This is a genomic window from Bradyrhizobium guangzhouense (assembly GCF_004114955.1).
GTDB lineage: Bacteria > Pseudomonadota > Alphaproteobacteria > Rhizobiales > Xanthobacteraceae > Bradyrhizobium > Bradyrhizobium guangzhouense.
Map to the genome: position 1 here is coordinate 6,465,369 of NZ_CP030053.1, position 56,679 is coordinate 6,522,047.

At 64.6% G+C, this 56,679-nt stretch carries 51 protein-coding genes (2 of these 51 running past the window's edge); 19 read left to right on the forward strand and 32 right to left on the reverse strand.

Going from position 1 to position 56,679, the window contains the following annotated elements:
* Positions 1-1,678 carry the 3' portion of a di-heme-cytochrome C peroxidase gene (locus XH91_RS30830; RefSeq protein WP_128954089.1) on the forward strand. Its footprint begins 1,127 nt before the window's first position, so 1,678 of the gene's 2,805 nt are visible here — the last part of the coding sequence; its start codon lies beyond the left edge, outside the window; it ends in the stop codon at positions 1,676-1,678.
* A gap of 170 nt (positions 1,679-1,848) precedes the next feature.
* On the opposite strand, the gene XH91_RS30835 is transcribed toward XH91_RS30830, so the two are convergent.
* Positions 1,849-2,796, reverse strand: coding sequence for an alpha/beta fold hydrolase (locus XH91_RS30835; protein ID WP_128954090.1), 948 nt, complete (start codon positions 2,794-2,796; stop codon positions 1,849-1,851).
* Positions 2,797-3,010: 214 nt separating this feature from the next.
* On the opposite strand from XH91_RS30835, the gene XH91_RS30840 reads away from it, so the two are divergent.
* Both XH91_RS30840 and XH91_RS30845 read left to right on the forward strand, forming a co-directional pair.
* Positions 3,011-3,472, forward strand: coding sequence for an Hsp20 family protein (locus XH91_RS30840; RefSeq protein WP_128954091.1), 462 nt, complete (start codon positions 3,011-3,013; stop codon positions 3,470-3,472).
* Between the two features lie 226 nt (positions 3,473-3,698).
* A complete protein-coding gene (locus XH91_RS30845; RefSeq protein ID WP_128954092.1) occupies positions 3,699-4,469 on the forward strand; it encodes an alpha/beta fold hydrolase in 771 nt (256 codons plus the stop codon).
* A 130-nt stretch (positions 4,470-4,599) separates the two neighbouring features.
* On the opposite strand, the gene XH91_RS30850 is transcribed toward XH91_RS30845, so the two are convergent.
* Positions 4,600-5,316: a hypothetical protein gene (locus XH91_RS30850; RefSeq protein ID WP_128954093.1), complete on the reverse strand. Its 717-nt coding sequence runs from the start codon at positions 5,314-5,316 to the stop codon at positions 4,600-4,602.
* Positions 5,317-5,808: 492 nt separating this feature from the next.
* On the opposite strand from XH91_RS30850, the gene gltB reads away from it, so the two are divergent.
* Together gltB and XH91_RS30860 are read left to right on the forward strand one after the other, a co-directional pair.
* Positions 5,809-10,542, forward strand: coding sequence for a glutamate synthase large subunit (gene gltB / locus XH91_RS30855; RefSeq protein WP_128954094.1), 4,734 nt, complete (start codon positions 5,809-5,811; stop codon positions 10,540-10,542).
* Positions 10,543-10,686: 144 nt separating this feature from the next.
* Positions 10,687-12,138, forward strand: coding sequence for a glutamate synthase subunit beta (locus XH91_RS30860; protein WP_128954095.1), 1,452 nt, complete (start codon positions 10,687-10,689; stop codon positions 12,136-12,138).
* 196 nt (positions 12,139-12,334) lie between these two features.
* On the opposite strand, the gene XH91_RS30865 is transcribed toward XH91_RS30860, so the two are convergent.
* Positions 12,335-14,089, reverse strand: coding sequence for an outer membrane beta-barrel protein (locus XH91_RS30865; protein ID WP_128954096.1), 1,755 nt, complete (start codon positions 14,087-14,089; stop codon positions 12,335-12,337).
* Between the two features lie 195 nt (positions 14,090-14,284).
* Here XH91_RS30865 and XH91_RS30870 point away from each other — a divergent pair, with 195 nt between their 5' ends.
* Entirely contained in the window at positions 14,285-15,292 is a 1,008-nt protein-coding gene (locus XH91_RS30870; RefSeq protein WP_164933677.1) for a KpsF/GutQ family sugar-phosphate isomerase, read from the forward strand.
* Positions 15,293-15,437: 145 nt separating this feature from the next.
* Here XH91_RS30870 and XH91_RS30875 read toward each other — a convergent pair whose 3' ends face one another.
* On the reverse strand, positions 15,438-15,989 hold the full coding sequence (locus XH91_RS30875; RefSeq protein ID WP_128954098.1) for a carboxymuconolactone decarboxylase family protein: 552 nt from the start codon (positions 15,987-15,989) through the stop codon (positions 15,438-15,440).
* A gap of 70 nt (positions 15,990-16,059) precedes the next feature.
* Here XH91_RS30875 and XH91_RS30880 point away from each other — a divergent pair, with 70 nt between their 5' ends.
* Positions 16,060-16,392: a winged helix-turn-helix transcriptional regulator gene (locus tag XH91_RS30880; protein WP_128954099.1), complete on the forward strand. Its 333-nt coding sequence runs from the start codon at positions 16,060-16,062 to the stop codon at positions 16,390-16,392.
* Between the two features lie 117 nt (positions 16,393-16,509).
* Here XH91_RS30880 and XH91_RS30885 read toward each other — a convergent pair whose 3' ends face one another.
* The 4 genes from XH91_RS30885 to hemH form a co-directional block, all read right to left on the reverse strand.
* The gene (locus XH91_RS30885; protein ID WP_128954100.1) at positions 16,510-16,953 is read right to left on the reverse strand and encodes an NfeD family protein; all 444 of its coding nucleotides are present in this window, start codon (positions 16,951-16,953) and stop codon (positions 16,510-16,512) included.
* A gap of 53 nt (positions 16,954-17,006) precedes the next feature.
* Entirely contained in the window at positions 17,007-18,011 is a 1,005-nt protein-coding gene (locus XH91_RS30890) for an SPFH domain-containing protein (RefSeq protein WP_128954101.1), read from the reverse strand.
* Positions 18,012-18,232: 221 nt separating this feature from the next.
* On the reverse strand, positions 18,233-19,198 hold the full coding sequence (locus tag XH91_RS30895) for an ABC transporter substrate-binding protein (RefSeq protein WP_128954102.1): 966 nt from the start codon (positions 19,196-19,198) through the stop codon (positions 18,233-18,235).
* 10 nt (positions 19,199-19,208) lie between these two features.
* Complete coding sequence (gene hemH, locus XH91_RS30900) at positions 19,209-20,246, reverse strand: ferrochelatase (protein WP_128954103.1); 1,038 nt, start codon at positions 20,244-20,246, stop codon at positions 19,209-19,211.
* 81 nt (positions 20,247-20,327) lie between these two features.
* Here hemH and XH91_RS30905 point away from each other — a divergent pair, with 81 nt between their 5' ends.
* Positions 20,328-20,726, forward strand: a complete 399-nt coding sequence (locus XH91_RS30905; protein WP_128954104.1) for an MAPEG family protein — start codon at positions 20,328-20,330, stop codon at positions 20,724-20,726.
* A gap of 153 nt (positions 20,727-20,879) precedes the next feature.
* Here XH91_RS30905 and XH91_RS30915 read toward each other — a convergent pair whose 3' ends face one another.
* Genes XH91_RS30915 through XH91_RS30925 form a run of 3 tightly spaced genes read right to left on the reverse strand, consistent with a single transcriptional unit; the run spans position 20,880 to position 24,678 of the window.
* Positions 20,880-21,968, reverse strand: coding sequence for a nickel/cobalt transporter (locus XH91_RS30915; RefSeq protein WP_206733486.1), 1,089 nt, complete (start codon positions 21,966-21,968; stop codon positions 20,880-20,882).
* Positions 21,965-22,600 (reverse strand): DUF1007 family protein, encoded by a 636-nt coding sequence (locus XH91_RS30920; RefSeq protein WP_128954106.1) that lies wholly within the window; start codon positions 22,598-22,600, stop codon positions 21,965-21,967. The genes XH91_RS30915 and XH91_RS30920 overlap by 4 nt, the downstream gene beginning before the upstream one ends.
* Positions 22,600-24,678 carry a M3 family metallopeptidase gene (locus XH91_RS30925; RefSeq protein WP_128954107.1) on the reverse strand — a complete coding sequence of 693 codons (2,079 nt, stop codon included), beginning with the start codon at positions 24,676-24,678 and terminating at the stop codon, positions 22,600-22,602. Before XH91_RS30925 ends, XH91_RS30920 begins: the two co-directional genes overlap by 1 nt.
* A 137-nt stretch (positions 24,679-24,815) precedes the next feature.
* Between XH91_RS30925 and XH91_RS30930 the strand changes: the two genes are divergently transcribed.
* Complete coding sequence (locus XH91_RS30930) at positions 24,816-25,070, forward strand: hypothetical protein (protein ID WP_128954108.1); 255 nt, start codon at positions 24,816-24,818, stop codon at positions 25,068-25,070.
* 487 nt (positions 25,071-25,557) lie between these two features.
* On the opposite strand, the gene XH91_RS30935 is transcribed toward XH91_RS30930, so the two are convergent.
* The gene (locus XH91_RS30935) at positions 25,558-25,746 is read right to left on the reverse strand and encodes a hypothetical protein (protein ID WP_164935684.1); all 189 of its coding nucleotides are present in this window, start codon (positions 25,744-25,746) and stop codon (positions 25,558-25,560) included.
* Here XH91_RS30935 and XH91_RS30940 point away from each other — a divergent pair.
* From XH91_RS30940 to XH91_RS30960, 5 genes are all read left to right on the forward strand, one after another.
* Positions 25,745-26,887 carry a type III PLP-dependent enzyme gene (locus XH91_RS30940; protein WP_128954109.1) on the forward strand — a complete coding sequence of 381 codons (1,143 nt, stop codon included), beginning with the start codon at positions 25,745-25,747 and terminating at the stop codon, positions 26,885-26,887. The two genes, XH91_RS30935 and XH91_RS30940, sit on opposite strands and share 2 nt — an antisense overlap.
* Before the next feature lie 128 nt (positions 26,888-27,015).
* Positions 27,016-27,603, forward strand: coding sequence for a GNAT family N-acetyltransferase (locus XH91_RS30945; protein WP_128954110.1), 588 nt, complete (start codon positions 27,016-27,018; stop codon positions 27,601-27,603).
* A gap of 147 nt (positions 27,604-27,750) precedes the next feature.
* A complete protein-coding gene (locus XH91_RS30950) occupies positions 27,751-28,140 on the forward strand; it encodes a RidA family protein (protein WP_128954111.1) in 390 nt (129 codons plus the stop codon).
* A 59-nt stretch (positions 28,141-28,199) separates the two neighbouring features.
* Positions 28,200-29,642 (forward strand): homospermidine synthase, encoded by a 1,443-nt coding sequence (locus XH91_RS30955; RefSeq protein WP_128954112.1) that lies wholly within the window; start codon positions 28,200-28,202, stop codon positions 29,640-29,642.
* A gap of 287 nt (positions 29,643-29,929) precedes the next feature.
* Positions 29,930-31,537, forward strand: coding sequence for a lyase family protein (locus tag XH91_RS30960; protein ID WP_128954113.1), 1,608 nt, complete (start codon positions 29,930-29,932; stop codon positions 31,535-31,537).
* A gap of 57 nt (positions 31,538-31,594) precedes the next feature.
* Here the strand turns inward: XH91_RS30960 and XH91_RS30965 are convergent, their stop codons facing one another.
* From XH91_RS30965 to XH91_RS31010, 9 genes are all read right to left on the reverse strand, one after another.
* Complete coding sequence (locus XH91_RS30965) at positions 31,595-32,335, reverse strand: acetoacetate decarboxylase (protein ID WP_128954114.1); 741 nt, start codon at positions 32,333-32,335, stop codon at positions 31,595-31,597.
* 316 nt (positions 32,336-32,651) lie between these two features.
* A complete protein-coding gene (locus tag XH91_RS39110; RefSeq protein ID WP_164933688.1) occupies positions 32,652-32,990 on the reverse strand; it encodes a hypothetical protein in 339 nt (112 codons plus the stop codon).
* Between the two features lie 100 nt (positions 32,991-33,090).
* On the reverse strand, positions 33,091-33,810 hold the full coding sequence (locus XH91_RS30975; protein ID WP_128954116.1) for an MgtC/SapB family protein: 720 nt from the start codon (positions 33,808-33,810) through the stop codon (positions 33,091-33,093).
* Between the two features lie 30 nt (positions 33,811-33,840).
* Positions 33,841-34,860, reverse strand: a complete 1,020-nt coding sequence (locus XH91_RS30980; RefSeq protein WP_164933679.1) for a WD40 repeat domain-containing protein — start codon at positions 34,858-34,860, stop codon at positions 33,841-33,843.
* On the reverse strand, positions 34,860-35,912 hold the full coding sequence (locus XH91_RS30985; protein WP_128954118.1) for a CobW family GTP-binding protein: 1,053 nt from the start codon (positions 35,910-35,912) through the stop codon (positions 34,860-34,862). The genes XH91_RS30980 and XH91_RS30985 overlap by 1 nt, the downstream gene beginning before the upstream one ends.
* Before the next feature lie 68 nt (positions 35,913-35,980).
* Complete coding sequence (locus XH91_RS30990) at positions 35,981-36,844, reverse strand: metal ABC transporter substrate-binding protein (RefSeq protein ID WP_128954119.1); 864 nt, start codon at positions 36,842-36,844, stop codon at positions 35,981-35,983.
* A 2-nt stretch (positions 36,845-36,846) separates the two neighbouring features.
* Positions 36,847-37,716 carry a metal ABC transporter permease gene (locus XH91_RS30995; protein ID WP_128954120.1) on the reverse strand — a complete coding sequence of 290 codons (870 nt, stop codon included), beginning with the start codon at positions 37,714-37,716 and terminating at the stop codon, positions 36,847-36,849.
* 6 nt (positions 37,717-37,722) lie between these two features.
* Positions 37,723-38,478 (reverse strand): metal ABC transporter ATP-binding protein, encoded by a 756-nt coding sequence (locus XH91_RS31000; RefSeq protein WP_164933680.1) that lies wholly within the window; start codon positions 38,476-38,478, stop codon positions 37,723-37,725.
* Between the two features lie 511 nt (positions 38,479-38,989).
* Complete coding sequence (locus XH91_RS31010) at positions 38,990-39,586, reverse strand: superoxide dismutase (protein ID WP_128954123.1); 597 nt, start codon at positions 39,584-39,586, stop codon at positions 38,990-38,992.
* A gap of 236 nt (positions 39,587-39,822) precedes the next feature.
* Between XH91_RS31010 and XH91_RS31015 the strand changes: the two genes are divergently transcribed.
* Both XH91_RS31015 and XH91_RS31020 read left to right on the forward strand, forming a co-directional pair.
* Positions 39,823-40,350 (forward strand): GNAT family N-acetyltransferase, encoded by a 528-nt coding sequence (locus tag XH91_RS31015; RefSeq protein WP_128954124.1) that lies wholly within the window; start codon positions 39,823-39,825, stop codon positions 40,348-40,350.
* Between the two features lie 103 nt (positions 40,351-40,453).
* Positions 40,454-40,894, forward strand: coding sequence for a DUF2147 domain-containing protein (locus tag XH91_RS31020; protein ID WP_128954125.1), 441 nt, complete (start codon positions 40,454-40,456; stop codon positions 40,892-40,894).
* On the opposite strand, the gene XH91_RS31025 is transcribed toward XH91_RS31020, so the two are convergent.
* Positions 40,891-42,042 carry a DUF3095 domain-containing protein gene (locus tag XH91_RS31025; RefSeq protein WP_128954126.1) on the reverse strand — a complete coding sequence of 384 codons (1,152 nt, stop codon included), beginning with the start codon at positions 42,040-42,042 and terminating at the stop codon, positions 40,891-40,893. The two genes, XH91_RS31020 and XH91_RS31025, sit on opposite strands and share 4 nt — an antisense overlap.
* 191 nt (positions 42,043-42,233) lie before the next feature.
* Here XH91_RS31025 and XH91_RS31035 point away from each other — a divergent pair, with 191 nt between their 5' ends.
* The gene (locus XH91_RS31035; RefSeq protein ID WP_245477251.1) at positions 42,234-42,653 is read left to right on the forward strand and encodes a hypothetical protein; all 420 of its coding nucleotides are present in this window, start codon (positions 42,234-42,236) and stop codon (positions 42,651-42,653) included.
* A gap of 110 nt (positions 42,654-42,763) precedes the next feature.
* On the opposite strand, the gene XH91_RS31040 is transcribed toward XH91_RS31035, so the two are convergent.
* The 5 genes from XH91_RS31040 to XH91_RS31060 form a co-directional block, all read right to left on the reverse strand.
* Positions 42,764-42,979: a hypothetical protein gene (locus XH91_RS31040; RefSeq protein ID WP_128954127.1), complete on the reverse strand. Its 216-nt coding sequence runs from the start codon at positions 42,977-42,979 to the stop codon at positions 42,764-42,766.
* A gap of 125 nt (positions 42,980-43,104) precedes the next feature.
* Complete coding sequence (locus XH91_RS31045; protein ID WP_128954128.1) at positions 43,105-43,827, reverse strand: SDR family NAD(P)-dependent oxidoreductase; 723 nt, start codon at positions 43,825-43,827, stop codon at positions 43,105-43,107.
* The gene (locus XH91_RS31050; protein WP_164933681.1) at positions 43,820-45,202 is read right to left on the reverse strand and encodes a class I adenylate-forming enzyme family protein; all 1,383 of its coding nucleotides are present in this window, start codon (positions 45,200-45,202) and stop codon (positions 43,820-43,822) included. Before XH91_RS31050 ends, XH91_RS31045 begins: the two co-directional genes overlap by 8 nt.
* Complete coding sequence (locus XH91_RS31055; RefSeq protein ID WP_128954130.1) at positions 45,189-45,434, reverse strand: acyl carrier protein; 246 nt, start codon at positions 45,432-45,434, stop codon at positions 45,189-45,191. Before XH91_RS31055 ends, XH91_RS31050 begins: the two co-directional genes overlap by 14 nt.
* A 151-nt stretch (positions 45,435-45,585) precedes the next feature.
* Positions 45,586-47,400, reverse strand: coding sequence for a long-chain-acyl-CoA synthetase (locus XH91_RS31060; RefSeq protein WP_128954131.1), 1,815 nt, complete (start codon positions 47,398-47,400; stop codon positions 45,586-45,588).
* Between the two features lie 343 nt (positions 47,401-47,743).
* On the opposite strand from XH91_RS31060, the gene XH91_RS31065 reads away from it, so the two are divergent.
* Positions 47,744-48,724 (forward strand): Bug family tripartite tricarboxylate transporter substrate binding protein, encoded by a 981-nt coding sequence (locus tag XH91_RS31065; protein WP_128955052.1) that lies wholly within the window; start codon positions 47,744-47,746, stop codon positions 48,722-48,724.
* Positions 48,725-48,773: 49 nt separating this feature from the next.
* Here XH91_RS31065 and XH91_RS31070 read toward each other — a convergent pair whose 3' ends face one another.
* A complete protein-coding gene (locus tag XH91_RS31070; RefSeq protein WP_128954132.1) occupies positions 48,774-49,055 on the reverse strand; it encodes a DUF3551 domain-containing protein in 282 nt (93 codons plus the stop codon).
* A gap of 427 nt (positions 49,056-49,482) precedes the next feature.
* Here XH91_RS31070 and XH91_RS31075 point away from each other — a divergent pair, with 427 nt between their 5' ends.
* Positions 49,483-52,617 (forward strand): multidrug efflux RND transporter permease subunit, encoded by a 3,135-nt coding sequence (locus tag XH91_RS31075; RefSeq protein ID WP_128954133.1) that lies wholly within the window; start codon positions 49,483-49,485, stop codon positions 52,615-52,617.
* 12 nt (positions 52,618-52,629) lie between these two features.
* On the opposite strand, the gene htpG is transcribed toward XH91_RS31075, so the two are convergent.
* From htpG to XH91_RS31095, 4 genes are all read right to left on the reverse strand, one after another.
* Positions 52,630-54,504 (reverse strand): molecular chaperone HtpG, encoded by a 1,875-nt coding sequence (gene htpG / locus XH91_RS31080; RefSeq protein WP_128954134.1) that lies wholly within the window; start codon positions 54,502-54,504, stop codon positions 52,630-52,632.
* A 123-nt stretch (positions 54,505-54,627) separates the two neighbouring features.
* Positions 54,628-55,059, reverse strand: coding sequence for a hypothetical protein (locus tag XH91_RS31085; protein WP_128954135.1), 432 nt, complete (start codon positions 55,057-55,059; stop codon positions 54,628-54,630).
* Between the two features lie 279 nt (positions 55,060-55,338).
* A complete protein-coding gene (locus XH91_RS31090; RefSeq protein ID WP_128954136.1) occupies positions 55,339-55,938 on the reverse strand; it encodes a nuclear transport factor 2 family protein in 600 nt (199 codons plus the stop codon).
* A gap of 150 nt (positions 55,939-56,088) precedes the next feature.
* Positions 56,089-56,679, reverse strand: partial view of a response regulator gene (locus XH91_RS31095; protein ID WP_164933682.1) — the 3' portion only. 216 nt of this gene lie beyond the right edge of the window; only the last 591 of its 807 coding nucleotides appear in the window; the start codon falls outside the window, past its right edge — the gene reads right to left on this strand; the stop codon is at positions 56,089-56,091.

A 56,679-nucleotide genomic window follows, 5' to 3' on the forward strand; every position in this document is an offset into this window, starting at 1 on the left:
CGTCGATGGCCTGCCCGTCGGCTTTGCGCGCATGACCGGCGTGCCCGATCCCGCGACCGGCAAGATCGGCGAGGACCGCATTGGCCTGACCTGCGCCGCCTGCCACACCGGCCAGATCCACTACAAGGGCATCGACATCAGGTTCGACGGCGGCCCGGCGATGACCGACCTCAGAAAGCTCGAGGTCACGACCGGTCTGTCGATCGCCTACACGCTCTATGTGCCGGGTCGCTTCAAGCGCTTTGCCGACCGTGTGCTCGGCCCCTCCGCCGGCGATGCGGACCGCGATGCACTGAAGCAGAAACTGAGCGCGATCGGCACTTTCCTTGTCGACTGGGAGAAGACCTACGCGAAAACCATCGAAGGCAAGACACGGTTCAACGAGAAGACCAAGCGGGAAGAACCGCAACAGGACACCGAGGAAGGCTACGGCCGCCTCGATGCACTCAATCGCATCGGCAATCAGGTCTTCTCCCAGGACATGACGCTCAGCGGCCTCAGCGGCTTCGAGAAGAATCTGCATGCCAAGGATGCGCCGGTCAGCTTCCCGCCGATCTGGACCGTGCCTTGGCTCAAATATGCGCAGTATGACGCCTCAATCGAGCAGCCGCTGATCCGCAACGCCGGCGAAGCGCTGGGTGTGACCGCGCTGCTGAATCTTTCCGACACCACGCCCAAGGACGCGCTGTTCCGCTCGTCGATGGACATCAAGAATCTGAACTGGATCGAGGATCTTCTGAAAGGGTCGGCGCCCTATCCGAAGAAGCAACTCTCCGGATTGACGTCGCCGAAATGGCCCGCGGACATCTTCGGCGACGATGCCTGGAAGATCGATGGCGAGCGTGTCAAACGCGGCCGCAAGCTCTATGCGGACATTTGCGTCGAATGCCATCTCGGTCCGGTCAACGATCCCGTGTTCGACACCGAATTTCCGCAACAGAGCATCTGGTCCTCGGACCGCTGGCAGACCATCGGCGACGACAAATTCCTGAACGAGGTGCAGAAGAGCGCCCGGGGCATGGGGACCGACCCCTCCCAGGCCAGCGTGCTGGCGACGCGCAAGGTGCAGGTGCCTGGCTTTCTCAAGCTCGATCCCACGCGGAATCTCAATGCCTGGTGGAATTGCAATCTGCCTGAGGTGTCGTCGACCGACATGCCGTACGCGCTTGGCCTGATGGTGCTCGTCGACATCGTCAGTCGCAAGGCAATGGACGACGCCAAGATCGACCCGAAAATTCAGGATATCTGGTGGGGCAAGCGCAAGAACTGCCCCAATTCTGGTCCGCAGCCGCCCGAGGAGAATGAGCCAGGGCCTTGGTATCGCGCGCGCCCGCTCAACGGCGTCTGGGCCACCGCGCCATACCTGCACAACGGATCGGTACCCTCGCTCTACTGGATGCTGAGCCCTGCGACCGAGCGCCCCAAATCGTTCTGCATGGGCGGTGGCCGCGACTACGATCCGAAGCAGGTCGGCTTTGCGGTCACCGACGGCGAGAGCTGCAAGACCGGGCAGTCACGCTTCTCGACGCGAGCCGCTGACGGCACCGAGCTGTTCGGCAACAGCAATGCCGGCCACTCGTTTGATGGCACGCCGGGACCCGGCAAGGACGGCACCATCGGCCGCGTGCTGAAGGAGCAAGAGCGCTACGATCTGATCGAGTATCTGAAGACGTTGTAAAGGGGGCGTGGTCGGACTGCCTCTACACCGTCATTGCAAGGAGCTCTTGCGACGAAGCAATCCAGACTGACTCCGCCGAGACAGTCTGGATTGCTTCGCTGCGCTCGCAATGACGGTGAATGAGGACACTCCGCGAGTCCAACGCACACCGCCCTCGCGGACTCGCCTTTTCACTTGAACAGCGGCGTGCCCGGCACGAACGCATCGAACGCCGCCCAGAACTGGGAGCGGTAGCGGTCCTGCTCCTGGAGGATCTCGTGCTTGGAGCCGGCGATCACCAGATGCGAGCCTGCGCGCAAATGGTAGGCGAACTCCTCGATCGCGGCAGTCGAGACCACGACGTCGTTGGAGGCCGCCAGCATCAGGATCGGCTGGCGGATCTCGGAGGGGTAGTTGATGCCCTTGAAGGTGCGCATGGCGCGGAAGGCGGTATCGGCCCAGGCGACCGTCGGTGACGCCAGGCCAAGTGTCGGGTCCTCCTCCAGGATCGCGACATTGCGCGCATAGCGCACGGGATCGCTGGTCAGCGGATTGTTGATGAACGGCGACAGTCCGGTGAGCTGGTCGCTGCCACCGGGAACATAAGCGCCGCCCCGCCCCAGCAGACGCATCGTCTTCAACAGCGCGCGCACCGGAAACGAGGTGGAGCGACCAGGCAGGTCGATCATCGGCGCCGACAGCACCATGCGGTCGAACCAGCGCTTGCCCGCATGCGCGAGCCGCAACAGCACCGCGCCGCCCATTGAATGGGCCAGCGCGAAGAACGGCGGGGGGCAATCCGGCAGCACCACCTGCTGCACGAAAGCTTCGACGTCGATCTCGTAATCGGAGAAGTTGCGCACATAGCCCTTGCGCGGATCGCGCAGGCGCCGCGCGGAATGACCCTGCCCGCGCCAATCGACCATTGCCACCGCAAAGCCGCGGTCGCGCAAATCGCGCACGGTCTCGAAATATTTCTCGATCTGCTCGCTGCGGCCGGTGAAGACGCAGACCGTGCCCTTGCGGTTCGCCGGCGGCGCCCAGCGCGCAAAGCGCAGCTCGACGCCATCAGGCGTCTTGATGGTGCCGCTGACGACGTTTTCGGGAACGGGGTTGGACGGAATCGAGACCAGCGTCATGAGCGTGCGTAGGCGCCAAGTGCTTGAGATCAAGGGGCGGGAGCGCCGAAAAGGCGCTGATTCCGCCCTCTTGAACGCCGTTTGGACCCACCCATATCATTTCAGTGCAGGCCGCTACCAGTGTTTCGGAACCGGAACATCAGGCTGCACACAGACTAAGCCCGGCCCGATTGGCGGGCGGGTTACCAACAGTCGCTCAACGGAGGACTTGACCATGCGTACCTACGATCTCACCCCTTTCTATCGTTCCACCGTCGGCTTCGACCGCCTCTTCAACCTGCTCGACCAGGCAGGCACGGACGGCAGCCCCGGTTATCCCCCCTACAACATCGAGCGCACCGGCGAGAACGCCTACCGCATCACCGTTGCGGTCTCCGGCTTTGCCAAGGATGAGCTCTCCATCGTCGCGAAGGAAAACACGCTGACGATCAAGGGCGAGAAAGTCGCCAATGAGAACGGCAAATCCGAAGTGCTCTATCGCGGCATCGCCGCCCGCGCCTTCGAGCGCGCGTTCCAGCTCGCCGACTTCGTGCAGGTGAAGGACGCCTCGCTCGAGAACGGCCTGCTTCATGTCGACCTCGTGCGCGAGATTCCCGAAGCCAAGAAGCCGCGCCAGATCGCGATCAACTCCGGCGCTGCGAAGGCGCAGGTGATCGAGAGCTCGGTCGCCGCGTAAAGCCCGATCACAGCCGTCAAGTTGCGAAAACGCCCCGGTGCCCCCGGGGCGTTTTTTTGTTTGCACCGTTATTCGCCCAGTCGCCGCTTCGGCTTTCCCAGAGCATTTTGCTCAATCGCCCGATTGAACTGATGCGCCGCATCACGGCCCGGTGAGCCGACGTAACGCTGCCGTCCGACACGCCGTATTTCGTGTACCGAGCCCAAAAACAAGACGGAGAACGATCGTGACTTTATGGCGCAGCCTTTTCGTCGCCGCGAGCCTGCTGGCCGCTCCCATCAGCCTTGCCCACGCGCAGACCCCGACCACGGTGAGGGCCAAGAACGTCGTGCTGGTGCATGGCGCCTGGGCCGATGGTTCGAGCTGGTCTGAGGTGATCCCGATCCTCCAGGCCGCCGGCCTCAATGTCACCGCCGTGCAGAATCCGCTGGGCTCGCTCGCCGAGTCGGTCGAGGCGACCAGGCGCGTGCTGGCCGAGCAGGACGGACCGACCGTGCTTGTGGCGCATTCCTGGGGCGGCACCGTGATCAGCCAGGTTGGCACCGATCCGAAGGTCACCAGCCTGGTCTACATCGCCGCGCGCGCCCCCGATGCCAATGAGGATTTCATCGCGCTGTCGAAGCAGTTTCCGACGGGACCGGCGCGTGCCGGCATCGTCGAGCGCGACGGCTACACCAAGCTGTCGGAAGACGCCTTCCTAAAATACTTCGCCAACGGCGTGAAGCCGGAGCAGGCCAAGGAGCTCTACGCCGTGCAATGGCCGACGGCCGCCTCGATCTTCGCCGGTCGCACCACGGAAGCTGCCTGGCACACGAAGCCGAGCTGGTACGCAGTGTCGAAGAATGACGGCACCATCAATCCCGATTTCGAGCGCTTCCTCGCCAAGCGCATGAACGCGACCACGATCGAGCTCGACGCCGGCCACCTCTCGCTGGTGTCGCACCCGAAGGAGGTTGCGAATTTGATCCTCGAGGCGGCGGGGTATCCGCGAAGCTGAGCGGCGGATCGCCGAGATGCAAAGGCGCCTGGGGATCTCAGGCGCCTTTTGTTTTGCTCCGTTGTCTTCCCGGCGAAGGCCGGGACGACAATGATGGTTTGGCTGGTGCCTTCGCCTCCAACTCCCAGCGCTACTCCAGTCCCTGCGCTGCCGGCATCTCCTGCGTCGGCAGGATTGTGACGGCCGGCTTGGCCTGACCGACGGTCGGCGCAGTCTCGGCAGGCTTGACCTGCACGGCCGCCGTGTGCTGCGCGGGTTGAGCCTGCGTTGCCTGCTCGGCGGGCTTGGCGGCCGCAACCGGCGTCTCGCCGCGCTGCGGAGCCGACTTGGGCAGCGGCACGGTGCGGCTGGCGACATGCGGGATCGGCGCTGGCGGGCGCGGCGGGCCGCCGCGGACCATGGTCGGCGGCGGCAGCGCGCTTTGCGGCCGGTAAGGAGCAACCGTCGGCTCCTCATAGGCGGGCGCCATGCCATAGGCGTCGGCGGCCGGCATGAAGCGCAAGATTCTTCCGTCGCGGGCGTCGATCACGAGCCGGCCGTCGTCGCCGCGGCGGTCGATCACCGCGATGGTGTAGACCGCGCCGTGCAGGCGTGGGATGCCGAGCGGCGAGAAGCCGTTGTCGCGCAGCACGGCATAGACCTCGGTGGCGGGCAGCAGCACCGGCCCCTCGCCGCGTTCCTCATAGCCGTAGCCGTAACGTTGCGGCGGCGGCGCGTAGGGGCCGTCGAAATCGGAGACCGCGATGTAGGCCCCCCGCTCGGTTCCATTTGCGAGAACCTGGGCCTCCGCGGCATTTGCCACCAGCGCCAGCGCGGCGGCGGCCACACATCCTGTGAAAAACTTCATGGTCGACACGCTCCTGTCAGGCCCCCGAATGATCCGCGCTCTTTCGCTTCTTGCGGCGTGGCGCGCCTTTCGAAGGGCTGAGGCGAAGCTTCATCCGGGATTTCGGCGCCGGCTGGGCCGGATCGGGGCGCGTTTGCTTCAAAACCGGGGCCGCGCAACTTTTGGAAAGCGATCGATTGACTTATGAGGAATCGGGACTTCCGCGCGCTTGTGTGCTAGACAAAAATTTGGCAAGGTGGCGGTTAGGACAGGAAGACTGTCTCAATTTTGCTTGCGGTTCCGGCATAGGGATTGCAACGAAAGTTGGTGCTTTCGAGCACCATAAGGCAAGCAGGAAAAGCCGTTCTCGGGGACGAAGAGCGCCTTGGCCTGAATTTAAGAAAATGCGGCTCGCAGCGGACGAGCGGTGACCCAGAGGCGGGTGCCGCGGAACGCCCAAGGTGCGCCGAAGATGGCGGTGAGGCAGCTTGCCGCACGGAGAGGATTGGAACAATGAACGGGTCGCAATTCGAGCGCGGAAACATCGTGGCAGAAGAGCTGTCGGCGACGGTCGCCTCGAAAACGACCGATCCAATTCAGGAACACAATTCACGGCCCAAAGCCGAAGGCCTGTACGATCCGAGCCTGGAGAAGGATTCCTGCGGCGTCGGCTTCATTGCCAATATCAGGGGCAAGAAGTCGCATGAGATCGTCTCGGACGCGCTGAGCATCCTCTGCAACCTCGAGCATCGCGGCGCCGTCGGTGCCGACCCGCGCGCCGGTGACGGCGCCGGCATCCTGGTGCAGATCCCGCACGCCTTCTTCAGCCGCAAGGCCAAGGAGAACAAGTTCGAGCTGCCGGCGCCGGGCGAATACGCCATCGGCGCATTGTTCATGCCGCGCGACACCGCCTGGCGCAACGTCATCAAGAGCATCATCGCCGACCAGATCAAGGCGGAAGGCCTGACCCTGCTCGGCTGGCGCGACGTGCCGACCGACAATTCCTCGCTCGGCGTCACCGTGAAGCCGACCGAGCCGGCCTGCATGCAGGTGTTCATCGGCCGCAACGGCACCGCCAAGACCGAGGACGAGTTCGAGCGCCGGCTCTACATCCTGCGCAAGTCGATCTCGCAGGCGATCTACCAGCGCCGCGACCGCGGGCTTGCGGGCTATTACCCCTGCTCGATGTCCTGCCGCACCGTGATCTACAAGGGCATGTTCCTCGCCGACCAGCTCGGCAAGTACTATCCCGATTTGCACGAGAAGGATTTCGAGAGCGCGCTCGCGCTGGTGCACCAGCGCTTCTCGACCAACACCTTCCCGGCCTGGTCGCTGGCGCATCCCTATCGCATGATCGCGCATAACGGCGAGATCAACACGCTGCGCGGCAACACCAACTGGATGGCGGCGCGTCAGGCTTCGGTCAGCTCCGATCTGTACGGCAAGGACATCAACCGGCTCTGGCCGATCTCCTACGAAGGCCAGTCGGACACCGCCTGCTTCGACAACGCGCTCGAATTCCTGGTGCAGGGCGGTTACTCGCTGCCGCACGCCGTCATGATGATGATCCCGGAGGCGTGGGCCGGCAATCCGCTGATGGATGAGAAGCGCCGCGCCTTCTACGAATATCATGCCGCGCTGATGGAGCCGTGGGACGGCCCTGCCGCGATCGCCTTCACCGACGGCCGCCAGATCGGCGCCACGCTCGACCGCAACGGTTTGCGGCCGGCGCGCTATCTCGTGACCAAGGACGACCGCATCGTGATGGCGTCCGAAATGGGCGTGCTGACGATCCCCGAGGACCAGATCATCACCAAGTGGCGCTTGCAGCCCGGCAAGATGCTGCTGGTCGACCTCGAGCAGGGCCGCCTGATCCCCGACGACGAGATCAAGGCCGAGCTCGCCAGGAGCCATCCCTACAAGGAGTGGCTGGAGCGGACCCAGATCGTGCTGGAAGATCTGCCGAAGGTGCCGACCACGGGCGTGCGCTCGAACCTGTCGCTTTTGGATCGCCAGCAGGCGTTCGGCTACAGCCAGGAAGACATCACCATCCTGATGACGCCGATGGCGGCGACGGGTGAAGAAGCCGCGGGCTCGATGGGCAACGACACGCCGATCTCGGCGCTGTCGGACAAGGCCAAGCCGCTGTTCACCTATTTCAAGCAGAACTTCGCGCAGGTCACCAACCCGCCGATCGATCCGATCCGCGAGGAGCTGGTGATGAGCCTCGTCTCCATCATCGGACCGCGGCCGAACCTGTTCGATCTTCAGGGCCTTGCCACCACCAAGCGCCTGGAAGCGCGCCAGCCGATCCTGACCGACGCGGATCTGGAAAAGATCCGTTCGATCTCCGAGGTCGCCGAGTCGCACTTCAAGTCGCGCACGCTGGACACCACCTTCCACGCCGGTCTCGGCGCGGCGGGCATGGACCAGGTGCTCGACGAGCTCTGCGCGCGCGCGGAAGCCGCGGTGCGCGAAGGCGTCAACATCATCATCCTGTCCGACCGCATGGTCGGCACCGACCGGGTTCCGATCCCGTCGCTGCTGGCCTGCGCCTCGGTGCATCATCATTTGATCCGCACCGGCCTGCGCACCTCGGTCGGCCTCGTCGTCGAATCCGGCGAGCCGCGCGAAGTGCACCACTTCGCCTGTCTGGCCGGCTACGGCGCCGAAGCGATCAACCCGTACCTGGCGTTCGAAACCATCATCGCGATGAAGGACCGCCTGCCCGGCTCGCTCGACGACTACGAGATCGTCAAGCGCTACATCAAGTCGATCGGCAAGGGCCTGCTCAAGGTGATGTCCAAGATGGGCATCTCGACCTACCAGTCCTATTGCGGCGCGCAGATTTTCGACGCGGTCGGCCTCAGGGCTGACTTCGTCGCAAAATTCTTCGCCGGCACGCATACCCGCGTCGAGGGCGTCGGTCTCGCCGAGATCGCCGAAGAGGCCGTGCGCCGTCATGCCGATGCGTTCGGCGAGGCGCTGGTCTACAAGACTTCGCTCGACGTCGGCGGCGAGTATGCCTATCGCAGCCGCGGCGAGGACCACGCCTGGACCGCGGAATCGGTTGGCCTTCTGCAGCACGCCGCCCGCGGCAATTCGCTGGAGCGCTACCGCGCCTTCGCCAAGATCCTCAACGAGCAGTCGGAGCGCCTGCTGACGCTGCGCGGGCTGTTCCGGATCAAGAACGCGGAGGAAGAGAAGCGCAAGCCGATCCCGCTCGAGCAGGTCGAGCCGGCCAAGGACATCGTCAGGCGTTTCGCCACCGGCGCGATGAGCTTCGGCTCGATCTCGCGCGAGGCGCACACGACATTGGCGATCGCCATGAACCGGATCGGCGGCAAGTCGAACACCGGTGAAGGCGGCGAGGAAGCCGACCGCTTCAAGCCGATGCCGAACGGCGATTCCATGCGCTCGGCGATCAAGCAGGTCGCCTCGGGCCGCTTCGGCGTCACCACCGAGTATCTCGTCAACTCCGACATGATGCAGATCAAGATGGCGCAGGGCGCCAAGCCCGGCGAAGGCGGCCAGTTGCCCGGCCACAAGGTCGACGCGACCATCGCCAAGGTGCGTCACTCGACCCCGGGCGTCGGCCTGATCTCGCCGCCGCCGCACCACGACATCTATTCGATCGAGGATCTGGCGCAGCTGATCTACGACCTCAAGAACGTCAACCCGACGGGCGACGTTTCGGTCAAGCTCGTCTCCGAGATCGGCGTCGGCACGGTGGCCGCGGGCGTCGCCAAGGCGCGCGCCGATCATGTCACCATCGCGGGCTTCGAGGGCGGCACCGGCGCTTCGCCGCTGACCTCGATCAAGCATGCAGGCAGCCCGTGGGAGATCGGCCTTGCCGAAACCCACCAGACGCTGGTGCGCGAGCGGCTGCGCAGCCGCATCGTGGTCCAGGTCGACGGTGGCTTCCGCACCGGGCGTGACGTCGTGATCGGCGCACTCTTGGGCGCCGACGAGTTCGGCTTCGCCACCGCGCCCTTGATCGCAGCCGGCTGCATCATGATGCGCAAGTGCCATCTCAACACCTGCCCGGTCGGCGTCGCGACGCAGGACCCCGTCCTGCGCAAGCGCTTCACCGGCCAGCCGGAGCACGTCATCAACTACTTCTTCTTCGTCGCGGAGGAAGTCCGCGAGATCATGGCCTCGCTCGGCTTCCGCACCTTCAACGAGATGGTCGGCCAGGTTCAGCTGCTCGACCAGACCAAGCTGGTGGCGCACTGGAAGGCCAAGGGCCTCGACTTCTCGAAGCTGTTCGTCAAGCAGAAGGAAGAGAAGGGCCAGAAGATCTATCACTCCGAGCGCCAGAACCATCATCTGGAGGCGGTGCTCGACCGCTCGCTGATCGAGAAGGCCAAGCCCTCGCTCGACCGCGGCGCGCCAGTGAAGATCGAGGCTGCGATCAACAGCACCAACCGCTCCGCGGGCGCGATGCTGTCGGGCGCGGTCGCCAAGATCTACGGCCATGCGGGACTTCCGCATGACACCATCCATGTCGGCCTCAAGGGCACCGCCGGCCAGGCCTTCGGCGCGTGGCTTGCCCATGGCGTCACCTTCGAGCTCGAAGGCGAAGCCAACGACTATGTCGGCAAGGGCCTGTCGGGCGGCAAGATCATCGTCAAGCCGCCGAAGAATTCGGCCATCGTGCCGGAAGAGAGCATCATCGTCGGCAACACCGTGATGTACGGCGCGATCGAGGGCGAGTGCTACTTCCGCGGCGTCGCCGGCGAACGCTTTGCCGTGCGCAACTCGGGCGCGGTCGCCGTGGTCGAAGGCGCGGGCGATCATTGCTGCGAATACATGACCGGCGGCATCGTGGTCGTGCTCGGCAAGACCGGGCGCAACTTCGCGGCCGGCATGTCAGGCGGCATCGCCTATGTGCTCGACGAAACCGGCGACTTTGGCAAGCTGTGCAATCTCAGCATGGTCGAGCTCGAGCCGGTCTTGTCGGAAGAGCTGATCAACGCCGGCACCTATCACCACTCCGGTGACCTCGAGGCGCATGGCCGGGTCGACGTGTTCCAGAACCTGCTCGACTCCGACGTCGAGCGTCTGCACGTCCTGATCACGCGCCATGCGAAAGCGACCGGCTCCAAGCGCGCCGCCGACATCCTTGCCAATTGGAAGGAATGGCTGCCCAAATTCCGCAAGGTGATGCCGGTCGAGTACCGGCGCGCGCTGCGCGAAATGGCCGCCAACGCGGACGCCGAGCCGAAAATCGCGATCGGGGCGTAAGGCATCACACCCCGTCATTGCGAGCGAAGCGAAGCAATCCAGACTTTCTCCCGAGCAACAGACTGGATTGCTTCGTCGCTTCGCCCCTCGCAAAAACGGTTGAAGAAGCAACAAACGATTTAAGCGGCAGGGACTTCGGGTTTAATGGGCAAGATCACGGGTTTTCTCGAAATCGAACGGCACGATCGCAAGTACACCCCGGTCGCCGAACGCGTGAAGCATTACAAAGAGTTCGTCGTTCCCTTGACCGAGAAGGAAACGCGCGACCAGGCTGCGCGCTGCATGAATTGCGGCATTCCCTATTGCCACGGCACCGGCTCGGTGGCGCCCGGCACGCCCGGCTGCCCGGTCAACAACCAGATCCCTGACTTCAACGACCTCGTCTATCAGGGCAATTGGGAAGAGGCCTCGCGCAATCTGCACTCGACAAACAATTTCCCCGAATTCACCGGCCGCATCTGCCCGGCGCCGTGCGAGGCGTCCTGCACGCTCAACATCGACGACAACCCCGTCACCATCAAGACCATCGAATGCGCCATCGTCGACCGCGCCTGGGACAATGGCTGGCTGAAGCCGGAAGTGGCTGCTGTGAAGACCGGCAAGAAGGTCGCCGTGATCGGCTCGGGTCCCGCCGGCATGGCCTGCGCCCAGCAGCTCGCGCGCGCCGGTCACGACGTGCATCTGTTCGAGAAGTACGCCAAGGCCGGCGGCCTGCTGCGCTACGGCATCCCCGACTTCAAGATGGAGAAGGGCGTCATCGACCGCCGCGTCAAGCAGATGGAAGGCGAAGGCGTCACCTTCCACTACAACAGCCATGTCGGCGCCAGCGGCAATGTCGATCCGCGCGAGATGCTCAACCAGTATGACGCGATCGCGCTGACCGGCGGCGCCGAAGCCCCGCGCGACCTGCCGATCCCCGGCCGCGAGTTCGACGGCATCCACTATGCGATGGACTTCCTGCCGCAGCAGAACCGCCGCGTCTCGAGCGAGCCGCTGAGCGGCGTCAAGGAGATCCTCGCCGGCGGCAAGCATGTCGTCGTCATCGGCGGCGGCGATACCGGTTCCGACTGCATCGGCACCTCGCTGCGCCAAGGCGCGCTCAGCGTGACCCAGCTCGAGATCATGCCCGCCCCGCCCGAGCACGAGAACAAGGGCCTCACCTGGCCGAACTGGCCGCTGAAGATGCGCACGTCCTCCAGCCAGGCCGAAGGCGCGATCCGCGAATTCGCGGTGCTGACGCAGAAGTTCGCCGGCGAGAACGGCAAGGTCAAGAAGCTGCACTGCGTGCGCGTCGACGACAAGTTCAAGCCGATCGCAGGCACCGAGTTCGAGCTCGATGCCGAGCTGGTTCTGCTCGCGATGGGCTTCGTTCATCCCGTGCACGAGGGCCTGCTCAAGCTGCTCTCGGTCGAGCTCGACCCGCGCGGCAACGTCAAGGCCAACACGCTGGATTACCAGACCTCGCGCCCGAACGTGTTCTCCGCCGGCGACATGCGCCGCGGCCAGTCGCTGGTGGTGTGGGCCATCCGCGAGGGCCGGCTGTGCGCACGGTCGATCGATACGTTCCTGATGGGGAAGACGGATCTGCCGCGGTAGTTCGGTCGCGCTGCCGCCAGCTCAACCAATGGTGTCATCGCCCGGCTTGACCGGGCGATCCAGTACTCCGAGACGGCGCGGCTAGAATCGAGAAGCCGCGGCGTACTGGATGCCCCGCCTTCGCGGGGCATGACAGCGGGGTGAGTGGCGAGAGTGCCGCTTACCAATACGCATCAGTTCAAATGCGTACACGTCGCTAATTCTGCAGCCTCACCCCCAGCATCACCACCGTCCCTTGCGAGCTCGAGCCGGGCTGGTTCGAATCCAGGATGTCGTGGCGCAGTGTGCCCTTGATCCAGATGTTGCGGTTGAGCTTGTAGATCAAATTGCCTTCGAGCGAGTAGGTCTTGTCGTTGCGATTCTGGCCCTGGTAATCGTAGGTGCCGTAGGTGAACTTGCCGATCGCCGTCAGCCAGCGGCGGAAGTCGTGGTCGACTTCGGCGGCATAGGTATGCACCAGCACGCCGGAGGAGCCGGGGATGGTGGTCTCCGCGATCTGCGTGTCGGTGTTGAATTTCACCGTGGTCAGCCCGCTGGCGTTCCAGATCAGCGAGCCCGAGGTGAGGAAGCCCGAGAGCTGGCTCAGGCGCGGGTCGACATAGTTGCGCGCGGAATAACCGACCGAGACTTCGCCGGTGAGGATTCGCGAGAACTCGAAGGAGGAGCCGACCTTGGCGTAGCCGCCGTTTGAATCGCGCAAATAGCCGTTGCGATCCGCGGCCTGGTCGTGGACGCGGTTGTCGCCTTCGATCTCGACGAACGGCTTTAAGCCCGGCTTCAGCTCATAGGAGAACCGCCCGACGCCGCCATACTGGTTGAAGTCGCGATCGTCGTTGCTGAAGGTCGATCCGTCGGTGAGCTTTGAATCCGTGTAGGCGGTGCGATCGATCGTGGCGCCGGCGGCGACCTGGAAGCGATTGAAGGTCTGGTCGAAGCCGAAGGTGCCGCCATAGGTGGCATAGACGGGATATTTTTGCAGGCCGGCCTGCACGTTCGGGCTGCCGGGATTGTCGGTGGCGAGCCGCAGGCGGAGCTGCGAGGTCAGCTTGAGGTCGCGATCGACGTCGTAACGGCCGTCGACATGGCCGGTGAAGTCGGGGCGATTGATCTCGACCGGCGATGGCGAAGGAAGCCCGTCGATCGTCGCCGGCATGTTGTTGGTGTAGCCGGAGAACGAGCCGCGCAGGTCTGCGACCAGCGCGTGGCGCTCCCAGTCGGACGTCACGAGAAGATCGGGCGCGACGACGAAGACCGGCGATCCGACCGGCTTGCTGAGGCGTGCGGGATTGGTGTCGTAGCCGGTGGAGAGCTCGAGCCCGCCCTTGATCAGGAAACTGCCGGCGTAGTCGCCGACCGCGCCGAACGCATCGTCGTCGACCTTGAGACGACGCCGCAGCGGCTGGCCAGGCACGGTGCCGGCCATCGCCGGCGGCAGTGGCGTCTTGTTCGCGGTCTCCGACGGCGGCGGCGCGATGCGCGGCGGACCGAGCGTGGAGACCGGCGGCGTTGCGGGCGGCACCGGCGAGCCCGGACCAGCTGGCTTCTTCGGCTTCGGCTGGCCCGGATAGAGCTTTGGTTGCTGGCGCTTGCGATTGAGCGAGTCGTAGCCGGAGCCGCTCGCGCCGTTCGCCGCGGGCAGGCCATAGGTCGGCACCTGACCGACGCGCGTCGTCGCGGGCGCATCGGTCTTCTTGCGCGGATCGTCGTTGGGGTCCGGGGGCTGCGGCGGCTGCGGGATCGCGTCCGACGGCGCCTGCAGCACGGCGGCGGTGCGGCGCATCGGCAGCGCGTCGGGCGAGACGAAGCCGCCGCGGCTGGGATTAAACAGGTCGGGCGTGAGGCTCTGGGCGGCCGCGGGCGCGCTTTCCAGCGCTGATAGCAGCAGGCATGGCAAAGCGGCGCGGAAAGCTAACGCGCTGCGGCTCCGGCCCCTGCCTGGAGGCGACCACACGATGGAATAACTCCAACGAAATCAAATACTTCACAGATGGCTTTCCGCAGACTCGCGGGAACCATCGTTAATGGAGTTAAAACAATTATGGTTAATGACCCGTTGAGGGATTTACCGCTCGCGTCGCCTCGTCGGCCGGGGCGTGCTAAGGAGGCTGCCAACGGGCCGACGCCCCTCCTCCCCTGGACCTTGTCTATGCCGAGTTCGAAACCGCTGATGACCTCCTCATCCGGCCTCACCCCTACGTCAGTCGAATCCGCACTCCGCACGCTGGAGACGGAGAGCGGCGGCATCAACGCGCTCGCCGCCGCCCTGCGCGGCCCGCTGGGCGAGGCGTTTGCCAGAGCGGTCGACCTGATCCGTCAGGCAAAGGGCCGCGTCATCGTCACCGGCCTCGGCAAATCAGGCCACATGGCGCGCAAGATCGCGGCGACCCTCGCCTCGACAGGCACGCCGGCCTTCTTCGTCCACACCGCTGAAGCTGCCCATGGCGATCTCGGCATGATCACCACTGATGACGTCATCATGGCGCTGTCCTGGTCCGGTGAGCAGCCGGAGATGAAGACGCTGGTGAACTATTCGGCGCGCTTTGCGATCCCGATGATCGCGGTGACGTCGAACGCGGCCTCCTCGCTCGCCCAGGCCGCCGACATCGTGATCGAGCTGCCGAAGGCACGCGAGGCCTGCCCGCACAATCTGGCGCCGACCACCTCGACCATGATGCAGGTCGCGATCGGCGATGCCATCGCGATCGCGCTGCTCGAAGGCCGCGGCTTCACCGCGCTGGAATTCGCCCATTTCCATCCCGGCGGCAAGCTGGGCGCGATGCTGAAATTCGTTCGCGATTACATGCGCACCGGCGCGGAGATTCCGGTGAAACCCGAAGGCACCAAGATGTCGGACGCCGTCGTCGAGATGTCGGCCAAGGGTTTGGGCTGCGTCTGCATCGTCAACGAGGCGAACGAGGCTATCGGCATCATCACCGACGGCGATCTGCGCCGCCACATGCGGCCCGACCTGCTGACTGTGACGGTCGATGAGATCATGACCCGGCAGCCGAAGACGGTGCCGCCCTCGATGCTGGCGACCGAGATGATCGAGGTGTTGAACACCCGCAAGATCACGACGCTGGTCGTGACCGAGGCGGACAAGGTGGTCGGCATCGTGCATCTGCACGATCTGCTGCGCGCGGGCGTGGCGTAGACCACCACTCTCCCCACTCGTCATTCCGGGGCGCGCCGCTTGGCGCGAGCAATGGTGCGCAGTTGCGCACCTGAGAATCCATTGATCTCTGAGGTTGCGGCCCGATGGATTCCGGGTTCACGCTGCGCGCGCCCCGGAATGACAACTACCGCGGAAACCGCGCCGCTTTCTCCTCCAGCGGCAGCTTCAGCCCGTTCGCCAGATACGACACCGTGCGATAGAAGCCGCACAGCAGCATGATTTCCAAAATCTGCGCCTCGTCATAATGCGCGGACAGCGCGGCGAACTCGGCATCCGTGAATGTCGCGTGGATGTGTAGCGCATCCACCGCGGCGACCAGAGCCTGTTCGGCCGGCGACCAGCAGGCCGAATTCGCATCGCCCGCGACAGTCGCACGAATTTCATCCTCGCCAAGCTTCGCCGCGCCGGCGAAGACCGCGACATGGACGCCCCATTCATATTCGCATCTGTTCAGCGCGCAGGTACGGTCGATGACGATCTCGCGCTGGCGCAGGGAGAGTGGACCCGGATCAAGAAGTCCGCCGGCGCGAAACTTGTCCCAGGCCCGGCGATGGCCCGCCATCACCCGGAACAGCATGAGCGGCGGCGCGCCGCGCATGATGCGGTCGAACTGCGCCTGGACCTCCGGGGGATAAGGCTGATCGAGCGGGGCGATCCGCGGCATCGGGGATGACATGGGCGTTCGTGTTGCTACAATTAACGTAGCAATACGCTACATTATTTGTAGCAAGACGCAAGGGGGTGCGATGGCGAAACAGGTAAGCTCAGGGAAAGTCCGCGGCTCACGCACCGGGCGGCCGATCATGGCGTTGCTCGACATTCTCGGCCGGCGCTGGAGCCTGCGGATTCTGTGGGAGCTGCGCAACGAGCCCCTCACCTCGCGCGCGCTGCGCACCGCCTGCGACGAGGCTTCGCCGACGGTGCTGCAGGCGCGGCTGACGGAGCTGCGTGTGGCGGGGTTTGTGGACCTGGGCGACGGCGGCGGTTATGGGCTGACGCCGCTCGGGCGAGAGCTGTGCGAGATGGTCATGCCGCTGCACCGGTTTGCGGAGAGGTGGCACAGCAAGAGCGGTGCCTGAGTCTGACGGCGCTCCATCCGCAAGCTCGCCATTGCGAGCGCAGCGAAGCAATCCCGAATGCCTCCGCGAAACAGCCTGGATTGCTTCGTCGCAAGAGCTCCTCGCAATGACGGCAATTCACGCCGCCGCCACCGTCAGATTGGCACCATCCACCTGTACCACCTTCACCCGCGTTCCCGCCGGCGTGTCCGGGCCTGCGACGCGCCACACCGTGTCGCCGATGCGCACGGTACCGTTGCCGTCGATGATCGGCTTCTCCAGCGTGAACTCGCGCCCCAACAGCGCCTCGGTGCGCCTGTTGAGGAAGGGGCTCGCGCTTTCATCAGCCTTCGGCCGGGCGAGCCGGCGCCACACCGGCACGGCGGCGGCTGCGAACACCGCGAACATCACGAGCTGGATCTGCCAGGAGATGACTGTAACGAACGAGATCAGGCCGACCAGCAGCGCGGCAAGCCCGAGCCAGAACAGGAACACGCCCGGCGCAACCACCTCCAGCGCCATCAGGACAAAGCCGAAGATCAGCCAGTTCCAGGTGCCGAGCGATACGAACATGTCGGTCATGACACGGCCTCTTTGTATGGGCGCACGAATTCAGCAAACTCATGCGCTGTTCCTCATCCCTGCCGCGGCGGGACCACCGGCGGCGTCCCACCGGCCGGCGGCACCGAGCCGGTGCGCCGCGCGGCGGCGGACGCCGATGCCGCGCTTTCGCCGAACGTCGCCTTCGCGATCTCGCCGATGCCGGCGAGCGAGCCGAGCATGCTGGTCGCCTCCATCGGCAGCATGATGATCTTCTGGTTCGGCGCATCCGCGAACTGGCCGAACGCCTTGATGTATTTATCGGCGATAAAATAGTTCAACGCCGCGACGTCACCCTTGGCGATGGCCTCACTGACCATTTGCGTCGCCTTGGCCTCGGCCTCCGCGGACCGCTCACGCGCCTCGGCATCGCGGAACGCCGCTTCCTTGCGGCCTTCGGCCTGGAGGATCTGGCCCTGCTTGGCGCCCTCGGCGCGCAGGATCTCGGACTGGCGCTGGCCCTCCGCGGCCAAAATGTCGGCGCGCTTGACGCGCTCGGCCTTCATCTGCCGGCCCATGGCCTCGACGAGATCGGCCGGCGGCACGATGTCCTTGATCTCGATGCGGTTGACCTTGACGCCCCAGGGCGACACCGCAGCATCGACGACGCGCAACAGGCGCTCGTTGATCTCGTCGCGGTGCGAGAGCACCTGGTCGAGATCCATCGAACCCATCACCGAGCGGATGTTGGTCATGGTCAGCACGGTGATGGCCTGGTTGAGGTTGGCGACCTCGTAGCTGGCCTTCGCGGCATCGAACACCTGATAGAAGGCGACGCCGTCCACCGTCACGGTGGCGTTGTCCTTGGTGATCACCTCCTGCTCGGGGATGTCGATCACCTGCTCCATCATGTTGATCTTGCGCCCAATGCGATCGAAATAGGGCACGATCAGGTTGAGCCCGGGGTTCAGCGTCTGGGTGTATTTGCCGAACCGCTCGATGGTCCAGTCATAACCTTGCGGCACCGTCTTTACGCCGGCAATCAGCGTGATGATGACGAGCAACACCAGAACAATCGCGAAAATATCGAAACCGCTCATATCTCCTCCAAGGCGGGAAAGAAGCCGGGAAACAGGCCTTTCCCGCGCTGTCATTGGTCGGGATCGGCACCCTACCGGTTCAGCGGTCGCTTTTCACGTCGGCATCCGCGTCTTTCTGCACAAGACGCTGGAAGCGGGAGCGGACACGATTATGTATTTGCGAAGGGCCCTTGAAAGCACGACGGCGCAGACCTAGCGGCAAAAGTTAACAAACTGCGACGTCATTCGATGACCTCGTTCGCGATTGCGAGCAGGCCGGGGGGAAGCGTAACGCCGATCGCCGTGGCCGTCTTCACATTGATCGCGAGCTCGAGCTTGATTGGATTCTGGACCGGGAGGTCCGCTGGCAGCGCGTCCTTCAGAATGCGGTCGATATAGCCCGCGGCACGTCGCAGCTGCTCGGCACTGTCGGTACTGTAGGACATCAGCCCGCCTTCGTCGACGAAGGCGCGGCTCCAGAACACCGACGGCAGGCGCGATTGCGCGATGGCCGCCAGCAGAGGCGCGCGATTGGCCATGGTGAAAAAGTCGGGCAGCACCAGGAAGCCCCCGTCCCTGCGCGCGGCCAGCGCGGCGATCGAGGCTGCATCATGCGTCGGCGCAGGCTCGATCACGACATGCAACGTCCGACCGGCATCCTCGAGCGTGCGCAGCATCAGCGGTGCGAACGGCGCAGTGGCGGGATTGTAGACGACGAAGGCGCGAGAGACCTTTGGCGTGACCTGTGTCAGCATCTCCAGCCATTTGCCGGCAAGCGGGCCGTCATAATCGGTGAAGCCGGTGATGTTGCCGCCGGGATGGGCAAGGTTTTGGACAAAACCCTGGCTGACGGGATCGGTGACCACCGCGAACACGATCGGGATCGTCGTGGTGCGCCGGCGCAGCTCCTCCACCGAGGGGGTGCCGATCGCGAGCAGAACATCCGGCTTGAGCGCGATCAGCTCGTCCGCGAGCCGGGCGATCGGAGCGCGATCACCCCCGCCATTGCGCCAATCGACCCTGAGATTGTCTTGCTCCTTCCAGCCATGGGTGGCCAGCGCCTCGACCAAGCGGGACTCTCCGATCACGTCATCGGCCGTAACCGAAAGCACGCCCAGCCGGCGCGGCTCGCCGGCCTGCTGCGCCAGGGCCGCGAGCGGCAGCACCGTGACCGTCCCCAGAAGCGCCAGGCAGTCGCGGCGGTTCATGGAACGCTCCCTAGATCCAACCCTGGAGCTCGCGCAGCACCAGCGTACGGATCACGTCCATGCCGGGATCGCTGTCGTTCAGGCACGGGATCGCGGAAAACTGCTCGCCGCCATTGTGCTTGAAAATCTCGGCATTCTCCTGCGCGATCTCCTCCAGCGTCTCCAGGCAGTCGGCGGAAAAGCCCGGCGTCACCACCGCGATCCTGCGAACGCCTTCTTTGGCGAGGCGCTCCATGGTCTTGTCGGTGTAGGGCTGCAGCCACTCGTCATTGCCGAAGCGCGACTGGAAGGTCAGCAGCAGCTTTGTCTCGTCCATGCCGAGCCGGCGCCGCAGCGCCTGCGTCGTTGCGATGCAGTGGCCCTGGTACGGATCGCCCTTGTCGACATAGGACTTGGGCATGCCGTGAAAGGACGCGACGATCAGCTCGGGCTCGAAGGACAAATTCGAAAGATGCGTCTCGATCGAGATCGCGAGCGCCCCGATATAGGCCTCGTCCTCGTAGTAAGGCGGCGTCACACGCAGCGTCGGCTGATTGCGCAACCGGGCGAGCACGCGGAACACCTCGTCGCAAACGGTCGCCGAGGTCGAAGCGGAATATTGCGGATAGAGCGGCACGGCCAGGATGCGCTCACACCCCTTCGCGATCAGCGCATCGATCCCAGCCTTGATCGAGGGATTGCCGTAGCGCATGGCCCAATCCACCACGACATGCGCACGGTCCGACAGCGCCGCGGCGAGCTTGTCGGCCTGCGAGCGCGTGATGGTTTTCAGCGGCGACTCGTTTCTCTCGACGTTCCAGATCTTCTGGTAGTCGAGCGCCTTGGTACGCGGGCGGCTGCGCAGGATGATGCCGTTCAGCACCAGTTGCCAGATCAGGCCCTGATCCTCGATGACGCGGGCGTCCGACAGAAACTCCTTCAGATAGACCCTGACGCCGGCCGCATCGGCCGTATCGGGCGTACCGAGATTGACCAGCAGCACGCCGACGCGCGGCTGGCTGGGCTGACCGGTCGGCTGCGCTGAAACGATGGGGGCCAGGGTCTCCATGGCCAGTTGCGTCGCGCGTTGCTCCGAACTTGTCAAGATGATGCCGGTTTCGCTAGGGTCGCCCCAAGCGGGGGAGGGAAGATGACACTCGCGGAATGGTGCGTTCTCGGAGCGCTGCTGCTCTATCTCGTAACGATCGCCTCAATCAAATGGATCAGGTTTCGCGGCTTCGACAATTCCCGGCCGCGCGATCCCGCCTTTTACGAAGACGCCATCTCGCAGCGCGCGCTCGGCGCCCACCAGAACGGGATCGAGACCTTCCCGTTCTTCGCCTTCGCCGTTCTGCTCGCCGAATTCCGGGATTCACCGCAGCGCCTGATCGACGAGCTCGCGGTGCTGTTTTTGATCGTGCGGGTGGCCTATGTATTGACCTATCTCGGCAATCGCCCGACGCTGCGTTCCATCCTCTGGAGCATCGGGTTTGCGATCAATCTGACGATTTTCTTCATGCCGATGTTGAAGAGGTTCTTGCCGGTGTGAGCTTTCGTGTCCCGGACGCGGCGCAGCGCGATTGCGCTGCTCCGCAGAGCCGGGACCCAGAAAGCCGAGCCCCACCGCGGGGAGAGATGGGCCCCGGCTCTGCAGCGCATCGTCGAAGGGACGCTGCGCTGCGTCCGGGGCACGGGGCCCGCCTCAAAAACACGTCGTCCGTTCGGCCGCGATGTAGCCGAACAGCAGCCCCGCCCCGAACAGCAGCACGAGGGCGGCGGCGCCAAACTCGATGCCGCGCATGAACAGCGCACCGCCGCCGTCGCGGCCCGCGCTCAGGCGGCCGGCGATGTCCTTGGCCGAGACGGCGACCAATGCGATGGCAGCGACCGTGATCGCGGTGCCCAGCCCCATCAGGAAGGTCGCGGCAATGCCGGCCCAGAACAGGCCCTGGGCGAGCGCGAACACCAGCACAAGGATCGCGCCCGAGCAGGGACGGATGCCGACGGTCAGGATCGCGGCGAACCCGCGCCGCCAGCCACCGGGACCAGCCAGCTCGCTCGGGGTGGGCCCATGGGAATGGCCGCAATGCTCGTCATGGACGTGGTCTTGCGCGTGCTGGTCATGGTGGGCGTGGTCATGATGATGCGCATCATGATGGTGATGACCGTGATCATGATGGTCATGCGGCACGCCGGCCATCGCCGGCACCGGCTGCGTCGCCTGGAGTGCGCGGAGGAACGTGCGACCCTTGGTCCAGGTCAGGCGCAGGCCGAACAGCGCGATCAGGGCATAGCTCGCGATTTCGATGGCCCCTTCCGCCTTGCACATGGTCCTGGCGGTCGCATTCAGGATCCAGGCCGAGATGCCGACGATCAGGATCGCCACCAGCGACTGCATCAGCGCCGAGGCGAACGACAGTGCGATGCCGCGCCGTGCGGTCTCGCGGTTGGCAACGAGATAGGAGGCGATCACCGCCTTGCCGTGGCCGGGACCGGCGGCATGGAAGATCCCGTAGGCAAAGGAGATGAAGAGCAGCGTCCACACCGCCGAGCCGTCGGATTTGGCGGCGCGAATGGTCGACGACATCTGGCGATAGAATTCCGACTGCTTTGCCAACAGCCAGCCGATCAGGCCGCTGGCCTCGGGCTCGGCCACTGGTGCCTGCTTCGGCGCGCCGAACGGATTTTGCGCGAAGACATCGTGGAGCGCGGCGTCGGCCAGGCCGACGATGAGGAGAACCGCGCCGCAGACGATGAGCCCGCGCCCAAGCGGCGAGAGATGCGGCTTCAAGGGCAATCCACCGTGATCTTGTTGGCGAACATCATGCCGAAATTGGCATTGGGGCCGTCCATGAAGGTCTGCTCGTTGAGCTTCTGCGCGGTCGCGCTGCCGTCGCTGGGACGATCGAGCTTCATCTGGCAGCCTGATGGCGCGCCGACCAGCTTGACCGGATTGTCCTTGGCCATCTGGAAATCGATGAAGAAGGAACGGTCGAAGACTTCGAGCATCAATTGCTTCGGCTTGAGCGGGGTCTTCAGCGGCAGGGTGAAGTGCAGGGTCAGCACTGAATCCTTGTAGTCGAGGAAGTAGTCGACCGGCTCGCCAAAGCGCTCCTTCTTGCCGTCGGCTTTCGCGAAGGTGAAGTAGGCGTACTCCTTCAGCGATTCGACATTGGTCTGCGCCAGCGGCCCAAGCTCCTCGCGCGTATAGGCACCCTTCTTCTTGGCCTCGAGCCCCTGCACCGCATAGGCCGAGAACATGTCGTCAAACGTCCAGGCGTGGCGGACACCGGTGATGCTGCCATCCTCGGCGTAGAGCAATTCGCTGGTCGCGGTGATCCAGACATGCGGATGGGCGCTCGCCGGGCCCGATGCGAGCAGCAGGCCGGCGAGCATCCATCCCAGCAGGGCGCGCATGCCGATCAGGCTGCCTTGTCGCCGAGCAGGCCGCGGCGGCGGAGCAGCGCGTCGGGCTCGGGCGGACGGCCGCGGAAGGCTTCATAGGCCGCTTCCGGATCGACCGAGCCGCCGCTCGAATAGATGTCGTCGTGCAGGCGCTTGGCGACATCAGGATCGAAGATGTTGCCGGCTTCCTCGAACGCGCCGAAGGCATCGGCATCCATCACCTCCGACCACATGTAGCTGTAATAGCCGGCGGCGTAGTGGTCGCCCGTGAAAATGTGACCGAACTGGGTCGGCCGGTGCCGCATCGCGATTTCCTCGGGCATGCCGATCTTCTCCAGCTCGCGCTTCTCGAAGGCGCGGACGTCCTGCGCGGCTGATGCCGGCTGGGAGTGGAACTCGAGATCGACCAACGCCGAGGAGACGAACTCGACCGTGGCAAAGCCCTGGTTGAATTTTCGCGCGGCGAGGAAGCGCTTGAGCAGATCGTCCGGCAGCGGCTCGCCGGTCTGGTAGTGGCGGGCGAACTGCTGCAGCACCTCGGGCCGCTCCTGCCAGTGCTCGTAGAGCTGCGAGGGCAGCTCGACGAAGTCGGTGAACACGGAGGTGCCCGACAGCGACGGATAGGTCACGTTGGAGAGCATGCCGTGCAGGCCGTGGCCGAACTCGTGGAACAGGGTGCGGGCATCGTCGGGCGACAGCAGCGAGGGCTCAGCTCCCGTGCCCTTGGCAAAATTGCAGACATTGATGACGAGCGGGGCGATCTCGCCGTCGAGCTTCTGCTGGTCGCGCAGCGAGGTCATCCAGGCGCCGGAGCGCTTGGACGGCCGGGCGAAATAGTCGCCGTAGAACAGCGCCTTGTGCTTGCCGTCGGGACCCTTGACCTCCCAGACCCGGACGTCGGGGTGCCAGACCGGCACATCCTCGCGCTCCTCGAAGGTGACACCGAACAGGCGTGTGGCGCAGTCGAAGGCGGCGGCGATCATGTGGTCGAGCGTCAGATAGGGCTTGATCGCAGCGTCGTCGAAATTGGCGCGCTGGAGGCGGAGCTTCTCGGCGTAGAAGCGCCAGTCCCAGGGCGCGAGCTTGAAATTGCCGCCCTCTGCCGTGATCAGCGCCTGCATCTCGTCGCGGTCGGCGAGCGCCCGCGCCCGGGCCGGCTTCCAGACCCGTTCCAGGAGGCTGCGAACCGCATCCGGGGTCTTGGCCATGGAATCCTCGAGCCGGTAGGCGGCGAAGGTCGGGTAGCCCAGGAGCTCGGCGGTCTCCTCGCGCAGCTTCAGGATCTCGCCGATGGTCGCGTTGTTGTCGTTGGAATTGCCGTTGTCGCCGCGGGCAATGAAGGCCTTGTAGACCTTTTCGCGCAGGTCACGCCGCGCCGAGCTTCTCAGGAACGATTCGACCGAGGAGCGCGACAGCGTGATGATGGCCTTTCCTGCCATGCCGCGGTCTTCTGCCGCAGCCTTGGCGCCGGCAACGAAGCTCTCCGGCAGGCCCTGGCGGTCGGCCTCCCCCAGCTCCATGAACCAGTCCTGCTCGTCGCCGAGCAGATGATGGCTGAAGCCGGTCGCGAGCTGCGCCAGCTTCTCGTTGATCTCGGCCATCCGCGTCTTGGCCTCGTCGGACAGGCCGGCACCGGAACGGTGGAAGCGGGTGTAGGTGCGCTCCAGGAGGCGGAGCTGCTCGGGTGTCAGGCCGAGATTGGCGCGGTTCTCGTGCAGCTGGGCAATGCGGCCAAACAGCACCGCGTTCATCATGATCGGATTCCAGTGTCGTGCCATCCGCAAGGAGACCTCCTTGTCGATATCGAGGATGGCCGGATTGGAATGCGCCGAGACCAGGTCGTAGAAGACGGAGGCGACCTTGTTCAGCAGCTTGCCGGAGCGCTCCAGCGCCGTGATGGTGTTGGCGAAGTCGGGCGCAGCCGGGTCGTTGGTGATGGCCGCGATCTCGGCGGAGTGATCGGCGAAGGCCTGCTCGAAGGCCGGCAGGAAGTGCTCCGGCACGATCTCGTTGAAGGGCGGGGTCGCAAACGGCGTCATCCAGGCCTTCAGCAGCGGATTGGTCTCGGAGTCCGTAATTTGGCGGGCATCTGACATCGCAAGTCTCGTTTTTCGAGGCAATTTGTTGGGGCCAGCTATAGCACGCGATGGGGCTTTTTTGGGCCATTTGGCCTTGCTCCCGCCCGCCTTTTCGGGGAGATTGCGGCCCTCGAAACACCGGACCTTGAATGCCCATGAACGCGCCCTCCTCGTCGTCCCGTCAGATCGTCTGGCCGAGCGTCATCACTGTCGTCAGCGCCGCCATCCTGATCGGCGCCGAGGTGTTCGGCGCCGCGTTTGCCGGCGGCTGGGCGCTCGCGATCCTGCTCGGGCTCGGTGATCAGGGCGCGCATATCCTTCAGGCCGTGCTGTTCGCACTCGGCGTGCTGGTCATGACCGCGTTCATCCGCGCGGCCCAGCGCGTCGAGCCGTTCTTCAAGCGCGGCTGAGGCGCCTCGCGCGACAGAGTCACGCGCGCGACACCAAAAACTTAACGCACGTTCATCTTCCGCGTCGCTCGCGCAACACCGCGCAAGCAGATGTTAGGCAATTCTGTTCTCAGCCTAAAAAAATTCTTGCGAAGCCGAGTCAAAACCCTTATGTGCGTTTTTGCCCAATTTCGCACGTGCCTGTGGTCGTGTGTCAGTCGGTAGGTATCCGGACAAGAGGCCGGACAGCCGCCAAGGGGTGAAGAAGCCGAGGGGCTCTTCGGAAGTGCAGAAGTCAAAGGCTGAGAAGCCGAACGACTGACGGCAAACCCGAAGCGTCCAGCATCTCTCTCAAGAGATGCCTTGTCGAAGGTGACTTCACTCTTTGCAACCGTGACTGGCAGCCGGAGGCGAACCGGCGCACCCCGCTCTCAACGGGGGACGCGACTTAAAGCAACGACGGATCGGGCTTTTTTGGTCTCTACCGGCATTCCACCGCCGGCGCGGGCTACTGAAAAGGCTTGTCCTTCATTGCCAGGTGAGCGGGCGGGAAACTCTCCCAACCAATCCACGGCAGCACAGTCTGGTTTGAGTCTTTTGGCTTCAGCGCGCCTCCATCGCGCGATGTGGCCGAAGCACTCTTATCCGACGTCACGTTGATGCGGATCCCGTCGCTGGGACCGTTGGAGAGTGCCATGACCGAACGTATCCAGGAATTCCTGCGCAACCGCCGCAAGGAAGGTCTCGACACCGAGCCGTGCCTCGTCGTCGACCTCGAGGTCGTGCGCGACAATTATCAGAGCTTCGCCAAGGCGCTCCCCGACAGCCGCGTGTTCTACGCCGTCAAGGCGAATCCGGCGCCGGAAGTGCTGTCCCTGCTCGCCTCCATGGGCTCCTGCTTCGACACCGCGACCGTCGCCGAGATCGAGATGGCGCTGACCGCCGGCGCCACGCCCGACCGCATCTCCTTCGGCAACACGATCAAGAAGGAGCGCGACATCGCGCGCGCCTTCGCGCTCGGCATCCGCCTGTTCGCGGTGGATTGCGCCGCCGAGGTCGAGAAGGTCGCCCGCGCCGCTCCCGGCGCGAAGGTGTTCTGCCGCATCCTCTATGACTGCGCCGGCGCCGAATGGCCGCTGTCGCGCAAGTTCGGCTGCGACCCGGAAATGGCCGTCGAGGTGCTCGACGTCGCCAAGCGCCTGGGGCTGGAGCCGTGCGGCATCTCCTTCCATGTCGGCTCGCAGCAGCGCAAGGTGAAGGCATGGGACCGTGCGCTGGCGATGGCCTCGCAGGTGTTCCGCGACTGCGCCGAGCGCGGCATCAACCTCTCCATGGTCAACATGGGTGGCGGCTTCCCGACCAAGTATCTGAAGGACGTTCCGCCGGTCGTCACCTACGGCCGCTCGATCTTCCGCGCGCTGCGCAAGCACTTCGGCAACCAGATTCCGGAGACCATCATCGAGCCGGGCCGCGGCATGGTGGGCAACGCCGGCATCATCGAATCCGAGGTCGTGCTCATCTCGAAGAAGAGCGACGAGGACGAGGTGCGCTGGGTCTACCTGGACATCGGCAAGTTCGGTGGTCTCGCCGAGACCATGGACGAGTCGATCCGCTACGCCATCCGCACCCCGCATGACGGCGCGGACATGACCCCGTGCGTGCTCGCAGGTCCCACCTGCGACAGCGCGGACGTGCTGTACGAGAAGAACCCGTATCCGCTTCCCGTCACGCTCGAGATCGGCGACAAGCTGCTGATCGAAGGTACCGGGGCCTATACGTCGACCTACTCGGCGGTGGCATTCAACGGCATCCCGCCGCTGAAAACCTACCACATCTGATCCGCCTCTCTTTCGAGGCCTGACCAACCCGGGAGCCGGCTTGCCGGCTCCTCATCCGACATTTCGATCTGACGACGTCTTGGACAGACGTGCCTTCGCACGCCGGTTCAAGCGGGGACTGACGCGCCATGACTACTCTTCGGAAGCCACAAGTCGCCCTCACCTCGAAAGCCGCTCCGTTCGCGATCCGGGCAGAGCGTGCTGTCGACGTCACGATGCGTGAAGCGCTGCTGGATGTTTGCTTTGGCGGGAACCGCCATGACCGCACCTGCCAGCGCCTGCGCGACGGACGCGCACCTGCCGCCGGCCTCGCGCTGGCCGCCGTGCGTGAAGGAGAGCTCGTGGGAACCGTGCGGTTGTGGCATGTCAGCGCCGGAGGCAGGCCCGCTCTGGTCCTCGGACCATTGGCGGTGGACCCTGCCTGCCGCGAGCTCGGGATCGGCGCCGCGCTGATGCAACAAGCGCTGGCCGCCGCCCGGGCGCGCGGGCATGGTGCCGTGATCCTGCTCGGCGATGCCCCCTACTACGCTCGCTTCGGCTTCTCGGCGAAGAAGACCGGCGCGCTGGTGCTGCCCGGCCCGTTCGAGCGCGACCGCCTGCTGGCGATCGAATTCATCGACGGTGTGCTTGACGGCGCCGAAGGAATGATCGTCCCGACCGGTGCGGCCCTAGCCAAACGGAGGTTGGTTCGTCCCCTCCGGGCGCACGCGGCGTAAGGGATAGCCTTCATGGTGACGACCGAAGCCGCATTGAGCGGCAACGCCCGCCCGCGCCTGCGCCAAGCCCTATGCTTTGGGGTTGCGTGAGCCCCGGAAACGCCCTTTAAACCCCACGAAATCCACCCTTCAGTCGAGGCCGAACCCATGCCACGTCGCCTGATTTCCACCGGCTCCCCCCTTGAGAAGAGCGTTGGCTACAGCCGCGCCGTGATCGACGGCGAGTTCGCCTTCGTCGCGGGAACCACAGGTTATGACTACACGACGATGACGATGCCAGACGATGTCACGAGCCAGTCACGCAACTGCTTCAAGACCATCGCAGCCGCCCTGAAGGAGGGCGGATTCGAGATGGCCGATATCGTCCGTGCGACCTATTACGTCACCGACGCCAGCAGCATCGATGCCCACTTCGCCGTCTGCGGCGAGGTTCTCGGCGACATCAGGCCGGCCGCGACCCTGCTGGTCGTCAGCGCTCTCGCCAAGCCCGAGATGAAGGTCGAGATCGAAGTCACCGCCAAGCGCCGCAGCGTCTAACAGCGCCGCAGCGCCTGATCCACCCAGCAATCGTCCGCCAGCACGTTCCGGAGAAACTCATGAGCCCCCCCTCGCAGATCTACGCGAAGATCACCGGTCCCATCGTCATGGTCGGCTTCGGCTCCATCGGCAAGGGCACCTTGCCGATGATCGAGCGGCATCTCGATTACGACAAGTCGCGCGTCACCGTGATCGATCCCAAGGACGAGGGCCGCAGGGCGCATTGCGAGCAGCAGAATGTGCGCTTCATCCAGAAGGCCGTGACCAAGGACAATTACCGCGAATTGCTGACCCCGCTGCTCACCGAAGGCGGCGGTCAGGGCTTTTGCGTCAATCTCTCTGTCGACACCGGCTCGACCGACATCATGGAGCTCTGCAACGAGATCGGGGCGCTCTACATCGACACCGTCAACGAGCCCTGGCTCGGCTTCTATTTCGATGCCTCCAAGGGTCCGGAGGCGCGCTCCAATTACGCGCTGCGCGAAGTGACGCTGGCCGCCAAGCGGGCGCGCCCGGCGGGCTCGACCACGGCCGTGTCCTGCTGCGGCGCCAATCCCGGCATGGTCTCCTTCTTCGTCAAGCAGGCGCTGCTCAACGTCGCCGCCGACCTGAAGCTCAATGCACCGAAGCCGAAGACCAAGGCCGAATGGGCCGACCTGATGCGACAGGCCGGCATCAAGGGCATCCATATCGCCGAACGCGACACCCAGCGCGCCAAGAAGCCGAAGGAGCCGGACGTGTTCGTCAACACCTGGTCGGTGGAAGGTTTCCTGTCGGAGGGCATGCAGCCGTCCGAGCTCGGCTGGGGCACCCATGAGAAATGGATGCCCGAGAATGCGCATACCCATGAAGCCGGCTGCGGCGCGGCCATCTATCTGATGCAGCCCGGCGCCAACACGCGCGTGCGCACCTGGTGCCCGACCCGCGGCGCGCAATACGGCTTCCTCGTCACCCACAACGAATCGATCTCGATCTCCGATTACTTCACGGTCCGCGACGCCTCGGGCAAGGCGGTCTACCGACCGACCTGCCACTACGCCTACCATCCGGCCGACGACGCCGTGCTGTCGCTGCATGAGCTGTTCGGCCGCGCCGGCAAGATGCAGGAGAAGCACCACATCCTCGAAGAGGACGAGATCGTCGACGGCATCGACGAGCTCGGCGTGCTGCTGTTCGGGCACGACAACAACGCCTACTGGTTCGGCTCGCAGCTCTCGATCGAAGAGACCCGCGCACTCGCCCCCTATCAGAACGCCACCGCCCTGCAGGTGACCTCCGCCGTGCTCGGCGGCATGGTGTGGGCGCTGGAGAACCCCAGGGAAGGCATCGTCGAAGCCGACGAGATGGACTTCGATCGCCTCTTGGAAATCCAGCTGCCGTATCTCGGCCCGGTGAAGGGTTTTTACACCGAGTGGACGCCGCTGACGGACCGTCCGGGCCTGTTCCCTGAGGATATCGACACCAGCGATCCCTGGCAGTTCCGGAATATCCTGGTGCGCTGAGCGCGGCTCGCTGACGCAAACAGCGAAAACAACCCCATGCACAGTAGCCGGCATCGGCCGGCACGCCGCCATTCTGTTTTTTCGAAATCCACTTGCGACGTCGGGCAAAACAGTGGCATTATGGCATTGTGTGAAATCTGCCCAACCGGCGATCCCTGGCAGTTCAGGAATCTTCAGGTGCGCTGAGGGGCGCACCTGTCCGGGCCGCAATGAACGGGAGGCTAATAGCCTTCCGTCAGCCCGGATGCTAACCAACCGCCCGGTCGCACGGCAACCGGGAGCTCCGCATGAAACTTATCGCCTGTATCGCGGGAGGCCTCAGCCTCCTGATCGCGTCCCACGCATTGGCCGCGGACACCGGTCAGTTACCCTGCAAGACCACGCAGGAATGCAACGAAAACGCCGCCAAGATCGGCGCCAACGCTCCCAGCGGCGCGCAGCCCTCGACCAGCAAATCCGACGCAGCAGAGGACCAGTTCTACTGGCTCAACAAGATCAACAAGGCGTCCACCGTGATGCTGGTGGAGGAAGGCATCTTCCCGAAAAATATCGGCCAACTGATTGCCACCGGCGTGGACTACACGATCCGCCAGGCGCGTGAGCCCGATGGCAAGCGCCCGAGCGACGTCCTTCAGATCGAGAAGATCATGACCGACAAGGTCGGCGAGGAGGCCTCCGTCATCCACGCCGGGCGCAGCCGCCAGGACATGTACGCGACCTTTCGCGCTGCCAAGCTGCGTAACCAGACGCTGGATTTTGCCGACGCGCTGCTCGGCCTGCGTGCCAAGCTGCTCGCCAAGGCGGCCGACAATCTCGATGCGCTGATGCCCGGCTACACCAACGGCGTGCAGGCGGTGCCGATCACCTATGGTCATTACCTGCTGGCCTATGAGGAATCCTTCGAGCGCGACCAGCAGCGCGTCAGCGAGGCCTATCGCCGCCTCAACCTCAGTCCGATGGGCGTCGGCGTCATGTCCGATTCGATCTGGCCGCTGAACCGCACGCGCCTCGCGCAGCTGCTCGGCTTTGACGGCATCGTCGAGAATTCCATGGATGCCAACCAGGTGATCCCGTTCGACAACCAGCTCGAGGCCACCGCCATCGCCAATTCGGCCGCCATCCGCATCGGCGCGATGATGCAGGACCTGCATACGCAATACGCCGAGGTGCGACCGTGGCTCTTGCTGCAGGAGGGCTCGACCTACACCAGCAGCTCGATGCCGCAGAAGCGCAATCCGGGTCTGATCATGCAGGCAAGGATCGCCGCTTCGGATGTGGTGGGGCTGTCGACGGCGGTGTCGATCCGCGCTCACAACGTCGTGTCGGGCATGGTCGATTACAAGTCCGAGTCCGAGGACCTCGGACTATTCCCGCGTGCGATCAAGATGGTCACCGCCACCGGCCGGGTGTTCGATGCGATCGTGGTCAACAAGGCCCGCGCCAAGGAAGAGCTGGAGAGCGACTGGACCTCGACCATGAACCTCGCCGAGCTGCTGTTGCAGGCGCATCAAATCCCGTTCCGCGTCGGGCATGGCTTTGCATCACAAATGGTCAGCTATGCCAGGCCGCTGGATCTCACGCCGAAGACCATCCCGTTCAACGAAGTGACCGACCTCTTCGCCAAGACGCTTGCCAAATTCAACATGCCGGAGAGGCCCTTTCCGATGAGCGAGGCCGAATTCAGGGAGGTGATGTCACCGGACTGGATCGTGACGCACACCAAGGGCGTCGGCGGTCCGCAGCCGGAGGAGACTGCACGCATGCTCAAGGCGGCCCAGCAGCGCCTCGATGCCGACAAGGTCTGGCTCGCCGCGCAGCGCGACAAGCTCGCGAAGGCCGACACCGCGCTCGATCAGGCGTTTGCGGCGCTCTTGCCTGATAGCGCGGCGCATTAATAGCCGAGGGCCGGGCGCGCCATGCCGCGCCCCGCCCTCTCGCATCGCCTCGCCAAATTACCTGGCCATGTAGTCGAACGCCACGCTGCCGAGCCCGAGCGTCAGGTCCGCCTTGAAGTGCAGCGCCGAAACCACCTCGCGCACCGGCAACCGGGCGACATCGCAGAGCGCGTGAGGAAACAGGCCGAGCGCGGCGGGGCCGGTCCAGGCTTCCTTCAGCGTGATGTCCTCGAGATGGAAACGCACCAGCTCGCAGATCCGCGGGCTGCCGTCGACATGCGGGATGATCTTCAGGATGAAGTTCGGTGCCTTCATCGGCTGCAGCACCGCGTCGAGGTCGACCTTGCGGTGCTTGTAGCCCATGGTGGCGGAGGCACAGAGCACCGAGCCATAATGCAGCGAGCCGACCAGCACGTCGCTCTCGACCTCGATCTTCGGCCGCGCCAGCTTCTTCGGAAAGCCCCATAGCTCGCGGCCGCCGGCGATCGGGCCTTCGTCGTCGAGATACATCGCATGGGTATAGGCGCCGAGCTCACCCTTGAAGCGGACCGGGATCACCTGCCCGGTCTCGGTGTAATCGCCGAAGCCGGTCGAGTCGGGCATGCGGATGAATTCGTATTTCACCACCGGCTCCGCCACCTCGAGCGGCTCGGGCACGATGGCGGCAAGGGCTTCGGGATCGGTCCTGTAGGTGATGATGAAATATTCGCGGTTGAAAAAGCGATACGGCCCCGGCGGGAATGACGGGTTGGTGAGCGGCATCGAATAAGCGTTACGGCGAACGTCCTCGATCTTCATGGGAGCCCCATCTGTCGTTGGTTCGACAGATTATGGAGCGAGCCGCGCGCCGAGGCGAGATCGTAAAATCGGCATCGATCGTCACATACGCGTCAGAATGCGCGGCTGACGGATCGTCCGGGTCTGTTCCCGCAGGATATCGACATCAGCGATCCCCGGCAGGTTAGCAATGTTCTGGTGCGCTGAGGCTCGCCTCTGCTCGCCCGTCATTCCGGGGCGACGCGCAGCGTCGAGCCCGGAATCCATCCGGCGGCAGAGCGTAAGGACAAATGGATTCCGGGCTCGCGCTTCGCGCGCCCCGGAATGACAGAGAGACCTACTTCTTCTCGAGCGGGGGCGCGATCTTTTCGGCCGGGGCCGGCGGCAATGCCGGCTTGGCTGCACCGGCAGCGCCCTGCGTCTGCGGATCCGGACGGGCGGGCTCGGGGGCCGGCGTGGTCGGCCGCTCGCCGCCGGGTTTTGCCTCGGCGGGCGTCCTGGTCTGATCGTCGGAAGGCGTGCCCTGGAGCGGCTGGGTTGCCTGCGCCAGCTCCGTCCGGCTCTCCGCGCGGATCTGGGCCAGCGACACCACGGACACCACGACGCCCGCGGCGAAGAGCGCACAGGCAATCGTCAGGTCGAGCTTCAGATTTTGCTTGTCGTTCTGGCCGGTCATGTCGATCACCGCCTTTGTCCGGTGGATCAACGAAGTCGCACCATTGCGGTTCCGCGCCCGACACAGCGGGAACCGCTGTTCCCGCGCCAAAGCGCCACGCCTATTCCGTGGTGCTGACCTCCCAGGTGGCGTGGCGGACGCCGGGCAGATGCTGGAGATCAGTTGCCACCGCGTTCAGTTCGTTCGGATCGACCGCGGTCGCCACCAGCTTGGCGACGATCTCCAGCAGGTCGTCATCGCCGATCTCGGCCACATCGACGTCGGCCACCGGATATTTGGCGGCCTCGAGCTTGTCGATGAGGCGGTCGCGCATGTCGGGCAAGGCGTCGGTCGCGACCGCGAGCTTGAAGTAATAGGTCGCTTCCGACGCCCTTTCATTCAGCGGGATGCGGTTGATGGCATTGACCAGCGGGCGCAGCATCGTGTTGCCGGCGATGACGAACACGGTGAGCGCCGCGGCCTGCGCGACCATGTCGGCACCGGCGCAGGAGCCGACGGCGGCCGAGGACCACAGCGTCGCCGCCGTGTTGAGGCCACGCACGTCCATACCCTGCTTCATGATGACGCCGGCTCCCAGGAAGCCGATGCCGGAGACGACATAGGCAATCACGCGCACAGCGCCGTCGGCGCCGTCCAGATGCATGGCGAGATCGACGAAGGCCGCAGCGCCAACCGCGACCAGCACGTTGGTGCGCAGGCCGGCGGTGCGCTGGCGATATTGCCGCTCGGCACCGATCAGCGTGCCCAGCACGAAGGCCGTGAACAGGCTGATGAGCGTGTCGGCGAAGTCGGCAAGCTGGAAGGTCGTCAGAAAACGCATGAGTCCCTATACGGCCGGAACCATGACAGTTCAAAGCTCCAGCAGCCCGCCGTCCCCATTTTCGTCGGCGAAGGCCAGCAGCGTGCCCTTGGCATTCCAGGCCATCCCGGCCACCGGCGGCGTGCCGTTGCGGCGGACCAGGATTTCGGCGCCGTCCTCCATCCGCACCATCAGCACCGTGCCGTCGCTGTAGCCGCAGGCCAGGATGTCGTTCTTCGGATGGCAGGCCACCACCGCGACGCGCGCCTGCAGCGGCGCGAGCATCGCGGGCTCCTTGCCCATCGGGCCGTCCTTGCTGGCGAACGGCCAGATGATGACGGTGTCGGCACCCGAGGTCGCGAGCCCCTTGCCGCCGGCGCTCCAGGACATCGAACGGACGCGGCCGGGATAGCCGGTCATGCGCATGTGCCTGTTGTCGGCGAGCCGCCAGCCATGCAGGGCCGCTTCGTGCATCGAGGTGACCAGAAACTTGTTATCAGGGCTGAAGGTGACGCCGAGATGCGAACCGGCCCAGGGCAGGAATTCGGCCGAGCCTTCCATGTTCGGAAACCACAGCGTGGCGCCGTTGTAATGCGCGATCGCAAGCCGCAGGCCCTTCGGCGCGAAGGCGAGACCGCCGACGGTCGAGGGCACGTCGAGCGACTTCTCGTCAGTCTTGCCGCTCTTGACGGTCGCGGTCTTGCCGGCCGACCAGGCATAAGCCCCGTCGGGATGCAGCGCCACCGCATCGATCCAGCGCCGCTTCGGATCGGTGGCAAGCAGCGTCACCTCACCCTTGGCGTCGAGCGCGACGACCTTGCCGTCGTCACCGCCCATGATGAGGCGCTTGCCGTCGGAGGCAGCCGAGAGAATGCCGCCGCTGTGCACGGCAATCGTGGTGACCTCGCCCTTGTCGTCGACAAACGCGACGCTCTCCTCGCCGCCGACGAAGGCGGCGCGAGGGCCAAGAAAATGCACCGAGGTCACGCCCATGCCGAGCGTCACAGGCTTGACGCGGTCGGTGACGGAGACGATCGAGGCGGAATCGGGGGCCGGCGTGAACTCTTTCATCACGAGACGATGCAGCTCTCGAAACCTTCGCGAATGGCCTTCTCGGGCAATTCGCGGCCGATGAAGACGAGGCGGCTTTCGCGCTTCTCGCCCTCCTTCCATTTCCGCTGGTGGTTGCCCTCCAGCATCATGTGGACGCCCTGGAAAACGTAGCGGTCGTCGTCGTCGTGAAAGGCGAGGATGCCCTTGGAGCGCAGGATCTTGCCGCCCTCGACCTGCACCAGGTTCTGGAGCCAGGGCATGAAGACGTTCGGATCGAGCGGCTTATCGGTCTTGAGCGACAGCGATTGCATGTCCTCGTCGTGATAGTGCTTCAGGCCGTGACCGTGATCATGGTGGTGATCATGATCGTGGCCGTGATGGTGATGATGATCATGGTCGTGGTCATGATCGTCAGCCTCCAGAAAGGAGGGCTCGATGTCGAGGATGCGGTCGAGGTCGAACGCGCCGCGATCGAGCACGTCGGCCAGCGCCACCGAACAGCGCTCGGTGCGATGCAGCTTGGCATAGGGGTTGATACCGCGGATGCGGGCCTCGACCTCGGCGAGCTCACCCTTGGTGACGAGATCGGTCTTGTTCAGCACGATGACGTCGGCAAAGGCGATCTGGTTCTTGGCCTCGGGCGCGTCCTTGAGCCGATCGGACAGCCATTTGGCGTCGGCAACGGTGACGACCGCGTCGAGGCGGGCGTTCTTCTGCACGTCCTCGTCGACGAAGAACGTCTGGGCCACGGGCGCCGGATCGGCAAGACCGGTGGTCTCGACGATGATGGCGTCGAACTTGCCCTTGCGCTTCATCAGGCCGTCCATGATGCGGACGAGGTCGCCGCGCACGGTGCAGCAGATGCAGCCATTGTTCATCTCGAACACCTCCTCATCGGCGCCGATGATGAGGTCGTTGTCGATGCCGATCTCGCCGAATTCGTTGACGATGACGGCGTATTTCTTGCCGTGGTTCTCCGACAGGATGCGGTTCAAGAGCGTGGTCTTGCCGGCACCGAGATAGCCGGTCAGGACGGTCACGGGAATTTTCTGGGCGGTCGCTTCAGACATAACAACTCCGGACGTAGGCTGGTCGCGCGACGCGAGGCGGGGTCGCCCCGACGGGGGTGGCCCCTGCCCTAATGGTCAAGCGCGCTGGTCAGGGCCTTTATATTGTGCCTGACCATATCAATGTAAGTGGGTGCAAGCCCCTTTTCGCCGGTCAAACCGTCCGAAATCAGGGTCCCGCCGACCTTGGCGCCGGTCTCGGCCGCGATCCGCCGGATCAGGCGGTCATCGCTGATATTTTCCAGGAAAACGGCCGGGATTTTTTGGGCCTTGATCTGGCCGATGATGGCCGCGATGTCCCGCGCGCTGGGCTCGGTTTCGGTGGAGACGCCCAGGGGCGCGATGAACTGGACGCCGTATTCGGCGGCGAAATAGCCGAAGGCATCGTGGGTCGAGATCACCTTGCGCCGCTCAGGCGGGATTTTGGCGACGGCGTCGCGGACCTCGCGGTCGAGAGCTTCGAGCTTTTCCAGATAGGCCTTTGCCTCGGCGCGGAATAGATCCGCATCATCCGGGTCGGCCGCCACCAGCGCGCCTGTGATGTCGGCGACGTAGATCTTGGCATTGGGGACGGACTGCCAGGCGTGGGGATCGGCGGCAGAGCCCAGCTTCAGGGGCGCGATGCCGGCGCTCGCGATGACGACCTGCGCCTTGGCTCCGGATGACTGCACGAGACGCGGCAGCCATCCCTCCAGCCCGAGCCCGTTGACGATGACGAGCTTCGCTTCCGCCACGCGCTTCGCATCGCCGGGCGCCGGCGTGTAGACGTGCACGTCGCTATCGGGGCCCACCAGCGTCGTCAGATTGACCTTGCCGCCGCCGATCGCGCGGACGAAATCCGCCAGGATCGAGAAGCTCGCGACGACGTTGATCCGCTCAGCAGCTTGCAGTGGCGATGCCATCAGCAGCGAGGCCAAGACGACGAAGACGCGCATCGTCACGCCTCCAGATGCCGGCCGGGAAACATCTGCCTGACGAGGCCGCCGACGCGGCCGAACAGGACGGAGACAATGTAGATTGCGGTCGCCACCAGAATGATCGCAGGGCCTGAGGGCACGCGGGTCTGGAACGACAACACCAGGCCGGCATAGCCTGAAACCACGGCCGCGATGACCGCGATGCAGATCATCGCGGTGAGATCGCGCGACCAGAAACGCGCGATGCCGGCCGGCAGGATCATCAGGCCGACCGCGAGCAGCGTACCGAGCGCCTGAAAGCCGTTGACGAGGTTGATGACGACCAGTGCGAGGAAGGCGAGATGCGCGGGGCCGCCGGCGCGGCTGACGGTGCGCAGGAATAGCGGATCGACACTCTCGATCACCAGCGGGCGGTAGATCACCGCGAGCACCAGCAGCGTCACCGTGGCGTTGAAGGCGACCACCAGCAGCGTCTGGTCGTCCATCGCAAGGATGTTGCCGAACAGCACGTGCAACAGGTCGATATTGGTGCCTTTGATGGAAACGATGGTGACGCCCAGCGCCAGCGAGGCCAGATAGAAGGTCGCGAGCGAAGCGTCCTCCTTCAAGCCGGTCGAGCGCGCCACCACGCCGGCAAGGATCGCGACGGCAAAGCCCGCGATCAAGCCACCGGCGGTCATCGCGAACAGATTGAGGCCGGAGAGCAGGAAGCCGACGGCCGCACCGGGCAGGATCGCATGCGCCATGGCATCCCCGACCAGGCTCATCCGACGCAGCATCAGGAATACGCCGATCGGCGCGCCCGCCAGCGACAGTGCGATCACGGCGGCAAGCGCGCGCCGCATGAACTCGAATTCGGTGAACGGGCCGATCAGCGCGTCATAGACCATCTGCGATCACGCCGCCCGTGAACTGACATCGTCAGCCGCGCAGGCCGTGGCGCTGTCGTCGAAGGCTTCGCACATCCGCATCGCAACCATCAAATTCTCGGGCGTCAGCACCTCCGCGGTCGGCCCCCAGGCCACAGGGCCGCGCGCCAGAATCAGCGTTTCATCGAAATGGGTGCGCACCATCTCCATGTCGTGGAGCGCAGCGAGCACGGTGCGGCCCTCGCCGTGCCAATGCTTCACCAGCGCGAGCAGATCGGCGGTGGTCTTGCTGTCGATGGCGTTGAAGGGCTCATCGAGCACGATCAGCCGCGCATCCTGGAGCAGCACGCGCGCGAACAGCACGCGCTGCATCTGCCCGCCGGAGAGCGTGCCGATTGGTCGGTTCTCGAAGCCGTTGAGGCCCACGGACGCAATCGCGCGAAGGATCTTTGCGCGCGCGGCCTTGCCGATGCCGCCGAACAGGCCGGTCCCGCGCCACAGCCCGGTGCCGACGAAATCGAACACCGAGATCGGGAAGGTCCGGTCGATGTCTGCGCTCTGCGGCAGATAGGCGATGTCGCGGGCGTCCAACCCGCCGAGATGGATGCTGCCGTCGAGCGGTTTGAGGATGCCGACGATGCCGCGCAGCAGGGTCGACTTGCCGGCGCCATTGGGGCCGATCACGGCGACCAGCGCGCCTGATGCGACCTCGCCATTGAGATGGTGCACGGCCGGATGGCGGTCATAGCCGAGCGTGACGTTGCGGAAGGCGAGCTGGGCCATGGTCACCTCATCGCCAGCCAAACGATGCCCCAGAGCACGGCACAGACCGCCACGGCCGCCGACAGACGGCCGGCCATCGTCATGCGCAGGATCGACCAGGGCGCGTCCTGGGCCGGATGCGGCGAGGCGGCGTCGTGGACATGGGCATGGGTGTGGTCGTGCCCGTGCGAATGCCCGTGGTCGTGGGAATGGCCAAGGGGTTGGCCAAGGGAGTGGCCATGGGAGTGGCCGGAATGACTATGGGCGTGATCGTGGTGGTGGGTGGGGGACGCGGCGGGAACCATGGGAATGATGTTATATTATAACATTACGCCTGTCCACGGCCCGCTCTGGGGGGCCCCGGGCGGTGCCGCGCGGGGCAATTCCGCACAGCAAAAAGGCGGCCGCGCAGGCGACCGCCTTTTTGTCATTCCGGGGCGGCGCGTTCGCGCCGAGCCCGGGATCCATCGAGCGTCAATCCGCACGGATAAATGGATTCCGGGCTCGCGCTTGGCGCGCCCCGGAATGACGCTCACGCCTTCTCGAGCAGCGACTCGACGTAGTCCCAGTTCACGAGGTTTTCGACGAACGCCTTCAGATAATCAGGACGGCGGTTGCGATAGTCGATGTAGTAGGAGTGCTCCCAGACGTCGCAGCCGAGGATCGGGGTGGCGCCATGCACCAGCGGGTTCTCGCCGTTCGGGGTCTTGGAAATCTCGAGCTTGCCGTTCTTGACCTGGAGCCAGCACCAGCCCGAGCCGAACTGGCCGACGCCGGCCGCCTGGAAGTCGGTCTTGAACTTCTCGAAGCCGCCGAGGTCCTCGTTGATCTTCTTCTCAAGCTTGCCCGGCAGCTTGGTGCCGCCGCCATTGGGCTTCATCCAGCTCCAGAAGTGGATGTGGTTGTAGTGCTGGCCGGCGTTGTTGAATACCGCGGGATTCTTGCCGAACGAGCCCTTGACGATCTCTTCAAGGGACTTGCCTTCCCATTCGGTGCCCTTGAGCGCGTTGTTGCCGTTGGTGACGTAGGCCTGATGATGCTTGTCGTGGTGGAATTCCAGCGTCTCCTTCGACATGAACTGGCCGAGGGCGTCATAGGCGTAGGGGAGTGGGGGCAGCGTGAATGTCATGGGTTCTTGTCCGCAACTGGTGGGGAACGTGTTCTAACGGTCACCCCTTATAGAAGGTTCCTGCGCCGTTAAATACCGCCAATTTGCGAAAAGGCGCGATGCGATCGCGTGGATCGATTGCGCAACTTCGCCGCGGGCACGTGCATGTTCACTCCGACGTGCTGCAAAATATCATTGCCTTTGAAGCGGTTATGACAGAACGAATGCACCGTGCAGCCGGGGACCAAGGCAGAGCCATGAGCATCGAAATCGACATATTGAACGGCGACGCCTCGTGGCCGATCGCAAGGCCGCTACATCAGGCCGTCTGGGGACCTGACATCGTCGAGAAGCTGCCCTGGGGACACGTCAAATGGGCCAATGCCGATCTGCGCGTGCTGATCGAGACGCCCGAGGACGGCCTCGTCTGCCATGTCGGCATCTACTTTCGCACCGTCACCTGGAATGGACAGAAGGTGCATGTCGGCGGCATCGGCGGCGTCTGCACGCGTGAGGATCGCCGCAACAGGGGCTATGCGACCATGGCGATCGACGCGGCCGTGCACACCATGCGCGCCAACGAGGCGGTGCGCTTTGCGCTGCTGTTCTGCGAGCCGCACAATGTCGCATTCTATCAGGCCCGCAGCTGGTTGCCCTTCAAGGGCGAGGTCTATTGCGAGCAGCCGGAGGGGCGCATCCGCTTCGACCACATGGCTCCCTATGTCTTCAACATCGTCCGCGCGCCGACGCTCGGCACCATCGACCTGTGCGGCCTGCCCTGGTGAGAGCTTCGCCCGGGCAAATGCGCGCGGGAATGTGATTCCATCAGGCGTTGCACGATCCCAATTTGCTGCTATTGAGACGCCTCCATTCCGAGGTCCTCATCCCATGTCCCGCAGATTCGCCGTTCTCGCCGTGCTTCTGGCTGCCCTGTCGGGCGCGACGACCGCAGAGGCCCAGAGCGCGGAGGCAAGCGGGACCTGGCTCACGCAAGCGGGCGATGCCCGCGTCAAAATCAGCAAATGCGGCGGCGGCATCTGCGGCCATATCGTCTGGCTGCGCGAGCCCATGGACACCGCGACCGGCCAGCCCGCGACTGACAGCAAAAATCCCAATCCCGCGCTCGCCAAGCGGTCGATGATCGGACTGCCGCTGTTCTCCGGCATGCAGCCCGCAGGGCCGGGCAAATGGTCGGGCCAGATCTACAATGCCGATGACGGCAACACCTATGCGAGCAGCATCACGGTGACGTCAGCCGTGGCGTTGCGGGTCGAAGGCTGCGTCGGCGCGCTCTGCGGCGGCGAGACCTGGAGCCGCGTCGGGCGCTAGCTCGCCGCCGCCATCGCCTTCAGCGCCGTTGCCGCCGAGGCGTAGCCGCCGCGCGCGCCGTCAATGAAGTGCACATGATCGCTGCGCAGCGCCGAGGGCGTGAAGCAGGTCATCATCGCGGCGTCCTGCTGATAGAGGCCGTAGCGCACGACACCGTCGCGTGCGGCCACGGCGAGGCGATCGCTCAAGGCGCGCTCGAGCTCGACCGTGCAGTCGAGGATCATGCGCAGGCCGTCGTCATATTTGCGGAAGTCGGAATTCTCGACCACCTGGCGCTTGTAGACCTTTGGCAGAAAGCCGCCGGCCTTGATGTCGAAGCGCATCAGGATATAGGCGAAAAACGTGAAGGCGAGCAGGCCGGCGCGGCGTCTGAACAACGACCCTCCGCGGGTCGCCCGCGCCTCATAGTCGAGCCCCTGGGGCGGCCATTTCAGCGGCGGCCCCTGCGGTGGCACGGGACGGCCCGCATCCGGACTGCGCTCGACCAGATGGATGATGTCCTCGATCACCCTGCGGAACGCGAGCGGATCGACGCCGGCAGCCGGCATCACCAGCACCGACAGGATCAGCCCACGCGAGGCGGGCATCACCTCGAAGCGGCAGGACAGGCCGGAGAGATCAGGCTGCGTGCCTGATGGCGCCTCGGTCACCGCGAACTCGCCGCGCTTCATCGCCGCGTCAGCCCAGGCAAGTCCGCCGCCGGAGAACATGGCATAGGACAAATTGGCCGACGGGCCGAAACGGGCAACGCGCACGTCGAGACCCCTGGCGCGGATGGCACTGACGGGCACCAGCGCGACGCGCATCTTCAGATCAAGGTCTTCCCGCACCCAGGTCGCGGTTGCCGCCAGCGCTTCTCGCGCCAGTTCGAGATCATCGGGGGCAACAGCGAAACTTGCGCCGTCGCCGCCGAACACGAAAGGAAATTCGCGGCCCTCCAGCGCGTTCGTCACCGCCGCGATCACGGCGGCCCCGGCCATGTTGACCGCCTTGTAGCGCTGCGCCGCGATGGCCTTGGTGGAATCGACGATGTCGGCGACGCCGACGTACCAGTCGTCAGGCAGCGGCGAATACAGCGCAGGGTCCATCAGGCTGGTGAAGCCGCGGAAGACAGGGATGCTGCCGTAAAAGGATTCGCCTGGGATCATCTGACGATGCCGGATGGTTGGGACGCGTCCGAACGAGATACGCGGCAGGACCGATCCGGGTTCACCCCGGGACGTCCCGCTCGAGGCCGTGATGTTTGGCCGAAATGGCGCCGAACGACAAGGTCGCGCCGCGCCGCAATGCCGCATCTCGTCTTTGATCGGCATCAAACAGCCCGCCGGGGAGCATGCTTATGCTTCATCGTTCTATGGGTCGCACGGGACCATCAGGGGTGTCTGACTTCGGCAACAAGGATTCCGACCGTCCGGTACGTCGACGTACCGGGCTCGACATCGTCAGCGCCGTCAAGATGCCGGAGGCGCTGACCGAGGCCGTGGACGCCTGGGCTGAGGCCCAGCAATTGTCGCGCGCCGATGCGATCTGCAAATTGGTCGAGCTCGGTCTCAGGATCGCTCCGGCAGCGCCGACGCCACCGCAAATCACGGTTGCATCCGACGCCGCCAGAATCGAAGAGATCGCCGTGCACGAGATCGAGGCATTGCTCGATCCCGCCCTGCCCGCGGACGAACGCGAACGCCGCATTCGCCGTCTGACCGAAGGGCCGCCGGAATTCTCGCACGCACGGATTGATCTTCCGAAACCCCAGACATAGGCGCGGACGCTGAAGCGCGATGAGATCAGGATGAATCGTCATCGCGCTTCAGGTTATGGTTTGAGCATGATCTTGCCGGAAAACCGCTCCACACTTTTCCGGATCATGCTCTAGTGCAGCTTCTCGTCCTGGCGCTTGCGCAAGCTCGGCGACGGCGCATCATGACAGCCGATCAGCCGCACGAATTGCTGCGGATGCATTTCGTAACCGTGGCTGCCGGAATTTTGATGCGACATTGGCGGGCAGCGCGCTTCGTCCACTCTCGCAGGCGATGGCTCCGCGGAGGCCCGGCCCTGGCTCACGGCATTGACATTTGGCGTTGCCATGGACTGCTCCCTTTCGTTAGGGCAGCTCGATTGACATAACCCAATCGATGACGTGACATCTTACGACCAAATCCGGCCTGTTGTCATTGCGCCGGATCAACGCCATTCGTCGGCCCGGCTCAGGCTCAGGCCGTGTTCCCGGCATCGATCGTGAACACCGTGCCGGTCACGTTGCGACCGCCGTCGCCGAGCAGGTACTCAACCATTCGTGCGACGTCGTCGGTCTCCGGCAGGCGGCGCAGCGCGCTGCGCCCGGCTATACGCTTGCGGCCCTCGTCGGAGAGCGTGTGCGTGAGTTCGGTATCGATGAAGCCGGGCGCAATCGCGTTCACCGTGATGCCGAGCTTGCCGACCTCGCGCGCGAGCGAGCGGGTGAAGCCGGTCGCCGCGGCCTTGGTCGCACCATAGACCGAGAGGCCGTTATAGCCTGTGGTCGCGATGATCGAGGAGATGTTGATGATGCGCCCGGCGCCATCAGCCATCATCTGGCGCGCGACATATTTGGTGAGGATGATCGGCGACAGCACGTTGAGCTGCACCAGCGCTTCGATCTCCGAATTGTGCATGGTGGCGAGCAGGCCTTCGGTACCGAGGCCGGCATTGTTGACGAGCCCGTAGATCGGGCCGAATTCGTCGCGCACGAGCTTTGCGAAAGCCGGGATCGCATCGATCACCGAGAGATCGCACGCACGGAAATGCAGACGTCCCTCGGAGGCGGCGATCGCAGCCGTGAGCTCGTCGCTCTCGCGCCGCGCGGCCGCGATCACGTTGTAGCCTGCGCCGATGAGGCGCCTGCCGATCGCAAGGCCAATGCCGCGGCTGCCGCCGGTGACGAGGACATTATGCATCGGTGCGCGCCAGTTTTCCGGCCGGAGTGACGTCGAGCGCCTCGACGAAGCGGATCACGGCCGGCACCTTGTGCGAGGCGAGCTGCGCACGGCACTGATCCAGGATCTGGTCGCGGATCTCTTTGGCCCGTCCCGGATCGGTGCCTTCAGTGAGGATCACGTCGGCCACGACGATACCACCGGTGATCGGGCTGCGGCGCGACTTGGCCCGCGACATCCTGACGTCAGGATGCCGGTTGATCGCCGCCTCGATCTCTTCGGGGTGAACCTTCAGCCCGCCGATATTGATGATGCCGCCGCGGCGGCCGACGAAATAATAGCGGTCGCCCCGCAACTCGACGATATCGCCGCTGTCGACGAAACCGTCAGCATCGGTGAGCGCCGCCGCGTTGCGGCCGATATAAGCGTGCGCCGTGCGCGTCGAGCGAATGCGCAGCGAGCCATCGACGACCTTCATCTCGACGCCGTTGCGATTGCCGAGATAATCGGCCGGAAATCCTTCGAGCCCGTCATTGACGGCGAAGCCGACGCCGGCCTCGGTCGAGGCGTAGGCGTGGCCGACGGAGGAATCGGGAAATGCGGCCTTCAGCCCGTCGAGCACCGCCTGGTCGGCGATCTCACCGGAGAGACGAACGTAACCCGGCGCGAATTGCGCAGCCGAACCGCTCATCAACAGCTTGCGCCAGTGCGACGGCGTGCCGGAGATGTGGGAGACCGCGCGCGCATTCAATCGCGCAACGTGATCGGCGAGCGCTTCATGCGGGTCCGACAACACCATCGAGCCACCGGACAGGATGGCGCGGAGAAAGATCTGCAAGCCGCCATAGCGGCGGATGTCATAGAACGTGGCCCAGACAGGCGCGGGTCCCTTGGCCGGGCCTTCGGCGACGATCGCGCCGGTGAGCGCTTCCAGCGTATGACCAACGATCTTCGGCACGCCCGAGGTGCCCGACGTCAGCATCAGCCATTCGGTCGCGCGTTCGGTCTTCGCGGGCGTGGTGGTTTGGAGCGGCAATCGTGCGGTGACGACCAGCGACACGCCGGCTTCGGCCCAGCGATCGGGCTGGTCGGTGACGACGGCGTCGATCCCGGCATCCGCGATCAAAGCGTCAAGATGCGCCGGATCGAGGTCGGGCGGGCACAGCAGCATGCGGCCTGCGATGCCGTCGAGCTCGATCATGGCAAGGCCGGAGCGGAGCTGGTCCGACAGCTTGAGCAGGACGGCCCGGCCGGACAGCTCGCGCAAGCGGCCGCCCAGCACGGTCTGCGACACGATGTCGGTCAGCGACACGACATCGTGCGCGTCCGACAGCGTACGTCCCTTCAGCTCCGCGCCGAGATGGTCGCGGAGCGCAAAGATCTCACGCGGGGACATTTTCGTAGGCCCGCACGAAATCACCCACGGTGGCGGGGAACGCGGCGTCCTCGGAAATGGTGAAGGGGTCGACGCCGGTTTCGTCTTCGAGACGGGCGACAAGGATCGCGAAGGCGAGCGAGTCGAAGCCCGTCTCATGCAGGGACAGATCGTCCGTGAGCGCGGGAAGCGTGACGTGCTGTTCCTTGGCGATCTGCTGGATCGCCTCGATGACCTTGGACCGTACCGACATGGCTGGCTCGCTTCTTCCTGAGTTAATCGACCGTATGTCTTGCGGCGGCTCTTGATGACCGCCTCCCATGGCCGTCTGTTTACCCGACAGAAGTAAATGGCCTCTTGGACAATTCAGATAAAATTGGACCTATCTGCCGATTTTGCCGCGGCTAAAGCCTGATCGTTCCGTCGACGATCTGCGCAAAAACATCTGAATCGAGCGCGATATACGCGCCGGATTTCGGCTCCAACATGAACAGCGGCTCGGCGATCGCGGCCGGGTCAAATCCCTCGCGCGCGAGGTCGCCCTTCTTCTGTTTGAAGGTCTCGGTCGCATCGAGCTCGCGCGAGACGCGGATGAAGACCGGGCAAGCATAGGCCGGCAGGCGTTGGGCGAGATGAGCCGGCAGCATTTCGAGGTCAAAACCCTCGTTAACCACGATCGCGCTCATTCCGGCACGGCCATCCGCGCCGGGAATACTGACGCCATAGGTCGTGGCATCGACCACGCCGGTAAAATCGCGCACGGCGTCATTGACCTCCGAGGTCGCGACGTTCTCGCCCTTCCAGCGGAAAGTGTCGCCGATGCGATCGACGAAATGGAAGAAGCCCTTGTCGTCGAGCCGCATCAGATCGCCGGTGCGGAACCAGGCATCGCCCCTGGCAAAGACGTCGCGCAAAATCTTCTTCTCGGTCTCACCGGCGTCGGTATAGCCCTCGAAGCGACCGCCCCCCTCCTCGGCCTTGCCGATGCGGCCAATCGCCTCGCCGGCCTCGCCGCGGACGCAGGCGATGCAGAATCCCTCGTCGTTGCGCAGCGGCGCGCCGCTGTCGGGGTCGAGCTTGACGAGACTTGCCGGAAAGCGATGCGCCAGCAACGGCGGGATGCGGCCGATGGCGCCCTTCTGTCCCTCGACATTGAACAGCGAGAAATTACCTTCGGTCGCGGCATAGAATTCGAGGATGCGCGGAATCGCGAAGCGGCTCTGGAAATCCTCCCAGATATCGCCGCGCAGGCCGTTGCCGCAGACCAGCCGCAATCGGTGGCGGTTCTCGTATTCCGACGGCGGCGCCTTGAGCAGATAGCGGCAAAGCTCGCCGATATACTGAAACAGCGTGCAATCGTGCCTGACGATGTCGGGCCAGAAATTCGACGCCGAGAACTTCTCCGCGATCACCACCGAGCCGCCGGCAGCCAGCATGCTGCACGGCGCGACGATGCCACCGACCGAATGGAACAGCGGCAGGCAGTCATAGAGCCGATCCTGCGGCGTCGCGCCAGTGAGGCCGGCGAACCAAAAGCCCCAATTGAGGATGCGGCGATGGCTGATGCTGGCAGCTTTCGGCAAGCCCGTCGTGCCCGACGTGTAGATCAGCAGCGCGCGGTCATCGATGCTGACGCCGCCGTGCTCCTCCGGCAACAGCGGTCCGTCGTCGAGCGCGGCGAGGGCGACATCGATCGCGCGCTCGCTGCGGGCATCGCCATGGGTCCAGATTTTCGCCTCGGTCTTCAGATGCGGCATTGCGCTGTCCAGCGTCTCCGTCAACGCGTGCGCGACGATGAGATGGGTGGGCTTTGCCACATCGATGCAATGCGCCAGCGACTGACCGACAAGTTTGGTATTCAGCAGTGCGACCACGCCGCCGACGCGGCTGATGCCGAGCCAGGCCGCCACATAATCAATGCCATTCGGCATGATCAGGCCGACTGTGTCACCCTTGACGACGCCCACCGAGCGCGCCCAGCGCGCATAGCTGATAATGCGCTTCGACAGGCTGTCATAGTCGAGCGTGGCATCGTCCGTGACCAGTGCGACGCGATCGGGTTGGCGCCGCGCCCAATCGTCGACGACGTCGGCGAACAGCCGCCCGGGCAGCGTCTCGATCCGCGCGGTCAGCTCGATCGCCTTCAACCAGATCTTTGAGGCCGAAGGCGCGCGTGCGGCCTTCGCTTGCTCGATGACACCGGTGGTCATGCCGTTCATTCTTTCGGACGGTATCCGCTTGTTGCCTCAAGCTTAGCCCGCGCGCCCTGCCCAGGTGTTAAGAGACAAGGTAAAAGCCCGTTAGCGCGCGATTAACCGCGATCATCCTTTACCAATCCGACGGGATCGGCGTGCGGCCTGGCGTGTTTCTTGCGATAGCAAATACGGCGGCTGCGCGTACTTTCCCTCTCCCCTTGTGAGAGAGGGTGGTGCGCGTAAGCGCGACGGGTGAGGGGTCTGTCTCCACAGAGACAATCTCACGAGTGGATAAAGCCCCTCATCCGGCGCTTCGCGCCACCTTCTCCCACAAGGGGAGAAGGAAGAGGAGAGCGGGATGCAGATGATGATCACCAGGCGACATTTGCTTCGGGGCGCGGCTGGCGCCGCAGCTGCGCTCGCAGCGCCGCGCGCCTTTGCCGTCGGCAATCCATCCTATCCATCACGCAGCGTGAAATGGGTGGTGCCTTACGCACCGGGCGGCGCGACCGATGTGCTGTCACGGCTGATCTGCCGACGGCTGTCCGACCGGCTCGGCCAGACATTCATCGTCGAGAACAAGCCCGGTGCGGGCAGCAATATCGGAACGCAGGCCGTGATCAGCTCCGCACCGGACGGATACACGCTGCTGCTGACCTCGACCGCGAACGCGATCAACGCCTCGTTCGATCCGGCGATGCCGTATGATTTCGCCAAGGGCATCACGCCGGTCGCCGGCGTCGCGCGCATTCCGCTGGTGCTGGTCGTCAGCAACGATTTACCGGTGAAGAGCGTCGCCGACTTCATCGCCTATGCCAAGGCCAATCCCGGCAAGATGTCGATCGCGTCCTCCGGCATCGGCACCTCGCTGCATCTCTCCGGCGAGCTGTTCAAGTCGATGGCGGGCGTGCAGTTCGCGCACGTGCCGTACCGTGGCTCCGCGCCGGGCCTGACCGATGTGATGAGCGGCCAGATCCAGGGCATGTTCGACAATGTCACCTCGTCTTTCGAGCTGGTGCGTGCGGGCAAGCTGCGCGCACTCGGCGTCACCACGCGCGAGCGCTCGGACATCCTGCCCGACGTGCCGCCGATCGCGGACACGTTACCCGGCTACGAGACGTCGTCCTTCTACGGCGTCGGCGCGCCCTACGACACGCCGCGCGAGATCGTCGACCTGCTCAATCGCGAGGTCGATGCGGCTTTGTCCGACTCCGGGATCAAGGCCCGCATCGCCGAGCTCGGCGCGATCCCGCTGCACGGCAATGCCGGCGAGTTCGCCAGCATGCTCTCCGCCGAGACCGAGCGCTGGCGCAAGGTGGTCGAGCTATCGGGGATCAAGAAGGAATAGCTTGCAGCGCCTGCGCGGCAAGACGTCCCTCGGAAATCGCACCACCCGGTCAGTACACCTTCCTGTGGCGCTTGCTCGGCGAAGGCGCCCGCTCGTCGAAAGCGTAGTAAGGATTGACGTCACAGCTGGCTGCACGGCCCGAGGCCGAGGCGCGGCACTGCGGCAGCGACGTGAAGGAGCAGTCGAACCAGCCGCCGCCGCCACCACTCAAGCCGCCGCCCGAATAGACGTGCATGCACACCGGGTAGCGCGGATCATAGGTCTGGGCGCTGGCGTCCGCCGCGGCGAACAGCCCCGCAATCGCGGTGAGGGTCAGGAGAGACAGGCGCATCGGACTTTTCCTCGATTAGGTCACAACGACAGGTGTTATGCCATTTCCGTATGGCACAGCCGCGCGGTAGAAGCGATCGTTCCTATCCATACCTCTCCCGCTTGTGACACACACCGGGAAACCATCCGACACGCCCCTGCAGCGATCTGAAACCGCGAAGGCGCGACGTGCCGGACCTGCGTTGAACGCATATCTCTCGATGACAAATCTTGGACAAAGGTCGCACGCCATCAGAGCAGGAAACTATTCGCAGGCGAGGGCGAACGGACTAGTCTTTCAATGACAACGCCGGCCCCCGGACCGATGACGTTCCGGGGCAATCAACAAACATGCGGGCTGAAGGAAACGCACATTCGCGCACGGGCTCTCTCGGGCTCGGCTCCGCCTGGCGCGAGCAGATGCGCTGACCAGTCGATGGTGTCAGGGCATGCAAGAGAGCTTCTCGTCTCCGTTCATCCGCTATCCGATCGGCACCTCGCTGCTGATGGCCGGGATCCTGTTCGTGGGCCTCGTGGCCTACCCTCTGCTGCCGGTTGCACCACTGCCGCAGGTCGACTTTCCGACCATTCAAGTCTCTGCCTCGCTTCCCGGCGGCAGCCCCGAAACCATGGCCTCGTCCGTGGCGCAACCGCTGGAGCGCCAGCTGGCGCAGATTCCCGGCATCACGCAGATGACCTCGACGAGCTCGCTCGGCTCGGCATCGATCACCATCCAGTTCGATCTCAACCGCCTGATCGATGCCGCATCCAACGACGTGCAGGCCGCGATCAACGCGGCGAGCGGTCAATTGCCGAAAAACCTGCCCTCGCCTCCGACCTATCGCAAGGTCAACCCGGCGGACTCGCCGATCATGATCCTGTCGGCGACCTCGGACACGCTTCCGCTCACCACCGTCAGCGATCGCACCGATGCCCAGCTCGCGCAGCAGATCAGCCAGATTCCCGGCGTCGCCCAGGTGTTCGTCGGCGGACAGCAGAAGCCCTCGGTGCGCATCCAGGTCGATCCGGCCAAGCTGGTCGCCAAGGGACTGTCGCTGGAGGACGTGCGCAGCCAGATCGCGATCGCGACCACGGACAGCCCGAAGGGCAGCATCGACGGCACGCACCGCGCCTACACCGTCTATGCCAACGACCAGCTGCTCGAAGCCAGCCAGTGGCAGGACGTCATCGTCGCCTATCGCAACGGCGCGCCGTTGCGGATTCGCGACATCGGCGAAGCGGTGTCCGGGCCCGAGGACATGAAGACCGCGGCCTGGGCCGACGGCAAGCGCGGCGTCTTCCTGGTGATCTTCAAGCAGCCCGGCGCCAACGTCATCGACACGGTCAGCCGCATCAAGCAGAAACTGCCGCGGTTGATCGCGGCGATCCCGCCTGCGATCAAGATCAAGATCATCAGCGACCGCACCATCACGATCCGCGCCGCGGTCGACGACGTCCAGATCACGCTGCTGATCACCATCGTGCTGGTGGTGATGGTGATCTTCGTCTTCCTGCGCAGCTTCTGGGCCACGATCATCCCGAGCATCACCGTGCCGCTGGCCCTGCTCGGGGCCTGCTCGCTGATGTGGGTGTTCGGCTACTCGCTGGACAATCTCTCGCTGATGGCGCTGACCATCGCGGTCGGCTTCGTGGTCGACGACGCCATCGTGATGCTGGAAAACATCACGCGCTATGTCGAGAAGGGCGAGAATCCGGTCACCGCCGCCTACAAGGGCGCGGCCGAGATCGGCTTCACCATCGTCTCCATCAGCATTTCGCTGGTCGCCGTGCTGATCCCGTTGCTGCTGATGGGCGGCATCATCGGCCGGTTGTTCCGCGAATTTGCGGTGACGCTGTCGATGGCGATCTTCGTCTCGCTCGTGGTGTCGCTGACGCTGACGCCGATGATGGCTTCGCGCTTTCTGCGCTCCGATCACGAGGCGCGCGCCGGCCGCTTCTACCAATGGAGCGAGCGGCTGTTCGAACGCCTGCTTGGCGCCTATGAGCGCGGGCTCGACCTCGCGCTGCGGCACAGCCTCATCACGCTCTGCGTCTTTTTCGGCACAGTCGCGCTGTCTGCCCTGCTGTTCATCCTGATCCCGAAAGGCTTCTTCCCGCAGCAGGACAACGGCTTCCTCACCGCGGTGTCGGAGATGCCGCAGGACATCTCCTTCGCCGAGATGAAGCGGCGACAGGAGGAACTCAATGCCATCGTGCAGGCAGACCCTGCCGTCGATTCCATCGCGATGTTCATCGGCGGGGGCGGCACGGCGCTGAATTCGGGGCGCATGTACGTCACGCTGAAACCGATCGGGGAGCGCAATGCCAATGCGCAGCAGATCATCGCGCGGCTGCGACCACGGCTCGCCAAGGTCGAGGGCGCGCGCCTCTATATGCAGGCCTCGCAGGACGTCCGGCTCGGCGGTCGCGCCACCCGCACCCAGTTCGAATTCACGCTCCAGGACGCCAATCTTGCCGAGCTGGACACGTGGGCGCCGAAGATCCTGTCGGACATGAGAGGCCTGCCGGAGCTTCGCGACGTCGCCACCGACCAGCAGACCGAGGGCACGACGCTGCAGCTCACGATCAATCGCGACACCGCCGCCCGCTACGGCATCCAGCCGCAGCTGATCGACGACACGCTCTACGACGCTTTCGGCCAGCGCCAGGTGACCCAATATTTCACGCAGACCAACAGCTATCACGTGGTGCTCGAGATCACCCCCGCGCTGCAGGGTAAGCTCGACACGCTCGACAAGCTCTACATCAAGTCGCCGTTGACCGGCGACGAAGTCCCGCTCTCGGTCATCTGCCGCTGGAACAACGACCCGGTGCGCCCGCTCGCGATCGCGCATCAGAGTCAGTTTCCGGCGGTAACGATCAGCTTCAACCTGGCCGAGGGCGTTGCACTCGGGCAGGCGACCGCAGCCGTGATGCGCGCGGTCAGCGAGATGGGCGCGCCGCCGACGCTGTCAATGAGCTTCCAGGGGACCGCGCAGGCATTCCAGCAGTCGCTCGGCACCGTACCGATGCTGATCCTTGCCGCGCTCGTCGTGGTCTATCTGGTGTTGGGGGTGCTGTACGAGAGCTACATTCATCCGCTGACCATCCTGTCCACGCTGCCGTCCGCCGGCGTCGGCGCAATTGCGATCCTGATGATCTTCGGCTTCGACTTCAGCCTGATCGCCTTGATCGGGGTCATCCTCCTGATCGGCATCGTCAAGAAGAACGGCATCATGATGGTGGACTTCGCCATCGCTGCCGAGCGCGAGCAGCATCTGACGCCGGAGCAATCGATCCGCCAGGCCGCGCTGTTGCGCTTCCGGCCGATCATGATGACGACGATGGCGGCACTGCTCGGCGGCGTTCCCCTGATGCTCGGGACCGGCACGGGCGCCGAAATCCGCCAGCCGCTGGGCTACGCCATGGTCGGCGGCCTCGTCGTCAGCCAGGCGCTGACCTTGTTCACGACGCCCGTCGTCTATCTCTATCTCGACCGCTTCTCCAACACGCTGTCACGCTGGATGGAGAAGAAGCCGGAGGCGGAGGTCGAGTTGGAAGAGCAAAAGGACGCGGCGGAGTGAGCTGTACTCGCCTCAGCCCAGCCCCTGCAGCACCAGCCGGTTCAGCCTCGCCGCAAACGCGGCCGGATCCTCCGGCAGCTCGCCATCCAGGATCTGCGCCTGCTCGAGCAGGAGCAGGCTGAGGTCGTCGACCGTCGTCGAGCCGGCCTGGGCCCTGGTGATCGCCGTCACCATCGGGTGGCGGAGATTGATCTCCAGGATCGGCCTGGTGCGCATGCCGCGGTTCTGCTGCGCCAGAATGCGCTCGAGTTCGCGGCTCGGGCCCTGGCTGTCAGCGACGAGGCAGGAGGCGGAGCTGGTGAGGCGGGTCGAGGCCTTGACGTCGCTGACGCGTTCGCCGAGCGCCGCCTTGATCACCGCGATGGTGGCGGCCTCGTCTGCGGCGGGCTCGTCCTTCTTCGCCTCCTCCTTGTCGTCGACGCGCGGGATCAGGTCGAGATTGAGATCGCCCTGGCTCAGCGACTTCAGCGGCTTGCCCTCGAACTCCGATGGCATCGATGTCCAGAAGGCATCGACCGGATCGGACAGCAGCAGCACCTCGATGCCGCGCGCCGCTGCGGCTTCCAGCCGCGGACTTGACTTGAGCCGCTCGATGCTGTCGCCGACGAGATAGTAGATCTCGGTCTGGTTGGGCTTGAAGTCGGCGACGACGTCCTTGAGCGCGCGCTTCTCGCCTGATGTGGTGGTGAAGCGCGACAGCGCGAGCAGCTTTTCGCGGCGCTCGAAATCCTCGTAGATGCCCTCCTTCAGCACAGCGCCGAAAGCGTCCCAGATCTTTGCGAAGTTTTCAGCGTCCTTTTCGGCGAGGCTTTCGAGCTCGTTGACGACGCGGGTCGCCACCGCTTTCCGGATCTGCGCCAGCTGCGGATTGTTCTGCAGCATCTCGCGCGAGATGTTGAGCGGGAGATCCTCGCTGTCGACGACGCCGCGGATGAAGCGGAGATAGCCCGGCAAGAGGTCGGCATCGTCAGTGATGAAGACGCGGCGGACATAGAGCTTGACGCGGCCCTTGCGGTTCGGCTCGAACAGGTCGAATGGCTTGGTAGAGGGCGCAAACAGCAGCACGGCGTAGGAGTAACGGCCCTCCGCGCGGTAATGCAGCGTCATGGCGGGGTCGTCGAAGGCGGAGGCGATCTGCTGATACGCCTTCTTGTAGTCCTCGGGCGTCAGCTCCGATTTCGAGCGCTGCCACAGCGCGCTCGCCGAATTGATCTGGCGCGGCTCGCCCTCTTCGGGCACCAGCTCGATGGGGAAGAGAATATTGTCGGAATAGGCGCTGACGATGCGCTCGATCTCGTATGTCTCGAGATATTTCCTGGCGTCGTCCTTCAGGTGCAGGACGATCTCGGTGCCGCGGGTTACGCGCCCCGCCTCCTCGTCGCTCGCCCGCGCGATCTCGAAGCCGGAGCCTCCCGACGACGTCCAGGTCCAGACGTCGCTTTCGCCGGCGCGGCGGCTGATCACGACGATCTTCTCGGCAACCATGAAGGCGGAATAGAAGCCGACGCCGAACTGGCCGATCAGGCCGAGACCGTCCTTGGCTTCCTTCAGCTTCGACACGAAGGCCTTGGTGCCGGAGCGGGCAATGGTGCCGAGATGGTCGATCAGCTCCTGCCGCTCCATGCCGATGCCGTTGTCGACGATGGCAAGCGTCCCCGCGGTTTTGTTCGGGATGATGCGGATCTTGAGCGCGTCGCCCTCGCCCAGCAGCGCCGGATTGGCGATCGCCTCGTAGCGCAGCTTGTCGCAGGCATCCGAGGCGTTGGAGACCAGCTCGCGCAGGAAGATGTCGGTCTCTGAATAGACGGAATGCACCATCAGGTGCAGCAGCTCGGAAACCTCGGCTTGGAAAGGCTGCGTATGCGTGGCCGTATCGGACGTCGTCATGCGTTTACCCGGTCAATCAGAAATGGAGAAAGCCGGGATATAGCGCGCTGGGATAGGGGATCAAGTGGATGCGCAAAGCCGCCCTCCGGACAGGAGGACGTTTTTGCGCGGGGGCGGGGTCGATCAGGTCACGCAGCGGCCGGGCTGCAGCAGCTTGGCGACCTCGGTCAGGGAGCTGACCATCGGCTCGCAGGCGATGGTCGGCTTGCGGCCCGGCTTCAGCAGCGTCGGAGCCGGCTTGGCGTTGCCGGTCTCGATCACGGCGGGGACGCGCAACAACACCGACGTATCGGGCAGGTCGTTCAGCCGCATCGAGACGGTACGGGTCGGAACCGCCGCCGGCTTCAGGTCGGCGAGCCGGTCGGACTTGCTGGCACGGTTGACGCCATGACTGGCGCGATCAAGGCCCGACGCTTTGCCGGCCTGGCCAGCGATCGCTTCCCAGCGGACGGCCAGATCGTCACCGGAGGTCAGTTGCACGGCGCCAACTTGGACGGCGCCCAGCGTCGCGACGAGCGCGACGGCACCAAACAATACCTTTTGAATCTGTGACATGGCTATCGGTCCCTCGCCCCATGGCGATCGCGGGAACAACGCGACGGGAGGACCGGAGTTTCCCAGAGGTTAAGATCACTTAACCGTGTGCCAAATTCACGCCAGACCGCACAAAAAACCGCTCAAAAAATTTTGCCACCATCTGGAACGACTCTCGCGCCCGCGAGTCGTCTCAACAGCCGGCTATTCCCCCCTGCCCCATAAGCCGGCGACGTAGGGCGCGACTGTGGTGATGCCAGTCGCGCCTTACTTTTGTCTGGGGGTCACTTTGCCCGCTCACTATTCGGCCTTCCCCGCCAGCCAATCCCGCCCCTCGCCATAGAGCTTCTCGACCTCAGGGCCGATCAGGCCCGGCATGTCGCGCTTGACCTTGTAGCCGATCAATTCCTGCATGTAGGCGAGGTGGCGGTAGCCCTCTGGCAGTGCGGCGAGTGCCTGCTGGTCGAGGCGAAGCTCTGCGGCCGGATCGACCGGATCGATCCGGTCCTTCTCGTAGATCGGCTGGCGGCGGACGATGCCCCACCGGCCCTTTCGCTTCTCCAGGAAATCGTAGAAACGCCCGGTGCAGACGACATCGCAGAGCACGTCGTGCACCGTGGCCCGTTGCGAGATCGTCATCTTGGTTTGCGCAATGGCCCGCTCGCCCGAAAGGTCGATGCTGCAGCCTCCGAGGAAGTGCAGGATGCGGACACCCCTGGCAAAGCCCTCCTGGCTGACCCGCATGAAATCCCGCGCGGGTCCCTGAAACCAGGTCGCCGACATCCAGCCTTCCTCGTGCCAGACGGTGGCAAAACGCTCCCAATCGCCGGCATCGCGCCACACCGCCCAATTCTCGACGAGGTCGCGGATGGCGAGGCGGTCGAGGCGTTGCTGGTCCATGGGTACGTCTCCGATTGGCGGAATGCACGAGGTATGAGCGGCGAATTCGACAGCCGTCAAGCAGGCACGAAAAATCCGGCGTGCCTCGCAGCACGCCGGATCGGGTCTTCATCGCCAGATGGCTGGCTTGCCTACGCCGCCGGTGCCTCGTTAGGCCGCGGGCGCTTTGGGCGCGCGGTTGCGCGAGTTGCGCTGGAAGAACAGCGCCTGGCTCGCCACCGCCGACACCATCGCGGGCTGGAACGGTTTTGAGATCAGGAACGCCGGCTCGGGACGTTCGCCGGTGAGGAAACGCTCGGGATAGGCGGTGATAAACACCACCGGCACTTCGAAGGTGCGCAGCAATTCGTTGACGGCGTCCAGGCCCGACGAGCCGTCGGCGAGCTGGATATCGGCGAGGATGAGGCCGGGCCGCTTGTTCTTGGCCAGCGCCACGGCATCGGCATGGGTACGCGCGACGCCGACGACATTGTGGCCGAGATTCTTGACCAGGCTCTCGAGGTCCATGGCGATGAAGGTCTCGTCCTCGATGATCAGCACGTCGGTGGCGATCTCCGCCGCCATCTCGCGACCGGCGGCATCGGCCAGCCGGCGCGTCTCGGCAACGTCGGTGCCGAGGACGAAGGCGACTTCCTCCTCCGAAAACCCTTCGAGCGAGAGCAGCAGGAAGGCCTGACGCGGCAGCGGCGTGATGTTGGACAGCCGGCGTTCCGGCGGCATCGGCAGCGTCGCCACCTCGGC

Excerpts from the sequence above, each read along its gene's own strand:
- XH91_RS31070 (WP_128954132.1), bottom strand. The coding sequence starts at position 49,055 with ATGCGCCTGTCTCTCCTGACCCTCACCGCGATTGCGGGGCTGTTCGCC.
- XH91_RS30935 (WP_164935684.1), bottom strand. The coding sequence starts at position 25,746 with ATGGCACTCTCCAACGGTCCCAGCGACGGGATCCGCATCAACGTGACG.
- XH91_RS30965 (WP_128954114.1), bottom strand. The coding sequence starts at position 32,335 with ATGAAGATCGAGGACGTTCGCCGTAACGCTTATTCGATGCCGCTCACC.
- XH91_RS31060 (WP_128954131.1), bottom strand. The coding sequence starts at position 47,400 with ATGAACGGCATGACCACCGGTGTCATCGAGCAAGCGAAGGCCGCACGC.
- XH91_RS31050 (WP_164933681.1), bottom strand. The coding sequence starts at position 45,202 with ATGTCCCCGCGTGAGATCTTTGCGCTCCGCGACCATCTCGGCGCGGAG.
- XH91_RS30950 (WP_128954111.1), top strand. The coding sequence starts at position 27,751 with ATGCCACGTCGCCTGATTTCCACCGGCTCCCCCCTTGAGAAGAGCGTT.
- XH91_RS31025 (WP_128954126.1), bottom strand. The coding sequence starts at position 42,042 with ATGATCCCAGGCGAATCCTTTTACGGCAGCATCCCTGTCTTCCGCGGC.
- XH91_RS31090 (WP_128954136.1), bottom strand. The coding sequence starts at position 55,938 with ATGGACCAGCAACGCCTCGACCGCCTCGCCATCCGCGACCTCGTCGAG.
- XH91_RS30940 (WP_128954109.1), top strand. The coding sequence starts at position 25,745 with ATGACCGAACGTATCCAGGAATTCCTGCGCAACCGCCGCAAGGAAGGT.
- XH91_RS30890 (WP_128954101.1), bottom strand. The coding sequence starts at position 18,011 with ATGAGCGGTTTCGATATTTTCGCGATTGTTCTGGTGTTGCTCGTCATC.
- XH91_RS31020 (WP_128954125.1), top strand. The coding sequence starts at position 40,454 with ATGTCCCGCAGATTCGCCGTTCTCGCCGTGCTTCTGGCTGCCCTGTCG.
- XH91_RS31000 (WP_164933680.1), bottom strand. The coding sequence starts at position 38,478 with ATGGCCCAGCTCGCCTTCCGCAACGTCACGCTCGGCTATGACCGCCAT.
- XH91_RS30945 (WP_128954110.1), top strand. The coding sequence starts at position 27,016 with ATGACTACTCTTCGGAAGCCACAAGTCGCCCTCACCTCGAAAGCCGCT.
- htpG (WP_128954134.1), bottom strand. The coding sequence starts at position 54,504 with ATGACGACGTCCGATACGGCCACGCATACGCAGCCTTTCCAAGCCGAG.
- XH91_RS30870 (WP_164933677.1), top strand. The coding sequence starts at position 14,285 with ATGCCGAGTTCGAAACCGCTGATGACCTCCTCATCCGGCCTCACCCCT.
- XH91_RS30990 (WP_128954119.1), bottom strand. The coding sequence starts at position 36,844 with ATGCGCGTCTTCGTCGTCTTGGCCTCGCTGCTGATGGCATCGCCACTG.
- XH91_RS30860 (WP_128954095.1), top strand. The coding sequence starts at position 10,687 with ATGGGCAAGATCACGGGTTTTCTCGAAATCGAACGGCACGATCGCAAG.
- XH91_RS30880 (WP_128954099.1), top strand. The coding sequence starts at position 16,060 with ATGGCGAAACAGGTAAGCTCAGGGAAAGTCCGCGGCTCACGCACCGGG.
- XH91_RS31035 (WP_245477251.1), top strand. The coding sequence starts at position 42,234 with ATGCTTCATCGTTCTATGGGTCGCACGGGACCATCAGGGGTGTCTGAC.
- XH91_RS31085 (WP_128954135.1), bottom strand. The coding sequence starts at position 55,059 with ATGTCACAGATTCAAAAGGTATTGTTTGGTGCCGTCGCGCTCGTCGCG.
- XH91_RS30955 (WP_128954112.1), top strand. The coding sequence starts at position 28,200 with ATGAGCCCCCCCTCGCAGATCTACGCGAAGATCACCGGTCCCATCGTC.
- XH91_RS30980 (WP_164933679.1), bottom strand. The coding sequence starts at position 34,860 with ATGAAAGAGTTCACGCCGGCCCCCGATTCCGCCTCGATCGTCTCCGTC.
- XH91_RS30895 (WP_128954102.1), bottom strand. The coding sequence starts at position 19,198 with ATGAACCGCCGCGACTGCCTGGCGCTTCTGGGGACGGTCACGGTGCTG.
- XH91_RS30840 (WP_128954091.1), top strand. The coding sequence starts at position 3,011 with ATGCGTACCTACGATCTCACCCCTTTCTATCGTTCCACCGTCGGCTTC.
- XH91_RS30905 (WP_128954104.1), top strand. The coding sequence starts at position 20,328 with ATGACACTCGCGGAATGGTGCGTTCTCGGAGCGCTGCTGCTCTATCTC.
- XH91_RS31045 (WP_128954128.1), bottom strand. The coding sequence starts at position 43,827 with ATGCATAATGTCCTCGTCACCGGCGGCAGCCGCGGCATTGGCCTTGCG.
- XH91_RS30930 (WP_128954108.1), top strand. The coding sequence starts at position 24,816 with ATGAACGCGCCCTCCTCGTCGTCCCGTCAGATCGTCTGGCCGAGCGTC.
- gltB (WP_128954094.1), top strand. The coding sequence starts at position 5,809 with ATGAACGGGTCGCAATTCGAGCGCGGAAACATCGTGGCAGAAGAGCTG.
- XH91_RS30875 (WP_128954098.1), bottom strand. The coding sequence starts at position 15,989 with ATGTCATCCCCGATGCCGCGGATCGCCCCGCTCGATCAGCCTTATCCC.
- XH91_RS30925 (WP_128954107.1), bottom strand. The coding sequence starts at position 24,678 with ATGTCAGATGCCCGCCAAATTACGGACTCCGAGACCAATCCGCTGCTG.
- XH91_RS31055 (WP_128954130.1), bottom strand. The coding sequence starts at position 45,434 with ATGTCGGTACGGTCCAAGGTCATCGAGGCGATCCAGCAGATCGCCAAG.
- XH91_RS31010 (WP_128954123.1), bottom strand. The coding sequence starts at position 39,586 with ATGACATTCACGCTGCCCCCACTCCCCTACGCCTATGACGCCCTCGGC.
- XH91_RS30850 (WP_128954093.1), bottom strand. The coding sequence starts at position 5,316 with ATGAAGTTTTTCACAGGATGTGTGGCCGCCGCCGCGCTGGCGCTGGTG.
- hemH (WP_128954103.1), bottom strand. The coding sequence starts at position 20,246 with ATGGAGACCCTGGCCCCCATCGTTTCAGCGCAGCCGACCGGTCAGCCC.
- XH91_RS31015 (WP_128954124.1), top strand. The coding sequence starts at position 39,823 with ATGAGCATCGAAATCGACATATTGAACGGCGACGCCTCGTGGCCGATC.
- XH91_RS39110 (WP_164933688.1), bottom strand. The coding sequence starts at position 32,990 with ATGACCGGCCAGAACGACAAGCAAAATCTGAAGCTCGACCTGACGATT.
- XH91_RS31065 (WP_128955052.1), top strand. The coding sequence starts at position 47,744 with ATGATCACCAGGCGACATTTGCTTCGGGGCGCGGCTGGCGCCGCAGCT.
- XH91_RS30985 (WP_128954118.1), bottom strand. The coding sequence starts at position 35,912 with ATGTCTGAAGCGACCGCCCAGAAAATTCCCGTGACCGTCCTGACCGGC.
- XH91_RS31075 (WP_128954133.1), top strand. The coding sequence starts at position 49,483 with ATGCAAGAGAGCTTCTCGTCTCCGTTCATCCGCTATCCGATCGGCACC.
- XH91_RS30995 (WP_128954120.1), bottom strand. The coding sequence starts at position 37,716 with ATGGTCTATGACGCGCTGATCGGCCCGTTCACCGAATTCGAGTTCATG.
- XH91_RS30885 (WP_128954100.1), bottom strand. The coding sequence starts at position 16,953 with ATGACCGACATGTTCGTATCGCTCGGCACCTGGAACTGGCTGATCTTC.
- XH91_RS30960 (WP_128954113.1), top strand. The coding sequence starts at position 29,930 with ATGAAACTTATCGCCTGTATCGCGGGAGGCCTCAGCCTCCTGATCGCG.
- XH91_RS31040 (WP_128954127.1), bottom strand. The coding sequence starts at position 42,979 with ATGGCAACGCCAAATGTCAATGCCGTGAGCCAGGGCCGGGCCTCCGCG.
- XH91_RS30975 (WP_128954116.1), bottom strand. The coding sequence starts at position 33,810 with ATGCGTTTTCTGACGACCTTCCAGCTTGCCGACTTCGCCGACACGCTC.
- XH91_RS30835 (WP_128954090.1), bottom strand. The coding sequence starts at position 2,796 with ATGACGCTGGTCTCGATTCCGTCCAACCCCGTTCCCGAAAACGTCGTC.